At 39.0% G+C, this 40,419-nt stretch carries 35 protein-coding genes; 30 read left to right on the forward strand and 5 right to left on the reverse strand.

Annotated elements, in window-relative coordinates; genetic code table 11:
• Positions 1-374: 374 nt before the first annotated feature.
• From BWI44_RS14735 to proS, 22 genes are all read left to right on the forward strand, one after another.
• Positions 375-908 (forward strand): UpxY family transcription antiterminator, encoded by a 534-nt coding sequence (locus tag BWI44_RS14735; RefSeq protein ID WP_007662961.1) that lies wholly within the window; start codon positions 375-377, stop codon positions 906-908.
• Positions 909-936: 28 nt separating this feature from the next.
• A complete protein-coding gene (locus tag BWI44_RS14740; RefSeq protein WP_007662960.1) occupies positions 937-1,422 on the forward strand; it encodes a UpxZ family transcription anti-terminator antagonist in 486 nt (161 codons plus the stop codon).
• Between the two features lie 11 nt (positions 1,423-1,433).
• On the forward strand, positions 1,434-2,879 hold the full coding sequence (locus tag BWI44_RS14745; protein WP_007662959.1) for a lipopolysaccharide biosynthesis protein: 1,446 nt from the start codon (positions 1,434-1,436) through the stop codon (positions 2,877-2,879).
• Positions 2,880-2,908: 29 nt separating this feature from the next.
• Complete coding sequence (locus BWI44_RS14750; RefSeq protein ID WP_021967351.1) at positions 2,909-4,018, forward strand: DegT/DnrJ/EryC1/StrS family aminotransferase; 1,110 nt, start codon at positions 2,909-2,911, stop codon at positions 4,016-4,018.
• Positions 4,015-5,238, forward strand: coding sequence for an ATP-grasp domain-containing protein (locus BWI44_RS14755; protein WP_021967350.1), 1,224 nt, complete (start codon positions 4,015-4,017; stop codon positions 5,236-5,238). The genes BWI44_RS14750 and BWI44_RS14755 overlap by 4 nt, the downstream gene beginning before the upstream one ends.
• Entirely contained in the window at positions 5,235-6,308 is a 1,074-nt protein-coding gene (locus BWI44_RS14760; RefSeq protein ID WP_117691383.1) for an NAD/NADP octopine/nopaline dehydrogenase family protein, read from the forward strand. Before BWI44_RS14755 ends, BWI44_RS14760 begins: the two co-directional genes overlap by 4 nt.
• The gene (locus BWI44_RS14765; RefSeq protein ID WP_286814804.1) at positions 6,305-8,164 is read left to right on the forward strand and encodes a hypothetical protein; all 1,860 of its coding nucleotides are present in this window, start codon (positions 6,305-6,307) and stop codon (positions 8,162-8,164) included. The genes BWI44_RS14760 and BWI44_RS14765 overlap by 4 nt, the downstream gene beginning before the upstream one ends.
• Positions 8,157-9,173 (forward strand): glycosyltransferase, encoded by a 1,017-nt coding sequence (locus BWI44_RS14770; RefSeq protein WP_286814809.1) that lies wholly within the window; start codon positions 8,157-8,159, stop codon positions 9,171-9,173. Before BWI44_RS14765 ends, BWI44_RS14770 begins: the two co-directional genes overlap by 8 nt.
• A 104-nt stretch (positions 9,174-9,277) precedes the next feature.
• On the forward strand, positions 9,278-10,468 hold the full coding sequence (locus BWI44_RS14775; protein WP_232288787.1) for an O-antigen polymerase: 1,191 nt from the start codon (positions 9,278-9,280) through the stop codon (positions 10,466-10,468).
• Positions 10,469-10,471: 3 nt separating this feature from the next.
• Positions 10,472-11,389, forward strand: a complete 918-nt coding sequence (locus tag BWI44_RS14780) for a glycosyltransferase family 2 protein (RefSeq protein ID WP_286814812.1) — start codon at positions 10,472-10,474, stop codon at positions 11,387-11,389.
• Between the two features lie 97 nt (positions 11,390-11,486).
• Positions 11,487-12,434 (forward strand): acyltransferase family protein, encoded by a 948-nt coding sequence (locus BWI44_RS14785; protein WP_286814814.1) that lies wholly within the window; start codon positions 11,487-11,489, stop codon positions 12,432-12,434.
• Between the two features lie 172 nt (positions 12,435-12,606).
• Positions 12,607-13,437, forward strand: coding sequence for an alpha-1,2-fucosyltransferase (locus BWI44_RS14790; protein WP_007662951.1), 831 nt, complete (start codon positions 12,607-12,609; stop codon positions 13,435-13,437).
• A 5-nt stretch (positions 13,438-13,442) separates the two neighbouring features.
• The gene (locus BWI44_RS14795) at positions 13,443-14,294 is read left to right on the forward strand and encodes a glycosyltransferase family 2 protein (protein WP_286814822.1); all 852 of its coding nucleotides are present in this window, start codon (positions 13,443-13,445) and stop codon (positions 14,292-14,294) included.
• 5 nt (positions 14,295-14,299) lie between these two features.
• A complete protein-coding gene (locus BWI44_RS14800) occupies positions 14,300-15,436 on the forward strand; it encodes a glycosyltransferase family 4 protein (RefSeq protein WP_007662949.1) in 1,137 nt (378 codons plus the stop codon).
• A gap of 16 nt (positions 15,437-15,452) precedes the next feature.
• On the forward strand, positions 15,453-16,535 hold the full coding sequence (gene gmd / locus BWI44_RS14805) for a GDP-mannose 4,6-dehydratase (protein WP_286814825.1): 1,083 nt from the start codon (positions 15,453-15,455) through the stop codon (positions 16,533-16,535).
• 52 nt (positions 16,536-16,587) lie between these two features.
• Positions 16,588-16,812, forward strand: coding sequence for a hypothetical protein (locus BWI44_RS14810; protein ID WP_021967342.1), 225 nt, complete (start codon positions 16,588-16,590; stop codon positions 16,810-16,812).
• A 340-nt stretch (positions 16,813-17,152) separates the two neighbouring features.
• Complete coding sequence (locus BWI44_RS14815) at positions 17,153-18,133, forward strand: NAD-dependent epimerase/dehydratase family protein (RefSeq protein ID WP_285947809.1); 981 nt, start codon at positions 17,153-17,155, stop codon at positions 18,131-18,133.
• A gap of 36 nt (positions 18,134-18,169) precedes the next feature.
• Positions 18,170-19,135, forward strand: a complete 966-nt coding sequence (locus tag BWI44_RS14820) for an MraY family glycosyltransferase (RefSeq protein WP_007662943.1) — start codon at positions 18,170-18,172, stop codon at positions 19,133-19,135.
• A gap of 212 nt (positions 19,136-19,347) precedes the next feature.
• Entirely contained in the window at positions 19,348-19,653 is a 306-nt protein-coding gene (locus tag BWI44_RS14825; RefSeq protein ID WP_007662942.1) for a hypothetical protein, read from the forward strand.
• Between the two features lie 275 nt (positions 19,654-19,928).
• Positions 19,929-20,177 carry a type II toxin-antitoxin system VapB15 family antitoxin gene (gene vap15 / locus BWI44_RS14830; RefSeq protein WP_044155203.1) on the forward strand — a complete coding sequence of 83 codons (249 nt, stop codon included), beginning with the start codon at positions 19,929-19,931 and terminating at the stop codon, positions 20,175-20,177.
• The gene (locus tag BWI44_RS14835) at positions 20,161-20,628 is read left to right on the forward strand and encodes a putative toxin-antitoxin system toxin component, PIN family (protein ID WP_007662925.1); all 468 of its coding nucleotides are present in this window, start codon (positions 20,161-20,163) and stop codon (positions 20,626-20,628) included. Before vap15 ends, BWI44_RS14835 begins: the two co-directional genes overlap by 17 nt.
• 168 nt (positions 20,629-20,796) lie before the next feature.
• Entirely contained in the window at positions 20,797-22,290 is a 1,494-nt protein-coding gene (proS, locus tag BWI44_RS14840; protein WP_007662924.1) for a proline--tRNA ligase, read from the forward strand.
• Between the two features lie 66 nt (positions 22,291-22,356).
• Here proS and BWI44_RS14845 read toward each other — a convergent pair whose 3' ends face one another.
• Both BWI44_RS14845 and BWI44_RS14850 read right to left on the reverse strand, forming a co-directional pair.
• Positions 22,357-23,127 (reverse strand): hypothetical protein, encoded by a 771-nt coding sequence (locus tag BWI44_RS14845; protein ID WP_007662923.1) that lies wholly within the window; start codon positions 23,125-23,127, stop codon positions 22,357-22,359.
• Positions 23,102-23,908 (reverse strand): metallophosphoesterase family protein, encoded by an 807-nt coding sequence (locus tag BWI44_RS14850; RefSeq protein ID WP_007662922.1) that lies wholly within the window; start codon positions 23,906-23,908, stop codon positions 23,102-23,104. Before BWI44_RS14850 ends, BWI44_RS14845 begins: the two co-directional genes overlap by 26 nt.
• Positions 23,909-24,241: 333 nt before the next feature.
• On the opposite strand from BWI44_RS14850, the gene BWI44_RS14855 reads away from it, so the two are divergent.
• From BWI44_RS14855 to BWI44_RS14870, 4 genes are read left to right on the forward strand one after another with little or no spacing between them, the layout of a single operon-like run.
• Positions 24,242-24,925 (forward strand): ABC transporter ATP-binding protein, encoded by a 684-nt coding sequence (locus BWI44_RS14855; protein ID WP_007662920.1) that lies wholly within the window; start codon positions 24,242-24,244, stop codon positions 24,923-24,925.
• Positions 24,926-24,950: 25 nt separating this feature from the next.
• Complete coding sequence (locus BWI44_RS14860) at positions 24,951-27,260, forward strand: ABC transporter permease (protein ID WP_286814846.1); 2,310 nt, start codon at positions 24,951-24,953, stop codon at positions 27,258-27,260.
• Between the two features lie 4 nt (positions 27,261-27,264).
• Complete coding sequence (locus BWI44_RS14865) at positions 27,265-29,589, forward strand: FtsX-like permease family protein (protein WP_117707429.1); 2,325 nt, start codon at positions 27,265-27,267, stop codon at positions 29,587-29,589.
• 28 nt (positions 29,590-29,617) lie between these two features.
• On the forward strand, positions 29,618-31,918 hold the full coding sequence (locus BWI44_RS14870) for an ABC transporter permease (RefSeq protein WP_286814851.1): 2,301 nt from the start codon (positions 29,618-29,620) through the stop codon (positions 31,916-31,918).
• Here BWI44_RS14870 and BWI44_RS14875 read toward each other — a convergent pair.
• Positions 31,905-33,266, reverse strand: a complete 1,362-nt coding sequence (locus BWI44_RS14875; RefSeq protein ID WP_286814970.1) for an MATE family efflux transporter — start codon at positions 33,264-33,266, stop codon at positions 31,905-31,907. The two genes, BWI44_RS14870 and BWI44_RS14875, sit on opposite strands and share 14 nt — an antisense overlap.
• 174 nt (positions 33,267-33,440) lie before the next feature.
• Between BWI44_RS14875 and BWI44_RS14880 the strand changes: the two genes are divergently transcribed.
• The 3 genes from BWI44_RS14880 to BWI44_RS14890 all read left to right on the forward strand — a co-directional run bounded on the left by BWI44_RS14880 (position 33,441) and on the right by BWI44_RS14890 (position 36,064).
• Complete coding sequence (locus tag BWI44_RS14880; protein ID WP_044533719.1) at positions 33,441-34,088, forward strand: HAD family hydrolase; 648 nt, start codon at positions 33,441-33,443, stop codon at positions 34,086-34,088.
• Positions 34,089-34,218: 130 nt separating this feature from the next.
• A complete protein-coding gene (gene panB / locus BWI44_RS14885; protein WP_117707425.1) occupies positions 34,219-35,040 on the forward strand; it encodes a 3-methyl-2-oxobutanoate hydroxymethyltransferase in 822 nt (273 codons plus the stop codon).
• Positions 35,021-36,064: an MFS transporter gene (locus BWI44_RS14890; RefSeq protein WP_195208984.1), complete on the forward strand. Its 1,044-nt coding sequence runs from the start codon at positions 35,021-35,023 to the stop codon at positions 36,062-36,064. Before panB ends, BWI44_RS14890 begins: the two co-directional genes overlap by 20 nt.
• 7 nt (positions 36,065-36,071) lie before the next feature.
• Here BWI44_RS14890 and BWI44_RS14895 read toward each other — a convergent pair whose 3' ends face one another.
• Together BWI44_RS14895 and BWI44_RS14900 are read right to left on the reverse strand one after the other, a co-directional pair.
• A complete protein-coding gene (locus BWI44_RS14895) occupies positions 36,072-36,431 on the reverse strand; it encodes a diacylglycerol kinase family protein (RefSeq protein WP_022391566.1) in 360 nt (119 codons plus the stop codon).
• A gap of 91 nt (positions 36,432-36,522) precedes the next feature.
• A complete protein-coding gene (locus BWI44_RS14900; RefSeq protein WP_118307883.1) occupies positions 36,523-38,745 on the reverse strand; it encodes a RelA/SpoT family protein in 2,223 nt (740 codons plus the stop codon).
• Positions 38,746-38,849: 104 nt separating this feature from the next.
• On the opposite strand from BWI44_RS14900, the gene BWI44_RS14905 reads away from it, so the two are divergent.
• Positions 38,850-40,367: a DUF4301 family protein gene (locus BWI44_RS14905; RefSeq protein ID WP_195208985.1), complete on the forward strand. Its 1,518-nt coding sequence runs from the start codon at positions 38,850-38,852 to the stop codon at positions 40,365-40,367.
• The last annotated feature ends 52 nt before the right edge of the window (positions 40,368-40,419 follow it).

The raw sequence follows: 40,419 nt of genomic DNA on the forward strand, positions 1-40,419 counted from the left end.
TTTTAATCGTTCGTTTAAAAGATGGCATTTTAACCTGTATCTTCCCTAAGATTCTTTCGATAAAAAAACAAGTTTAAAATCACAATTTTATTTCAGGGATAACTCACTATGGATTAGTAACATATGACATTTATTAAAGAGAAAATCGATTTTATCTATCAGAATATTTTGTTGTTTCATTTCAAGGCATTATCTTTGCGCATATTAAACGAACGATTAAAAGACGTTTTTCTTTATTAATCCATTCGTCTTCAATATATTAAAAGTAGATAACGACTTGATTTATCTATTTCGGCTTGAAAGAGGAAATGTCTTGCTCAAGCCGCGAAGCGTATCCATACCTAAAGTAATATCCTCGATTTTATTTATTGCAAGTGGTTGAAACTCAGAAATATTGGTTTGCAGCTCGTACACGTGATAAGCAAGAATTTGCAATTGGCAAGTTTCTTGAGAAGCTGAAATCAAACGAAAATTTGGATATTGACTATTATCTGCCGACTAAAATTGTAATATCTCAGTTGAAACACCGTCGGAAGCGTAGTGTAGTCCCTGTTATCCGCAATTTAATTTTCGTTTGTGCCACCAAGCAAACAGCCTGTGACATTTCTAATGTTTATGGTGTACAGCTTTTCTATATGAAGGATCTTTTCACTCACTCCATGCTTGTCGTTCCCGACAAACAGATGAAGGATTTCATGTTTGTCATGGATTTGAATCCGGACGGTGTCAGCTTTGACAATGAACCTCTCACAATAGGGAATAAAGTCAAGGTCGTTAAAGGCGATTTTCGTGGTATTGAAGGAGAAATTGCTACAGAAGCCAATAAGACATACGTCGTTATTCGTATTAATGGTATTTTGACAGCCAGTGTAAAAGTACCAAAATCCTATCTGAAGATAATAAAATAATATTTAATCATATCATACTCATATTTCAATGAATGATCTGCTTTCTTGTGCTCGTGAGCTTCAGCATTTGGCTCATAAGCTTATGTATCTTGGCATGGATGGTGAACCCATCTATTCAGATGATTTTACTCGACTGAACAAGGAGGTTCTTGTAGAATCGGATTCTCTTTTTGCCGCAAAAAGTTCCGGTATCGAAGAAGAAGCCAACCTTTGTTTAGCTCTTCTGATGGGCTATAATGCCACCATCTACGACAATGGAGATAAAAGAGAAAAGAAACAAGCTGTTTTAGACCGCATCTGCAATATTTTGAAACAGCTTCCCCCTTCTTTGCTAAAAGTCCGTTTGCTGGCTTTTTGTTATGGGGAGATTTATGAAGAATCCTTGCTTCAAGAGGCCTATGGCATTATTGATGGTTGGGACAAGGCAACTTTGAATTCTGAACAAACAGAAATCATAGAAGAGTTGAAAAATATTGCGGATAATCCTTATCCGTTTGAGGAGATAGAAGAGTAAGATTAGAAGATTTGTCTGATACGTTAAGACATAAAACTGTCCGTGGTGTTGGATGGAGCTTTATTGATAACATAGCCAGTTCCGGTATCGCCTTTTTGGTGGGATTAGTGCTTGCTCGTTTATTGACTCCTGCGGAATATGGCGTAATGGCAATGATAGCTATATTTATAGCTGTTTCCACTTCCATTATTGACAGTGGTTTTTCCAATGCACTTATCCGGAAAGTACACGTAAAACGAGTTGATTATAATACTGTTTTCTATTTTAATCTGACTGTCAGTATTCTTGTTTATGTGCTTTTGTATTTTGCTTCTCCGGCCATTAGTGTATTTTTCAAAGAACCCATCCTGGTAGAAGTTACAAGAGTTATAGGGTGGGTGTTGATTATCAATGCACTTGCCATCATCCCTCGCACCCAATTTGTGAGGGAGGTAGATTTCAAGACACAAACAAAAGTCTCTCTGATTTCCTCTATCAGTAGTGGAGTTATTGGAATAGGAATGGCATTAGGAGGTATGGGGGTGTGGAGTTTGGTTGGTCAGCAACTTTCCCGTCAATTTCTGAATACACTATTTTTATGGATATATAGCAAATGGCATCCGGTATGGGAATTCTCTACGAAGAGTTTTAAAGAACTCTTTGGTTTTGGATCCAAACTATTACTCTCGGGCTTGTTGGACACTATTTATAAAAATATCTATTATATCATCATCGGGCGTTTCTATACTTCTGCGCAATTGGGCCAATATACCCGTGCCGAGCAATTCAATACGATATTTTCCAGTAATTTGACCACCGTTGTCCAACGTGTCAGTTATCCGGTTTTAAGTTCTATTCAGGAGGAGCCGGAACGCTTGCGTGAAGCTTATCGGAAGGTGATAAAGATTACCATGCTGATAACCTTTGCCTGCATGTTGGGATTGGCTGCTGTAGCGAAACCTTTGATTATTATCTTGATAGGCGAAAAGTGGTTGCCTGCCGTTTACTTTTTGCAAATCATCTGTTTTAGCGGCATGCTTTATCCTCTTCATGCCATAAATCTGAATATTCTTCAGGTGAAAGGACGTTCGGACCTATTCTTGAAGTTAGAAATTATAAAGAAAATAATAGCTGTTGGTCCCATTGTTATTGGTATCTTTTGCGGTATTGAATATATGCTTTGGGGAAGTGTGATAACTTCGTTTATAGCTTATTTTCTGAATAGCTATTATTCGGCAAGCTTAATAGATTATCCGACAGGAAAACAGATAAAAGACATACTTCCCACTTTTGTAGTTTCTTTAGTGGTAGCATTTGTCATGTGGGGACTTTCTCATTGGAATATTCCTGTTTATGCATTATTGTTCATTCAGATTTCGGTAGGAGTATTCTTAGCTTTAATTATTTATGAGAAACTGCATCTTGACGAATATCTTGAGATCAAGCAGTTGGTGCTTTCTGCGCTCAGACGTAAGTAGAAAATCAAAAACAAATTAATTGTAGTAAGATGGAAAATAAAGTAATTACGGTTACTTCTCCATTACTTCCTTCACTGGACGATTTCATTCCTTATCTGCAAGACATCTGGAATCGCAAGTGGCTGACCAATAATGGTCATTATCATCAGGAATTAGAGAAGGCGTTGTGTGAATATTTAAAAGTACCTTATATCAGTCTTTTTACTAACGGTACGTTACCTTTGATGTGTGCACTCCAGGCGTTACGTATAACGGGAGAAGTAATCACGACTCCTTATAGTTTTGTAGCTACTACCCATTCTTTGTGGTGGAATGGCATAAAACCTGTGTTTGTTGACATTGACCCCGAAACTTGCAATATTGATCCCGATAAGATAGAAGCAGCAATTACCCCAAAGACTACAGCTATTATGCCTGTACATGTTTATGGAAAACCTTGTGATACGGAACGCATTCAGGAGATAGCCGATAAATATGGACTGAAGGTGATTTATGATGCTGCCCATGCCTTTGGGGTGGAGGTAAATGGAAAGTCAATCCTAAACGCAGGAGATATGTCAACATTGAGCTTTCATGCTACGAAAGTTTATAATACTATAGAGGGAGGTGCGCTAATCTGTCATGATGAAAAGACAAAAAAGCGTATTGATTATTTGAAGAATTTCGGTTTTGCGGGAGAGACAGAAATAGTTGCTCCTGGTATTAATGGGAAAATGGACGAGGTTCGTTCTGCTTATGGCTTGCTTAATTTAAAGCAAGTGGATGCGGCTATTGAATCCAGGCGTCAGGTTGCTGTCAAGTATCGGGAAGCATTGAAAGATGTTGAGGGTATCAGTTTTATGGAAGATATGCCGGGTGTACGTCACAACTATTCTTATTTCCCGATTTTCGTGGATGCTGAAAAGTATGGCATGACCCGTGACGAACTTTATTTTAAGATGAAAGAGCAGAATGTGCTAGGCAGGCGATATTTCTATCCGTTGATAAGTGAGTTTTCTACTTATAGAGGACTGGAGTCTGCAAGAGCTGATAATTTGCCGATAGCGCATAAGATAGCAAATAGCGTGATATGTTTGCCGATGTACTTTGGCTTGGTAGAGGAGAATTTGGAATGTATAATTGAAATTATTGCAGAATGAATATTTTGGTTTTAGCTGGGGGAGCAGATCAAATTGCTCTTATACAGGAATTAAGGAGTAGGAATGTACAAAATATAGTACTTATTGATTATTATGAAAATCCTCCAGCTAAAAAATATGCGGATAAACATGTTGTGGCAAGTACACTTGATGTGGAAGCTGTAAAAAGAATAGCATTGATGGAAAAGGCTGATTTAGTTTGTACGGCATGTACTGATCAGGCATTATTGACAGTTGCACAAGTTTCAGAGGAACTTTTATTGCCGTGTTATATTTCTTATCAGACAGCATTGAATGTTACGAATAAATCTTATATGAAAAAAGTTCTGAAAGAATTTAATATTCCGACATCTCAATATGCAATTTTAGATTCTTTTGATAATACTGCTTTAAATAATTTTCATTATCCTTTAGTTGTAAAACCTGTTGATTGCAATTCTTCAAAGGGAGTTAAGAAAGTATTCACAGAAATGGAATTGCATGTGGCTTTGGAATCGGCAATATTATATAGTCGTACAAATACAGCAATTGTAGAAGAGTTTAAAGAAGGTGAAGAAATATCTGCTGATTTCTATGTTGAGAAGGGAATTGCCAAATTTCTATGTGCGACGAATTCTGCTAAAATGAGGAATACACATTCGTTTACTATTCTGCAGAGTCGCTATCCTGCTATTGGAGATGAACAGAAAGGGGAATTATTAAGAATAGCTCAGCAGATAGTAGATGCTTTTCATTTGGAAAATACACCGCTATTGGTGCAGTTAATACTGAAAGATAATCATTTTGACGTATTGGAATTCAGCACACGAATGGGAGGTGGCTCCAAATATAAATTAATAGAAGTTTTGTCAGGTGTTAACATTATGTCAAGTTATGTAGATTTGATTTTAGGGGAATCTCCTCGTATGGCACCTTGGGAGAAAGTAAAATATGCAGTAATGAATTATATTTACTGCTATCCTGGAATCATTAATAGTTTTGAGGGATTCAAAAACTTGTTGGACAATTCTTTTATAGAGGAGTATTTTTTGTATAAAACGGAAGGAATGGAGATAACAAAAGCTGAAACGAGTGGTGACAGGGCGGCAGGTTATTTAGTAGTGGCATCAACCGAACAGGAACTGCAAGAAAAAGTTAGTTATATTGATTCACAACTTGCAATTCTTAATAATAATGGTGTTGATATAATGTGTCATGGTTTATCTGATTTAGTTTTATGAACCCACCCAAAATTACTATAATTGGTGCTGGTAACGGAGGGCAGGCGATGGCCGGTCACTGTGCAGCTTTAGGAGTTCATGTTTGTTTATATAATCGTGATATGGAACATATCTTTTCTATAGCCCAGAGTCATTTGATTAGATTGGAAGGGGTTTTAGAAGAAGAAGGTTATATTGATTTAATTACTGATGATATAAAAGAGGCCGTTGAGTTTTCCAATATAATTTTGATTGTGACTACAGCCACTGCACATCGTAATATAGCTGAGCAAATACTTCCCTATTTAAAAGATGGACAGATTATCATTTTGAATCCGGGAAGGACATGCGGAGTTTTAGAAATTGCTAATATTTTGGCGAAGAGACCTAATTTGAATATACATATAGCAGAAGCTCAAACATTGGTTTATGCTTGTAGAATACTGTCTCCCGGAGTAGTCAATATTATTGGGGTTAAAGATAGAGTAATGTTGTCCGGACGCAATATGGATGAAACGGAACTTATACTAAATCAAATTCGCTCTATTTTTCCTTGCTTTATACCAGCAAAGAATTTGATTCATACGAGTTTGGAAAATATCGGTGCTATATTTCATCCTGCTGTTGTTCTGTTCAATGCGGCCACCATAGAGCGAAATAATCCATTTTATTTTTATCGTGATATAACCCCTAATGTAGCATCTTTTATTCAAAAACTTGATGAAGAACGTTTGAATATAGGCAAAGCGTACGGGGTAAATTTGATGGCTGTTTATGATTGGATGACTTATGCATACCCAGGAACGTGGGGGAATGGATTATGCGAACGTATGCGTAATAATCCTGCATATCATGATATATTGGGACCCGGCTCTATCTTTACCCGACAATTAACGGAAGATATACCTACTGGATTAATTCCAATGAGTGAATTGGGAAAAAAAGTGGGTATTTCAACCCCTTTAATGGATTCAATAATTATATTGTCTTCGGCATTGTTGGGGATTGATTTTAAATGGCAAGGGCGTACTTTGGAAAACCTGGGACTTTCTCATCTGGAAAAGGATGATATACTAAATTTATTATCATGACGCGTTTACAAGAAAATGAAATTTTTGGATTAGTAAAGACGGATATTGACGTACATACTTTGGGAATAACCACAATAGCGCATTTGTTAAGAGACTGTGGTTATGAGTGCTATATTTCTCCCAATGAGATATCTGTTGCAGTAGAGAGTATATATAAGTTGAATAATTTTTCATTGCTTCAAAAATGGATTTCTGACCATAATATAACTCGTATCGGTTTTAGTTATCGATTAGATCCTAGTGAAGCAAAAGACTACTTTTGCCATCTTTTCTATGAAATGAAGAATCATAATCTTTTCGTTGAAAATGGAGGATGTTTGCGAGGGGTATTTTTTGCAGGTTTACCTGATGCTTGTTTACTGGTAAAAAGAGAATTGGGTGAGCAGGTACTAGTTTTTCCGGGCGATGAAACTCCAATAGAATCACTTCAAAAATTAGGTGTTCCGGAGTCTAAATTTCCAAAAGATTTGAAACTGAATTCAGAGTATGACAATATGCGCTGGGCTTTTGCTAAAGATTTAATTGAGTCTGAGACTTATAAATGTATAACTCCGCAGGATCATTTGGGATATATTGAGGCTGGGAAAGATAGTGATTCTTTCATTAAAAGAGTAAACTATTGCAAGGAACGTCATACCCTTCCTTTAATTCGTGCTCATGTTGGTCCTTATAATCCCAATCGTTTAGAAGCTATAAAAGAATTTTTTTCATGGGAAAAGGATTTAGCCAAGGCGCATCTTTTAGATATCCTTTCTATAGGTTCTTCTCAGTTAACCCAATCAAAGTTTGGGGAGGATTGGAATGGATTGCCTAATGGTGGAGGTATACCTGTTAATTCAGAACAAGAGTATCAGATGATAAAGGAAGCAGCTTCTCCTATGCTTGTAAGAACGTATGCTGGCACAAAGAATGTTCCGGATATGGCTAAGATGCACGAACGCTGTTTAAATATATCTTGGCATGCTTTGTCTTTTTGGTGGTTCTGTGAGATAGATGGGCGTGGTTCTAATTCTGTATTAGAAAACTTGAAAGAACATCTTGAGACAATAAAATATATTGCAAGTACTGGCAAACCGCTTGAGCCTAATGTTCCTCATCATTTTGCATTTAGAGGTACAGATGATATATCATATATTATATCAGGATATCTAGCAGCAAAAAGTGCGAAGAAATTAGGTATAAGAAATCTGATTTTGCAGAATATGCTGAATACTCCCAAATATACTATTGGTTTGCAGGATTTAGCTAAAGGCAGAACGATGCTACAATTGGTTAGAGAATTGGAAGATGATAACTTTACCGTTCATTTGCAGTCTAGAGCTGGGTTGGATTACTTTTCACCGGATTTGGATAAAGCTAAAATACAATTGGCGGCAGTCACGGCTTTAATGGATGACATTGAGCCAAATGATAGAGATAGTCCTGAAATAATTCATGTTGTAAGTTATTGTGAAGCCGTGCGTTTAGCTACTCCTCCCGTCATTAATGAAAGCATTCAAATAACTTTGGCGGCATTAAACAAATACAGAAAATTAAGGGCTATTGGTCAAATTGAAAACATGGCTTATAATCAAGAATTGAATGAGCGTACAGAAGATATGTATCAAGAGGCCAAAGAGGCAATACGTATTTTAGAAAGATATATACCCAATTTATATACTGCAGAAGGACTGTATCGCGTATTTAAGGAAGGTTTTTTGCCAGTTCCTTATATGATAGATTCTAATAACAAATATAATGAAGCTACCATGTGGAATACAGCGATTAAAAATGGTGGCATTAGGGTTATTGATGAAAAAGGAAAAGTAATTAGAACATCTGTTCGTTATGATAAAATAATCTCATGTCATGGATGAATTTGAGAAGGCATTGCAAGAACGCTTCTTGTTGCAGGAAGAATATTTAGGAGATAATAAACCTGTTAATGAGAGTTTCCCTTTAGTTTCTGTTACAGTAACCACTTATCAGCATGTTAATTATATAAGGGACTGTCTAAATGGAATATTAATGCAGAAAACAGATTTCCCTTATGAAATAATTTTAGGAGAGGATGGGTCGTCTGATGGTACTCAAGAAATATGTAAGGAGTATGCGGTAAGATATCCTGATAAAATTCGATTATTTATTCGTGATAGAAGAATTTCGCAATTTGTAAGAAAAGATGGGACTGTTTCTCGTTTTAATGGCATTTGGAATAGAATGTCTGCAAGAGGTAAATATATAGCATGGTGTGAAGGTGATGATTATTGGACTGATCCTCTAAAATTGCAGAAGCAGGTGAATATACTTGAGTCAGACAAAAATATAGGCTTTGTTTATTCAAAATTCCAATTAGTCAATTTAGACAATATGCTTATTGAAAACTCTTCAACTGTGTCAAATCAATTATCCCACTCCAAAACAGGATATTTATTACCCTCTTTACTGCGCAATAATTTTCCACAAACTCTCACTGTTATGTTTAAGAAAGAACTGTTGGCTAATTTCGACAAATATTATAGTTATGGCTATGATTGGCCTCTCTTCATTCACATATGTGGAAAGTGCAAATCGGTCTTCTTAAAAGATGTAACCGGATGTTATCGGATAAATCCTAATGGAATGATGGCTTCCGGTACATTGAAAGATGTGGATAATGGTGGTTTTACCACTTTAAATGGAGCTTTTAGAGCGTATTTGTGCGGGGAATATAAAGCTGCTTCTATTTTGGATAAACTGAAAATTAATGTGTATATGTATTATCGCCTTTCTAAAGGTGATATCAAAGACTCTGTAGAGTTGGAGAACTGTGTCAAAAGTCGTTTGCTGTATCAACTAATGCGAAGGATGACATTTGTTTGGGCTTTTTTTCTAAAAAAGAAATGATGAGCGTTTTTGTTGTAATGCCATTAAATTTTTTGCTGTATTTTGGTACCTTCATTTTTTCTTATAGAAAATCTGGGTTCACTATATATTCCTTTGTATGGTTGATGTATTCTATATTTGCGGCTTTCAGTGTTTATCTCTGTTTGTCCGGATTATATTGGAGTGTTATGTATACATCATCTTATGAATACGAACCACTTTCTCCAATACCATTTTTTATCAATTATTTTTGTGTTTATTTGATATTAATGCCTCTGAATAAAATCAAGGTTGAGAAAATGAATTTCTCAACCTTACTCTATTCCCGGAGAAATTGGAATATAGTTTATGTCTTATTTGCTATTGATATTATATATGCATTGATTAAACTAACACAGCTGAAAACAGCCATTTCTTTCGGTTTTGGGAATATACATAGCATGGGAGGAGATAATATTTCAGATTTGTATTATAGTGGGAATCCATTAGCTAGACTTTTTAATTCTATAGGACGTTTTTCACATGTGATGATTGTTCCTTTTGTTTTATTATATATTTTCAGGGGTTATAAATGTGCTGAATGCTCTAAAAAGTTCTTAGTGTCTTATTTGATAGTATTTTTATTTAATGCTCTATCAATAGGTTTGACTACAGGGTCAAGAGCAAATTTGTTTTTTGGCATACTAAATCTATCTTTTTTCTTCATTCTTTTCTGGAATACTATGTCTTACAGATTCAGAAGAAAAGTTTTGTGGGTGGCAGTTGCTGTTGTCGCAATACTGTTTGTTGTCGTTGCTCAAATTACCGAAGAACGTTTTGGGGAGAATGTAAAGAGGACAGCAGTGGATTCAATCTATGAATATCTTGGAGAAACATTTCCTGTTCTAGGTTATGAATATTGGGACAAAGTGAATTTTACTGGAGGAAAAAGATTGTTTTCTGAGTTTTTTAGCTTATTTGATAGTAGTTTTAAAGCTGGAGATAAAAGTGATTGGTATCATTATACAGGGGTAAGAGTGGATTGGTTCAAAACGGTGTATGGTGATTTATATATAGAGTTTGGTCCCGTATTGCCAGTAATAATTCTATTTATTATAGCTTTTTCCTTTACTATATACTTACGAAAGGGGAGTGGAGTATCCTGCTATAGGATAAGTGTTATTTATAAATATTATTCTTTTTCTGTAGGAGGAATATTTGGCTTCCTTAATATGTGTTCTATTTTTGATATAGTGGTAATCTTTTTGACTTTCTTGATGCCTTATTTTTTGCAAAAACAATTCTGCTCCAAATCAATCGTTAACACGTTAGACTGAAAAATGACTAAAAAAAGATATGCTGTAATATTGTTGAATTACAATACAGTTGAAGATGCAGTAATTGCAGCATCAAGTATTGTAGAGAACGCTATATCTGATGATTATGTGATATGCTTCGTAGATGGCTGTTCAACTAAAAATAATCAGGTCGAAATATTTATTTCTGCCAACATTCACAATACTTGTGTTTTAAAATTAGATGAGAATGTCGGATATGCAAGAGGAAATAATGCCGGGGTTCGATATCTGTTAGAGAAGTATGAGATTGACTATTTGGTAATAATGAATCCGGATGTTGAAATTAGGACAAAGGGGTTAGTTGACAATCTTATTGATACCTTGTCTGAATTAGGTGAGCATTATTGTGGAATTCAGCCGTTAGTATGGACGCCTCACATTAGTAATGAAGCAAACAGACAAATTTGTATTAGAAAGGTTTATAGCTATTTTGATTGCATAATGGATAGCTTTTATCCTATTCGTAAACTATTTACCAGAAAATACCAAGAAATGGTATACTATAAAGAACGTCCATATGAGAGATTAATCGATTTTGAAGTTCCATCTGGATGCTTTTTCATAATAAAAACAGATGCATTCATGAAGGTTGGCATGTTTGATGAGAGAACGTTCTTGTATGCAGAAGAAATAATTCTAGGTTATAAATTAAAGAAAGAGCATTATAAGTTTATTCTGGATCCATCTTGGTTAGTGATACATGAAGGTGGAAAATCTACAGGATCTCATCATGGTACAGTTTCTAGTAGCTTTGTTGCTAAAGAAGAAATTAGATCTTTAGAAATATATATGAAATATTGTTTAAATTGTGGAAAGATAAAAATTCTTTTGGTGAAACTCCTTTTTATGTTCAATTATTATGTAAAGAAGGCATGTACTCTTGGATACTATAAACAATGAATATGGACAACGAGGAACGTAACAAAATATAAATATACGCAAAGTAACTCAAGGCACGGGAGCTTTCTTCTGAAAGCTTGGGCAGATTATATATTTTATGAGACGCAAAGATATTGATGGAATTTCAGGACTGATGATTGTTTATATGATATTTGTTCATATAGTAAACTTTACTCATACAGGGAATTTCTTTGTGGTTCTAATGCGACCACTTTTCTTTTTCATGCCGTGGTTCTTTTTTAAAAGCGGAATGTTCTTTTTCCATAAAAGTAATAATCAGATGTTTTTAGAGGGTAAAAAACTATTGTATCCCTATGTTAAATACTCGCTTTATGGCATAATAGTTTGGTCGGTAATTTTGTTTTTTTATGGAGAAACTTCTTGGGTAAAATATATATTGTCTCCGTTTTATCAGATATTGAAAGAAGGGGCTGTTATGGGTAATTTACCTCTTTGGTTTCTCGCTTCATTATTTGTTGCTAAATTAATGTACAATACAATATGCAGTCAAAAATATTATTTGACACTTCTGTTTTTATGTATTATAGCTGCATATATACTTGATGTTACAAATTGTAATTATATTGTTTGGTTTGGCAATATTTTGTCTGGACTATTCTTCTTGGGAATGGGACATTTATTAAAAGATGTCCAGTATAAAAAAATAGTGTTTATCATATCTATGCTATTTTATGTGGCATACTTATCAATACCTTCGCTATTCTCTAATGTAGATATGAGAGCTAATCATTGTAATCATGGTTACTATTTACTATATGTATTAGGTTCTTTGAGTGGAATAATTATGATAAATAATATATTTTATTATTTGCCTCAAAATACATCCATATTGCATGCTATTGGTAGTAAATCGATGAATTATTATGTCATCCACTATTTGCTACTAGAGGTTGTTATATTGTTTTCTAATAAAATTTTTCATGTTGATATTGATTCACTATTGATGGTCTTTATTCTATCTCTGAACAGTTTCATTGTGTTACCAATAATTGCTAAATATGTAAATACTTCTAGGTTTATATAATGTTTGAGGTATATCTATTTCTGTGTAATATTGAGTATTTATTTTCTAGTGCGAATCAGTGGGTGAGGTTATAATTGAAGATACTCAGTAAATCATCATTATTGAAATCTGCTTCATCATGAGTTTAACTTAATCCCTGATTCATATTTCTAATTAGTTTAATGATAATTTTATGATTATAGTACGATTATGGGGAGGTTTAGGTAATCAACTTTTTCAGTATTCATTTGGACAATATCTTGAAATTGAAACTGATAAAAAAGTATTCTATGATGTTGCTTCGTTTGGAACATCAGATCAACTGAGAAAGTTGGAATTGTGTTCTTTTATACCTGACATACCGCTTTATAATGCATACTTTACTCGATATACAGGTGTCAAGAATCGTTTGTTTAAAGCTCTATTCCAATGGTCGAATACCTATTTATCAGAAAGCATGTTTGATATTTGTTTGTTAGAAAAAGCAAGAGGAAAAATCTTTCTACAAGGCTATTGGCAAGAGGAAAAATATGCGACATATTTTCCAATGCAAAAAGTACTTAGTGAGTGGAAAAATCCTAATGTTTTATCTGAAATAGAAGAAAACATCCGTTCTGCTAAAATCTCAGTTTCTTTGCATGTACGAAGAGGAGATTATTTTTCACCTAAGAACATTAATGTTTATGGGGTTTGTACAGAGAAATACTATGAGCAGGCTATAGATCGAGCTAATTCCGAAATTGAAGAGGATAAACAGTTCTTTGTTTTTTCAGATGATATATTGTGGGTGAAAAATCATGTATCCTTGCCAGAATCTACAGTTTTTGTTCCTAATCATGAAATATCACAATTTGCATATATCTATTTGATGTCTTTGTGTAAAGTAAATATCATTTCCAATAGTACATTCTCTTGGTGGGGAGCCTATCTTAATCAGCATAAGAATCAACTTGTTATTGCTCCTTCGCGCTGGACTTTTACTTCCAATAAAACTCTTGCTTTGGATAGCTGGACTAAAATTTGATAAGTATGAATCTTGTATACGTAGGTATTCCCTTCTATAATGCCGAAAAATATTTGGATTATGCCATACGATCTGTACTAAATCAGACTTATACCAACTGGAAAATGACTTTGATAGATGATGGAAGTACAGATTCATCATTGGCATTGGCTCGTAAATATACAAGTGATACACGAGTCAAAGTTGTTTCAGATGGGCGGAATAAAGGACTCGTTTATCGTCTGAACGAACTCGTTAAACTAAGTGATTGTAAATATTTTGTTCGTATGGATGCCGATGATATTATGCACCCGCAAAGACTGGAAAAACAACTTAGATATTTGGAAGAGCATCCACAGGCAGATGTTGTTGGTAGCTGGGCATATTCGATTGATACTGGAAATCGAGTTGTTGGCATTTTGAAAAACAAGGTAAATCCGTCTGTAATAGGGGATGTATTTGCTCATGCATGCTTCATACATCCATCAGTAATGGGGAAAAGAGACTGGTTTAGTAATAATCCGTATGACTCAAGATATATTAGAGTTGAAGATATGGAACTTTGGTGTCGCACTATAGAGAAATCTAACTTTTATAATTTGTCTGAACCACTATTATTTTATCGTGAGATAGGTGTTCCGTATTTGTATAAATATCTTTTGTCAATGAAGGGGGTTAGGACTTTAATTATAAAGTATTATAGCGCTAATCTCTTAAAAAGATATGGAATGCTTATTATTAACTATGTAAAATGCTTATTATATGCCTTGTTTACTGTTTTTGGACTACAAAATATCTTGATAAAAAGACGCTCAAATAGTATATCATTTAAGTTGAAAACGGAGGCTTCAAGCAAATTGATGGCTGTTATAAAATAATTATTATGAATATTCTTCATGTTGTGAATATCTCTTTTGTAATTCCCTATTTTTTGGGTAATCAACTTTCATATTTTAATAAAAAAGGCTATAAAGAGTATATTGTATGCAGTAGTTCGCCTGAATTGGAATCTTTTTCCAGAATATATGGTTTTGAATATAAAGAGGTTGAAATCCTGAGAAAAATTTCTGTTATGAAAGATTTTGTGGCAATCTCTAAAACCATGCAATATATTAAATCTAAGCAAATAGATATTGTTGTTGGGCATACTCCTAAAGGGGCGTTAATTGCTATGATTGCAGCTTTCATTTTACGCGTTCCAGTTAGAATCTATTTTAGGCATGGTCTGGTCTATGAGACTTCGATGGGATTCAAAAGGAAGTTGTTAATATCAATAGATAAACTTGTCGCAGCTTTAGCAACTAAAATAGTGTGTGTAAGCCCTTCTCTATATAAGAAAAGTATTGATGATAAATTGAACTTAGTATCGAAACAAGTACTACTGTCTAAAGGTACTTGCAATGGCATTGATGTCGGTCGCTTCAATAAGGAGAACTTAGATTTAAAACGCTTAAAAGATTTGAAGGATAGTTTAGGAATAGCTGATTCTAGTTTTGTAGTGGGTTATACAGGTCGTTTAGTTCGTGATAAAGGTATTGTAGAATTGGTTAAGGCTTTTCAGATTCTTACCCAAAGGCATGATAATATGGTTCTGTTATTGGTTGGGATGATGGAAGAAAGAGATTCTTTACCTATAGAAATTAAACGATTTATACAAGATACTTCTAGCATAATAAATACAGGATATGTTTTAAATTCAATTATAGAATATTATTATGCCCTAATGAATGTTTTTGTTTTTCCTTCATATAGAGAAGGCTTTGGAATGTCAACATTAGAAGCTTCTTCAATGGAATTACCTATAATAACAGCTCGTGTAACAGGGTGTGTTGATTCAATAATTGAAGAACAGACAGGAGTGTTTGTAGAGCATACCCCTGAATGCATAATAAACGCTATTGAAAGGTTTTATTCTAATGAAAAACTTCGACTGAATTTTGGAAAGAATGGACGGAATTTTGTTGTTGATAATTTTGAACAGCATGTAATTTGGACAGAAATAGAGAAATTGTATCAATAATAAATTTAGATTCATAATGAAAAAAATAGCATTGCTTACAGGTATTACTGGACAAGATGGTTCATTTCTTGCCGAATTTTTAATAGAAAAAGGTTATGAAGTTCATGGTATCCTCCGTCGTTCTTCTTCATTTAATACAGGACGTATAGAGCATCTATATCTGGATGAATGGGTACGTGACATGAGGCAACAGCGACTAGTTAATCTTCATTATGGTGACATGACGGATAGTAGTTCATTGATTCGTATTATTCAGCAGGTACAACCTGATGAAATCTACAATCTTGCGGCACAAAGTCACGTAAAAGTGTCTTTTGATGTTCCGGAATATACGGCTGAAGCTGATGCTGTAGGAACGCTTCGCATGCTTGAAGCTGTCCGCATTTTGGGTTTAGAGAAAAAGACGAAGATTTATCAGGCTTCCACTTCGGAACTTTATGGTAAGGTACAGGAAATTCCCCAGAAAGAAACAACACCTTTCTATCCTCGTAGTCCATACGGTGTAGCAAAACAGTATGGTTTCTGGATTACGAAGAATTATCGTGAGAGTTATGGCATGTTTTCTGTAAATGGTATTCTGTTCAATCATGAAAGTGAGCGTCGGGGAGAGACTTTTGTAACCCGTAAGATAACTCTTGCCGTTGCTCGTATTGCACAAGGTTTTCAGGATAAGTTATATCTGGGTAATCTGGATGCCCGTCGTGACTGGGGGTATGCGAAGGATTATGTGGAGTGTATGTGGTTGATGCTGCAACATGATACGCCGGAAGATTTTGTGATAGCTACCGGTGAGATGCATACAGTTCGCGAATTTGCTACTTTAGCTTTTCGTGAGGTTGGCATTGAACTGTACTGGGAAGGTGAGGGTGTTGATGAAAAAGGAATTGATGTGAATACAGGCAAAGTGCTTGTTGAAGTTGACTCGAAATATTTCCGTCCTTGCGAGGTTGAACAATTATTAGGTGATCCTACCAAAGCCAAAACAGTACTTGGTTGGAATCCTACGAAAACTAGTTTTCCTGAGCTTGTGAGGATAATGGTGGCACATGATATGAAGTTTGTGAAGAAATTATATCTTAAGTCGCAAGTTATGGAATAGTAATTAGGATATTCCGATATTGCAAATCACCTTTGTAGAAAATGTTGAGATAATGAGTAAGTCTAAGGCATATAAAAAGCAGGAACTAATAGAGCAGACCGTCAATGAGCCTGTAATGGAATACCGTTCACCTTCTACGATAGGAGAAATAGAATTATTGTCGGACGAAATTATTATTGGGGCAGTAAAATATGCTCAAATAGCTCGTGAAAAAGGCCGGATGATACCTAATAGTGAGGTATATGGATTGTTAGCTGATAGATTGGGATGGAAGTAGTCTGGTCTGATTTGGCTATAGAGTCTCTTTATGATATACTATCATACATACAGGGTTGCTTTGGGAAAAAACGGCAAATAATATTGCTGTTAAAATTATATCTTTTATAGAGTCATTGGGAAGTTCTCCTTACGTAGGTAAGCGACTGTTGCATTTGTCTCAATATGGAGAAATTAGATGCATTTTTTATAAACAAGACCATATTTATTATCAGATTTATGAGGATAGAATTGAAGTGATAATTATATGGGATGGACGACAAGATCCTTGTTGACTACAAAATCTTCTTATTGATTTTCTTACTAAACAGTAAGTATTCGTTTTTTATTTCTGCGATTTTATGAATATTCTTATTACCGGAGTTCACGGTTTCGTGGGTTCCAATTTTGTTATGGCTTTAAAGGAATATCATACTCTTTATGGCTTAGATATTGTTGCACCTGAAAAAGAGGGAGTAGTGAAAACTTTTGCTTGGGAAGATATTGAAACGATCTCTTTCCCTATGCAGAATTTACCCCAGTTTGATGCTATCATTCATCTTGCAGGCAAGGCACATGATACAAAGAATCAGTCTGCTGCACAGACATATTTTGATATCAATACAGGACTGACACAAAAAATCTTTGATTTCTTTCTGGAATCTACAGCAAAGAGGTTCATATTCTTCAGTTCTGTGAAGGCTGCTGCTGATAGTGTAGTGGGGGATATGTTGAGGGAGGATGTGATACCTGCACCAGTGGGACCTTATGGAGAGAGTAAGATAGCAGCCGAGAATTATATTCTTAGTAAGTTGAGAGTTGAGAATGGAGATTTGAGAGTTGCTATGCAGCGTAATAAACTGGTGTATATTCTTCGACCCTGTATGATTCATGGCCCGGGTAACAAGGGGAACTTGAATCTACTTTATAATGTGGTAAAGAAGGGTATTCCTTGGCCTTTGGGAGATTTTGAAAATAAGCGTTCGTTCACTTCTATAGATAACCTTTGCTATGTGGTGGAAGGTTTGCTGACAAAGAATGTAACGAGTGGTATTTATCACATGGGGGATGATGAAGCTCTGTCTACCAATGAATTGATTGCTCTCATGTGTGAAGCTATGGGCAAGGAACCTCACATCTGGAAGATGAACAAGAAAATGATGGAAAGTTGTGCTGGTTTGGGAACATTGCTTCATTTGCCGTTGAATACTGAACGTCTTCGGAAGTTGACAGAGAATTACGTGGTGAGTAATGAGAAGATTAAAGCAGCACTTGGCATTGAACGAATGCCTGTTCGTGCTGCTGATGGGATTATGAAAACGATCTTATCGTTTTCAAATTAATAATAAACAATTCAAATTAAAGGGGCAAGTACGGTTATGTATTACCTGATTATACTAGTTCTGCTATTTCTGGCAGAACTTTTTTATTTTAGAATAGCTGATAAGTGCAATATCATCGATAAGCCGAATGAGAGAAGTTCCCATACCCGGATTACTTTGCGTGGTGGCGGAATCATCTTCTATTTTGGAGCTTTGGGCTATTTCCTGAGTAATGACTGGGGATATCTTTGGTTTATATTGGCATTGACTCTAATCACATTTATTAGTTTTGTGGATGATATCCGTTCCATTTCCCAAGGTTTGCGATTGGTGTTTCACTTCACTGCTATGGCTTTGATGTTTTACCAATGGGGCTTGTTTTCTCTTTCGTGGTGGTGGATTATTATAGCTTTGATTGTTTGTACAGGCATCATCAATGCCTATAATTTTATGGATGGTATCAATGGGATAACGGGTGGTTATTCGTTGGTTATCCTTGGTGCATTGGCTTATATCAATGCTGAAGTAACTCAGTTTGTAGAGCCTGCTCTAATCTATACCGTTTTCTGCTCCGTCCTGGTCTTCTGCTTCTTTAACTTCCGTAAGAAAGCGAGGTGTTTTGCCGGTGATGTCGGTTCTGTGAGTATTGCTTTTATTCTTCTTTTTCTGATAGGAAAACTTATAATTAAGACTGAAGATTTCAGTTGGATTATCTTATTGTCTGTCTATGGTGTCGACAGTGTTCTGACTATCATTCATCGCCTGATGCTTCATGAGAATATCGGTTTGCCCCATCGTAAACATATGTATCAATTGATGGCGAATGAATTGAAGATGCCTCATGTAGTGGTATCGCTGATTTATATGGCTATGCAGGTAATTGTAATAATAGGATATATATATTTCTTGGACCATGGCTATTTATATTTATCGTGTACTATTTTATTGCTTAGTATTATTTATATTGGATTTATGAAGAATTTCTTCTGTTTACATAGTCCTAATGGTAGGAGTGAAAAATAGAAAGGTGATAGTTTATAAAGTGTATATTACTGTGGACGGATATCCACATAGTTGTAGAAAAAATACTCAAATTAGGAAAATGTCTTTTATATGGTTTTGACTTAAGTGGTTGATATATAGTGTGATACTTGTTTGGAAATAGTTTTGGCATGCGTCTTGTACTATATTATGTGAGAGCTAACAAGAAATGTTTAACTTAAACAATTAGAATTATGAAAAAGTTATTTTTAGCAGTAGCATTGGTAATGGGATTGGGTACTTCAGTAGCATTTGCTAACAACATGGTATCGGATGTTGAAATCGTAACGATGATCAACGAGTTTAAACCGATTGATGTAAAAGAACTCCCGCAGGCAGTTCAGGATGCCATCAAGGAAAACTACTCGGAAGCAACCATCAAAGAGGCAGCCGTTGAAGTTGCTGAAGATGGAACTAAGACTTACAAGGTAACATTGGTGGATGCAGCCGGTACCGAGAATCCGGTTCTTTTCAATGAAAAAGGGGAAGTTCAGAAATAAGTTATACACACAATTAAAAAGGTACTCTATCACAGGGTACCTTTTTTATAGAAACTAATGTAATCGCATTAAAACTTAATATCCAAGACAAGTGACGAGTACCTACTGGCACTCGCCTGAAAGGTGTATACCATGTTTTGGACGCTTACGGCTGATAGGCTGGGTATAGATAAATAAGAGAGGATGTCAATCTTTAGAAAAATAATCATTTCTTTGTTTGATTGTTGCCCAAATAGTTGTACTTTTGTTTATGGGTAATATCAATGTATAATCGTATGGCAACAGTATCATTGAAAATACGTCTGAATTATAATCAGATATTAGAGTTAACTCAACAACTTTCTGATGATGATAAGTTGGAATTGAGCCGTGCACTTGCTGCTGAAACGAGAGGCATTAAGTTGAGACGATTATTAGAAACTTTTAAGACAGATGAAATTTCCCAAAAGGAGATAGATGCAGAAGTGGAAGCTGTTAGGCAAGAGGCGTATGAAAAGCGATTGCGAAATGAGAATAATTATTGATACAAATCTTTGGATTAGCTTTCTTATAGGCAAGAAGCTGTCTTGCTTGTTGGAACTCATATCTAATGGAAATGTAGAACTTGTAGTTTCTAAAGAACTTTTAGATGAGATTGAAAGCGTTGCTTCACGTCCTAAATTTGTAAAATATTTCTCCAAAGAGCATTTAGATATGCTATGGGATTTTTGGGCTCAAGAGACATTGTACTACGAAATAGGTAATATTTCTTCCCGTTGTCGGGATCCTAAGGATGATTATTTATTAGAACTTGCATTAGTGTCAAGAGCTGATTATCTGATAACTGGGGATAGAGATTTATTGATTGTGAAAGAAGTCGGTTCTTGCCAGATAATTACTGTCATGGAGTTTGACGCATTAACTTCTTCATTAGGGTGTTCTGCTCTCCTTCATGAAGATCTAGAAGATTATTACGCTATTGTTATTGGAGAATAGAGTAAATGTATAGTAACAACATAAAATGAAAGCCGCTATCCCTAAATCATCCGGATAGCGGCTTTTTTAAAATAGTGTGTTTATCAAACGCACTATTCACGCAATTTTTTGTATTTTTGCCGACTGTTTAATAGACACATCCGAAAAAACTTTAAAAAACGAAATAAAATGGCAGTAGAATTAAAAGACCTGACCAAACGCAGCGAGAATTATTCGCAGTGGTATAATGAGTTGGTGGTGAAGGCCGATCTGGCGGAACAATCGGCTGTGCGTGGCTGTATGGTGATCAAACCTTACGGATACGCTATCTGGGAGAAAATGCAGCGTCAGCTGGACGATATGTTTAAGGAAACAGGACACGTGAATGCCTATTTCCCTTTGCTGATTCCGAAGTCTTTCCTCAGCCGTGAAGCGGAACATGTGGAAGGTTTTGCAAAGGAGTGTGCAGTAGTAACACACCATCGTCTGAAAAATGCTCCTGACGGTAGCGGAGTAATTGTAGACCCGGAAGCTAAACTGGAAGAAGAACTGATTATCCGTCCTACTTCTGAAACCATCATCTGGAATACTTATAAGAACTGGATTAATTCTTATCGCGATCTGCCTATTTTGTGTAATCAATGGGCGAACGTGATGCGTTGGGAAATGCGTACCCGCCTCTTCCTGCGTACTGCAGAATTCCTGTGGCAGGAGGGACATACAGCACACGCTACTCGTGAAGAAGCTGAAGAAGAAGCAGTACGTATGCTGAACGTATATGCCGAATTTGCCGAAAAATATATGGCTGTTCCTGTAGTGAAAGGTGTGAAATCTGCCAATGAACGTTTTGCCGGTGCACTGGATACTTACACTATCGAAGCCATGATGCAGGACGGAAAAGCTCTGCAAAGTGGTACGTCTCACTTCCTTGGACAGAATTTTGCCAAGGCATTTGATGTGCAGTTCGTGAACAAGGAAAATAAAATGGAATATGTTTGGGCTACTTCATGGGGGGTATCTACCCGCTTGATGGGAGCACTGATCATGACTCACTCTGATGATAACGGACTTGTACTGCCTCCTCATTTGGCTCCGATACAGGTGGTTATCGTGCCTATCTATAAGAATGCAGAGATGCTGCAGAAGATTGATGAGAAGGTAGCCGGTATCGTTGCTAAACTGAAATCTATGGGTGTTTCGGTGAAATATGATAATGCCGATAACAAACGTCCGGGCTTCAAGTTTGCAGACTATGAATTGAAAGGTGTACCTGTACGTCTTGTGATGGGTGGTCGTGATCTGGAAAACAATACAATGGAAGTAATGCGCCGCGATACGCTGGAAAAAGAAACCCGTTCTTGCGATGGTATCGAGGAATACGTAAAAGATCTGTTGGAAGAAATTCAAGCAAATATTTACCAGAAGGCTCTCAACTATCGTAACTCTCACATCACGAAAGTGGATAGTTACGACGAATTCAAGGAAAAGATTGAAGAAGGTGGCTTTATCCTTGCCCACTGGGATGGTACTACCGAAACTGAGGAGAAGATCAAGGAAGATACAAAGGCTACTATCCGTTGTATTCCTTTTGAAACTTTCTTGGATGATGATAAAGAACCGGGTATCTGTATGGTGACCGGTAAACCGTCGGCTTGCCGAGCTTTGTTTGCTCGTTCTTATTAATAGGATCTCAGTAAGATTATAGGAGAGGGCTGCACTTCCGTATAGGAGGATGCAGCCCTTTTAGGTTTAGAACAACTGTGTTTTTAGGCCGAATGATAAACTGAGGTAATCTTTAGGTTTCAGGTATTTGTTAAGGAATGCACTTACTATATACAAGTCGCATGTACTTATTTCGTAGTAGAAAGTAATGGCTCTTGCTCCCAAGCGCCAGCGTGGAGGTATGTTGTAAGTTAACCGTTGACCCAGGAAAGCGTGTATGCGTACTTTGGACGAAAAGCCATAGTAACCTTTCGGATAACGGTCTGGTTCATGTGTCCAGAATTCGCCTCCAAACACCGTATTAAAATACATGCCACAGGCAAGAGGTTCAACCGCAAAATCTTTTCCCAGTGAGATGCTCCAAGGCATATAGTTCTGCTTTAGGGTCATGGTGATTTTGGTGCGTTTGGAATCATATTTAGGCAGAATACCAAAGAGAATATCCGTTTCCCACTGGTTTCGTTTGCCATAATCCCATCCGGTACCAAGTGACAGCAATCCCATATTACCGGCAAATTGCAGTTTGGTATGAGTCGGTATCAGACTTTCCCAATGTTTCCGGTAACGATGGACACGCTTGTCATAACGACTGGAACGCTTTTTGCTAATATCGGCACTATCTATCTGTGTCGTTTCTTTTTCTATCCATATCGTATCATGTTTCACAATAATAATAGTATCCCTGAACACTTGGGCCGGCTCTGTATTTATTGTTTTCACTTCCTGTGCATAGCCGGTTGACGAATAGACAAGAAGGAAGCATGTCAATGCTTTAATAATAGACCACTTCGCGCTCATATCTGTCAGGAGTTACAGTGAATATATAGTAGCAACGGTTTTTCATGCAATCACTCATGTAGTACATCACGCCGTCATCAAAAAGATCCTCTTCGAATACATGATGTTCGTGAGCTGCCGTACAGAATAATAAATCGGGAAACCTCTTAATGCTATATTGGAAAACCTGAGCTACATTATTATTGAACTCGAAGCAGAATGGACGTATATGCATGGAGAAGATGGTACGGTCGTACTCCTCGCGGCGATCTTCCAACTGAGCATTGATGAAGTCAAAGTCAGGAATAGGACGGGAGTAATCGAACTCGAGAGCATTGGTATTCAGACAAACGAATTTGATGCGGCCGGCAATAAATGAGAAATTGGGATCACCGAAAATGGCGCGATAAGTTTCTTCACCTGTGCCGAGACAGTCATGATTACCAATGAGACCAACATAAGGAACTTTCAGCTTATTCATGATATCACGTTGCCACAGGAACTCGTCTGTGACACCAAAATCACTGAAATCTCCGCCATGGATGACGAAATCAATGTCATCTCGTTTATTGAGGTGATTGACAAAATCCTGGGTTTCATCATACCAACGTTGTGAATCACCCATGGTAACAAAACGGATTGTCGTCTTGTCTTTACAATTGGCTTCTATTTTTGCTATATTGCGGTTGTTGATATCCGTCGGACCACTGATACGCACATCATAAGGATGGTAGTCTATCATGTCGCAACCGCCCATAAACAGACCTATGAGCGGGATGAATAAGAGTTTAGATAGTTTCATGTGAATGATATTAATAGTATATATAATCTCTATATTGAAAACTGGATGCAAAGATAGAGTTTTCTTTTTGATTAATGATTGTCTTATATTCCTTTTTTCTGTCCTTTCATGCTATACCGATTATCCGGTGGTTGTCTATTTTTTAGACGGAGTTGTCTAATTATTAGACACTTGATGGCTGGGCTTGGAAAGCTAATTCCTTGATAATAAACGGATTTTAAGTTTTGGCACGCTTTCTGCATTTATATAGTTAAAGTATTGCGTGTATTAATCTTAATATGCTAAAGAGTAGATTAAGAGAAATAACTAATAACTCATAATTTAAAGAACATCATGATTGAAATTAATGACATCAGCAAAGTATTCCGTACATCGGAAGTGGAAACAGTAGCATTGAACCACGTGAACCTTGAAGTGAAAGAGGGGGAGTTTGCAGCTATTATGGGACCGTCAGGTTGCGGAAAATCAACCCTGTTGAATATTCTGGGATTACTGGATAATCCGACGGAAGGTTCATATAAACTTCTGGGACAGGAAGTAGGGAATCTGAAAGAAAAAGAGCGTACACGCGTTCGTAAAGGTAAACTGGGTTTTGTATTCCAAAGCTTCAATCTGATAGACGAACTGAATGTGTATGAAAATGTGGAATTGCCTTTGACTTACCTGGGCATCAGAGCTTCCGAACGTCGCCGGATGGTGGAAGATATACTGAAACGAATGAATATCAGTCATCGTGCCAAACACTTCCCGCAACAACTTTCCGGTGGTCAGCAGCAACGTGTAGCCATTGCTCGTGCTGTGGTTACTAATCCTAAGTTGATACTTGCCGATGAGCCGACCGGTAATCTGGATTCTAAGAATGGTACAGAAGTGATGAATCTGCTGACAGAGTTGAACCGGGAAGGAACTACTATTATCATGGTGACACACTCTCAGCACGATGCTTCTTTCGCCCATCGTACGATTCATTTGTTCGATGGCAGTATAGTGGCAAGTGTTGCAGCACAGGAAATGTAAGTTACGATTATTACAATAGTAAAGTATGAAACAAATCTATTATGTCATAAGGACTTTATTACGTGGACGCGGTTCGAATATTATCAAAGTCATTTCCCTTGGATTGGGATTGACGATGAGTATTTTGCTGTTTTCTCGTGTGGCTTTTGAACAAAGTTACGACACCTTCTACAAAGACTATGACAATTTATATCAGATATACTCTATTTTTTCAGCTGATGGTGAACAGTTTGAGCCTCAAAAGCAAAACTGTGGCCCCGTGGCAGGTGCCATATTGGAAAACTTCCCGAAAGAAGTGGAAGCAGCCACCAGTATCGCCTATTTTCTCGGTGGTCCGTTGTATAATGGCAGTGTTCGTTTCGATGACGAGATACTGTTGGCAGACTCACTTTTTTTCCGAACTATGGGTATTGAGGTACTGAGCGGAAATCCGGAGGATGAACTGGTACAACCGGATGTTATTTTTCTGAGCGACCGCTTGGCACAGAAAATCTTCGGCGGCGAAAATCCTATTGGAAAAGTGCTGAGCTACAATAAAGAAATAGCATTTACAGTGAAGGGGACTTATGCCACTTTACCGGAAAACACTACGATGCGTCCCGAGGGAGTTGTATCTATGCCCACAGCCTGGAGTCGCAGTTGGGGTAACTATTCCTGGCGTGGGGGAGACAGTTACTACGAATATATCCGTTTCCGTCCGGGAGCTGACAAAGAGATTATCAATGCCCGACTGGATGACATGATACAGAAATATCGACCGGAAGAGGATAAGAAAGCTTATGGCTATACAGCTTTTGTGAAACCTATCCGTGATGTATATCGAAACGAAGACCAAGTGAAACGGATGGATAGCATTATGAGTATCCTAGCTCTTGCAATTCTTTTTGTTGCAGCACTAAACTATGTATTGATATCCATCTCCTCGCTTACTTACCGCGCGAAAGCGGTGGGAGTACATAAGTGTAGTGGTGCAAGTGGAGGTACTGTATTCTCAATGTTTCTTCTGGAGACAGGTATTATCATTGTACTGGCTCTGGTGTTAATGGGACTGATATTGCTTAACTTTCAGGAGTTTATAGAAGATACTACCGCAGCCAAGCTGAGTGTACTTTTTGCACCCGATCGTATTTGGGTACCGCTTGCTGTAGTGTTGGTTCTTTTTGTTGTGGGGGGAGTATTGCCAGGTAGATTATTTGCGCGGATACCGGTGTCGCAGGTTTTTCGTCGCTATACGGAAGGTAAGAAAGGGTGGAAACGTCCATTACTTTTTATCCAGTTCGCAGGTGTGGCCTTTATCTGTGGACTGATGTATGTAGTGATGGCGCAGTACAATTATGTGAAAGATAAAGATATGGGATATAATCCGCAGCGTGTAGCGGTGGGGAATGCTTATTTGGGTAGTGAGGAGGAGAGTGGACCGGCATTGCAGTTTTTCCGTGGTCTGCCTTATGTCGAAGAAGTTTCTTCTGCGGTCAGTACCCCTATCTGGAGCTATAGTGGCTCAATGATTGAAGGCGAAAGTGGACAGTCCCTCTTCTCAACACGCTACAGTTTTGCTCTTGAAGATTACTTTAAAATGATGGGTATGACAATGAAGGAAGGTCGTGCTCCGCGTGCAGCAGATGAAATAGTAGTGAATGAGGCTTTTGCGGAGAGGATGCGTTGGGGAGACAAGGCTTTGAACTACCCGTTACGTACAGAAGGCAAGAATTTTAAAGTCGTAGGTATATTGAAAAATTTTCATATAGGTTCCTATTACCAGCCACAGGATGTCATAATGTTCGGATATACCCGTACTTTCGGTAATACTGTCCATGTGCGTCTCAAAGAACCTTTTGCTGAGAATTTGCGGCGTCTGAACAAAGACGTAAGCGAAGCTTATCCGGACAAAACGATTGATTTTGCCGGATTGGAACAACGAATATTGGAACGGTATAATCCGGTTCGTGTCTTTAGCAATGCTACCATATTGGCGGCGGTAACCATGTTCTTTGTCATGCTGATGGGCCTGATAGGTTATACTACAGATGAAGTGCGTCGTCGTTCCAAAGAAATTGCCATTCGTAAAGTGAATGGGGCGGAATCTTCGGGGATATTGGAGTTACTTTCAAAGGATGTCCTTTATGTAGCGGGACCGGCTGTCATTATCGGTATTATTGCCTCGGCGTACGTCAATGAGATGTGGATGGATCAGTTTGCTGCACAGGTGCCGCTTTCGTGGCTGGTATATGTGCTGATAGCATTGGTTATCCTGTTACTTATTGTTGCTTGCGTCATCTGGAAGTCATGGCGGATAGCGAATGAAAATCCGGTGAATAGTATTAAAAGCGAATAAACGTATGAAGCAGATATACTATGTAATTCAAACACTGCTCCGTGGGCGCGGCAGCAATATCATCAAAGTTCTCTCTCTGGGCTTGGCACTGACGATGAGCATTCTGCTTTTTGTTCGTGTTGTTTTCGAGCAAAGTTATGATACTTGCTACCGTGATCCGGACCGCATCTATCAGCTCTTCTCTATCTTCACTATCAACGGTGAACAGGGGGAACCGGGTGAATTGAACCTGCCTCCTGTGGCAGGTGCCGTCTTGGAGAACTTTCCCCAAGAAGTGGAAGCGGCTGTCAGTGTTTGCAAATACATGGCTTTTGGACCGCTTTATAATGGTAGTGTACGTTTTAAGGATTACGCTGTAATGGCAGACTCACTCTTTTTCCAGACATTGGGCATCGAAGTCCTTAGAGGTGATCCGTTGCATGAACTTCAACAGAAGGATGTGGTCTTTCTGAGTGATCGTCTGGCACAGAAAATGTTTGGTGATGAAGACCCCGTGGGTAAAGTGATAAACTATGATAAACAACTGCAGCTCACTGTAAAGGGTATTTATGCTGCTTTGCCAGAGAACTCCACCATGAACCCTGAAGCTGTCATTTCTATTGTCAGTGCATGGAGTCGTGACTGGGCGGAATATTCATGGGAAGGAGGTGATTCTTTCTTTCAATATATCCGCTTTCGTCCGGGTGTGAAGGTAGATGTTGAGAAGTTCAATGCACGCTTGGAGACTGTGATTCATAATTATCTTCCTCAGGATGGGAAAGATAATTCGAGTTATACCTCTATTGTGAAGCCTTTGCGTGATGTATATCGCAGTGGTGACATGGTAAAGCGTATGAATGCCATTACACTTATCCTCGGTCTGGCCATCCTCTTCATTGCAGCAATGAATTATGTACTTATTTCTATTTCTTCACTCTCGTATCGTGCTAAGGCGGTGGGAGTACATAAGTGTAATGGTGCATCAGGCGGTACCGTATTTTCAATGTTCCTGCTGGAGACAGGTATTGTTATCTTATTGTCATTGATACTGATGGTATTGCTGTTGCTGAATTTCCGTGAGATGATAGAGGAGACGATGGAAGTTCGGTTGACATCCCTGTTTGTGTTTGGACGTATCTGGGTACCATTGGTGGTAGTGCTAGGTTTGTTTATTGTGGGCGGTGTGCTACCGGGACGAATGTTTTCGCGAATACCGGTGTCACAGGTTTTTCGTCACTACACGGAAGGGAAGAAAGGGTGGAAGCGTCCGTTGCTTTTTATTCAGTTTTTGGGTGTGGCTTTTATCTGTGGACTGATGTGTGTCATCATGGCCCAGTATCACTATGTGTTGAATAAAAACACTGGATATGATGCCCGGAGTATAGCTACGTCCGATATCTATTTTGATAGTGACTCCGAACGCGATGCTGCCCGTCAGTTCTTTTGCGGACTCCCTTATGTGGAGGATGTGGAATCTGCCAGTTATCCACCCTGTATCGGCATGAGTGGTATGAGGATAATGGATGAAAGCGGGCAGTCACTTTTCTCATCACGCTACTGTGTAGAGACAGAAAACTACCCTAAAATGATGGGTATGGTGATAAAGGAAGGTCGTATGGCACGGGAACGCAATGAGGCTGTGGTGAATGAAACATTTGCCAAGACTATGCGCTGGGGAGATGATATCGTGGGACGTATAGTGCATCAAGGAAATACAAGTCTGGGAGATCTGCGTGTTGTGGGAGTGCTCAAAGATTTTCATACAGCATCATTTTATGTGCCGCAGCAGCCACTTATTGTACGATGCGGACGGTTTGGTGCTTGTATCCATGTACGCCTGAAAGAGCCTTTTGCGGAGAACCTGAGGCGGCTGAATAGTGAGGCATCCGCTGCTTTCCCTACGAAAACAGTAGATTTCTGCTCTCTGGAACAGGATATGGCGGAGAATTATAATATCGTCCGTGTCTTTCGTAATGCTACTGTACTGGCAGCGGTAGTCATGTTTTTTGTCATGCTGATGGGCTTGATCGGTTATACTACCGACGAGGTACGCCGTCGTTCCAAAGAAATTGCTATCCGCAAGGTGAACGGTGCAGAGTCGTCTACCATCTTAGAAATGTTGTCGCGTGATGTACTTTGGGTAGCGGTGCCGGCAGTCATCATGGGTACTGTGGGGGCGTGGTATGTAAATGGAATATGGATGGATCTCTTTGCAATACAAGTACCGCTGGGAGGATCAGTGTATGTATTGGTAGCTATTGCTAATTTAATGATCATTACGGCATGTGTTGTATGGAAAGCATGGAGCATTGCAAATGAAAATCCGGTGAAGAGTATTAAGAGCGAATAAATTATTATAATAGATAAAAGTTATCATTATGAGACACCTTTATTATACCCTGCAAACTTTGCTTCGCGGACGCGGATCAAATATCATTAAAGTTATTTCTTTGTCATTAGGGCTACTGATGTCTGTTTTCCTTTTTGCACGTATTGTTTTCGAGTTGAGTTTTGATAATTTCTATCATGAACCGGAGAATCTTTACATTGTCAAGACCGGTTGGATGAATAAGGGAGTGTTGAGTGGTGGAGAGGGGTATAATACCATCCAAACCATTCCTGCTGCCATTGCAGAGGAGTTTCCTGATGAGGTACAGAGTGCTACTACCAGCTGTTCTCTTTTTGGTAAGGAGTATCGCTTGGGAGAACATAAGTTCATGTTACCTACAGTGATGGCAGATACTCTTTACTTTGCCACCCTCGGTATCGAAGTATTGGAGGGAAATCCACAGGAATTGGCAAATCCGGATGCAATATTCTTGTCCCATACATCGGCACGCACTATTTTCGGCAGTGAGTCACCATTAGGGAAGACATTGAATTACTCAATTGGTGGTACTACGGTACCTATGCTCGTAAAAGGTGTCTATGCTGATGTGCCACTGAATACAGAATTATATACCCGTCCTGAAGCTATTGTCTCTTTTCCCAGCATCGAACGACATACCCGTTGGTCTTTAGGCTGGAACAGTGGTGGTAATTACGACGGATACGTACGTTTACGAAATCCTGCTGATGCTAATAAATTGAATAAGCATCTCTCAGTTGCTATTGCCCGTCATATTCCGGAAGAGAGCGGGTTGGAACTGAAAGTTACTGTGGATCCTATGCGTAGTCTGCACCTTGCCAAGCCGACGGTACGGAAAATGATCTGGATCATGGCATTGCTCGGCGTAGTGTTACTTTTCACAACAACACTAAATTATGTGTTGATATCAATAGCTTCACTGACGCAACGTGCAAAATCCATTGGTGTACACAAGTGCAGTGGAGCATCCGAACGTAGCATTTTCTCCATGTTTCTGATGGAGACAGCGGTAGTGATTCTACTGGCACTATTATTGATAGGAGTGTTGGTGTATGTTTTCCATGAAAAAATGGAAGAACTGGCATCTATTCCGTTGAGTGTTCTCTTTGCCTGGCAGAACTTGTGGGCACCTTTGTCTGTAGTTGCTCTCTTATTTCTGTTGGGAGGATGTTTGCCTGGTATTTTGTTTTCGCGTATACCGGTGACGCAAGTGTTCCATCGCTATACTTCCGGACGTCGTGGTTGGAAGCGGGTACTATTATTCATACAGTTTGGAGGTGCGGCATTCATACTGGGCATGATGCTGGTGGTATTTATACAATATAATTATGCAACCGGACGTGATCGTGGTTTCCGTCCTGAACGCGTTGCATACGTTTACCACCGATTAGAAAATCCGGATAACTTGCGTAGTGTTCTTTTAGGATTACCCTATGTAGAGTCTGTGGCTTCTGCCAGTGCATCGCTACTGGGATTTTATGCTCCTCACATGGTGACTGATAATCAAGGAAACCGGCTTTTTTCTCCTCGCTTTTCTATATTCGATACGGATTATCTGGACTTTATCGGCTTACGACTTAAAGCAGGTAAAAACTTATCGGGTAGTGGACAATTACTTGTAAACCGCACTTTTGTAGAAAAGATGAAATGGGAGGGTACCGGTATAGGTGAACACGTAAATGATCTGGGTACAGTAGTAGGTATTTTGGATTCGTTCAGTTTTCCTCTTGCACCGGATGATAGCGATCCGGTTATGATAGCTTGGACGGAAGGCATAGAAAGCACTCTACATGTGCGCCTGAAGAAGCCTTTTGACGATAATCTTATCCGGCTGAATGAAGAGATGCAGCATGTGTATCCGCAGAATGAGTTACTGTTTCGTTCAATGGAAAAAGAGATGCGAAGTTATTCGGAATCCGTTCGCATATTCCGTGATGTCACTTTATTGGCATCTGTTACAATCTTGTTTATCATTCTTATGGGGCTCATTGGCTATGTAAATGATGAAATTCGTTTGCGCTCCAAGGAAATAGCTATTCGTAAGGTGAATGGGGCAGAAGTGAGCGGTGTGCTGCGCCTACTGACGCGTGATGTCTTGTGGTTGGTAATTCCGGCTGTAACGATTGGTACAATCGGAGCATTCAAAGCCGGTGAAGTTTGGATCAGTCAGTTTAGAGATGCAATTTCCTTGCCTGTAATGGGGTATATGGGTGTTGCTGTGACTCTGCTTATGTTTATTATCATGTGTGTCATAATTAAGGCATGGCACATTGCTAATGAGAATCCGGTGAAGAGTATTAAGAGTGAGTAACTGTTTCCTGTGTTCGGGTAACCTTTCGTATATACATACACAGTACTGTGAGTGCTGTTAGGAAAGCAAAGAAATCGGCAACGGGCATACTGGTCCAAATTCCATCCAGTCCCATGAAACGGGGAAAGAAGATCAGACCGGGAAGCAGATATAAAAGTTGCCGGGTGAGTGAAAGGAATATACTGATTTTAGCTTTTCCGATACTCTGGAAAAAGTTACCGATCACAATCTGTGCACCCACCAATGGGAACATCAGCACACAAATGCGGACACCGCGGGAAGCAATATCAATCAGTTCCTGATCATTTGTGAAGATAGCGGATACTGCATGTGGGAAAAGTTCGCAAATAAGGAAACCGCTGCTTGTGATACACACACCGGTCAGAATGCTCAGTTTCAGTGTTTGTTTCACACGGTCGTGCTTTTGTGCACCGAAGTTATATCCTACGATGGGCTGCATACCCATAGTCAATCCTAATACAATCATTATATAGAGAGTGAGCAGGCGATTGATGATACCATAAGCTCCGATAGCCATATCCCCCCCGTGACGTTGCAACGAGTTATTAATGATAATCACAATGGCACAGGCACATACATTCATCAGGAAAGGAGACATACCGATTGAAAAGATGCTACTGATGATGCGCTTTTTCAGTTTCCAAAAGTCCGGGCGGAAACGAACGAAACTGTCCTTATTAAGAAAATGCTTCACCACCCATACCATACCGATGAACTGTGAAATAACGGTTGCCGTAGCTGCTCCGCGAATTCCCCAGTCAAAATGGAAAATGAAGACAGGAGCAAGGATGATGTTACAGACCACTGTTACCATGGAAGTCAACATCGCCTTTTTAGGATATCCTGTGGCACGCATAATATTGTTTAGCCCGATCATTGTATAAGTAATTGGGGTTCCTGCCAGGATAATTTGCATGAAATCACGTGCATAAGGTAATGTTTCGGAACTGGCACCGAAGAATCTCAATATATCATCCAGAAACAGAAAAGCAAGTCCGCCGAATACTACTGCATTAATCAGACAAAACATCAGCGTATTTCCCAGTACTTCAGTTGCTCCGTCTAAATCTTTTTGTCCCAGACGGATGGATGAAATGGTAGAACCGCCTGCCGATACCAGCGTACAGAATGCTACCACAAGGTTCATCAAAGGAAATGTAATAGCTAATCCGGCAATACCCATTGCACCTACACCATGACCAATGAAGATACTGTCGATAATGTTGTATAGGGAAGTTATTGTCATGCCGATAATAGCGGGTATGGAATACTGCAACAGCAGTTTTCCGATGCTCTCGGTACCTAATATGTGAGGGTTATTATCCATAACTATTTGTCTAAAGAAAGTGATGAGTCCGCGTTCGTCCGCTCCGGTCCATGTCGTCCGCGTATCTGGTATTCGCAGCAAAGTTACTCATTTATTTGCTCGGTTCAAGGATTATTCTGACCTTTGTATCGTAATAGATAAGGTATTAACATTATAAGGTAAAAGAAAGTTTATATGGCTGAAACTAAAAACATCGCTGTTCTCTTCGATTTCGACGGTGTCGTTGTCGACACAGAGACGCAGTACAGCGTTTTTTGGCATAAAATGGGAGTAGATTACTTAGGTATGGAAGATCTGGAAAGTCGTGTTAAGGGACAGACCCTGATGTATATCTACGATACCTTCTTTCCCGGTATGACAAAAGAGAGAGAGGAAATCACTGTAGGTCTCGACCGCTTCGAACAGGATATGTCATACGATTTTGTTCCCGGGGTGGAGGAATTTATTGCCGATCTTCACCGTAATGGTGTGAAAATGGCTGTAGTTACCAGCTCCAATGATAAGAAAATGGAAGCTGTATACCGTGCTAAACCTGAAATTAAAAGTATGTTCGACCGTATTCTCACAGCAGAAATGTTCACTGCCTCTAAACCTGCACCTGATTGTTTTCTGCTTGGTATGGAAGTATTTGGTACTACTCCGGAAACAACTTATGTTTTCGAGGATTCCTTTAATGGTCTGAAAGCCGGAATGGCTTCCGGTGCTACAGTTATTGCTCTGGCTACCACTAATTCACGAGAAGAAATTACCCCGTTGTGCCACTATGTTCTGGATGATTTCCAGGGATTTACTTACGATAAATTAACAGAATTGCATAAGTAAAGGGAAAAAGGATTACCTTTGCAGCGATAAATAAAAGTATGAACTACAATTTACGATATATGATTTGCAACGTGTATCCTGTACACAGTCAAAATTATACATTGTAAATAATTAAATTGTAAATGAAACTATGGCTGGATATATTTCAGATGACACTCGTAAAGTGACCACTCATCGCCTTGTTGAAATGAAGCAAAGAGGCGAAAAAATTTCTATGTTGACATCCTATGATTACACTATGGCACAGATTGTGGATGGTGCAGGTATGGATGTAATTCTTGTGGGTGATTCTGCCAGTAATGTAATGGCTGGTAATGTGACGACACTTCCGATCACCCTTGATCAGATGATCTATCATGCTAAGTCCGTAGTTCGTGGAGTAAAACGTGCTATGGTTGTAGTGGATATGCCTTTCGGCTCTTATCAGGGCAATGAGATGGAAGGGCTTGCTTCTGCCATCCGCATTATGAAAGAGAGTCATGCAGATGCTTTGAAACTGGAAGGTGGCGAAGAAATAATAGGTACTGTAAAGCGTATTTTGAGCGCAGGTATTCCTATTATGGGGCATCTGGGACTGATGCCGCAATCTATCAATAAGTATGGTACTTACACTGTTCGTGCTAAGGATGATGCCGAAGCTGAGAAACTGGTACGTGATGCCCATCTGCTGGAAGAGGCAGGATGCTTTGCCATTGTGTTAGAGAAAATTCCGGCGGAATTGGCAGAACGTGTAGCAAGTGAACTTACTATTCCTATTATCGGTATTGGTGCCGGTAGTGGAGTAGACGGACAGGTGCTGGTAATTCAGGATATGCTGGGTATGAATAATGGTTTCCGTCCTCGTTTTTTACGTCGTTATGCCGATTTGCATACGATAATGACTGATGCTATAAGCCGTTATATATCTGATGTGAAGAACTTAGATTTCCCGAATGAGAAAGAGCAATATTGATAATCTTTGGTCGCTGGGATTTATGCGAATATGCATGGCTAATTTCCTGTTGTTTGCATCCCTATATATGCTATTTCCGGTACTACCTGCGGTGATGGTGTCACGCTTAGGCATTTCTACTGCACAGATGGGTAGTATGTTTTTGGTGTTTGCGGTGGGTATGTTCCTTGTAGGGCCATTTCACGCATATCTGGGAGATGCATATAAGCGGAAGCACGTGCTTGTCTACTCTACATTTATAATGTTGGCAGCGACGGTGGGTTATCTATTTGCTGATACTTTTACGAAATTGCTGTTACTTGCCGTTGTGCAGGGAGGAACTTTCGGATTAGCAGCCACAGCGGGAATTACAGTTGCTATTGATATTACAAATTCTCCGCGCCGTAGCGCAGGGAATATGACGTATGCTTTGGCGGCTCGTCTGGGTATGCTGGTGGGAGTGGGAGTAGGAGTATGGATGTTCCAGCTCAAAGGCTTCAGTATGGTAGTGTATCTTTCCGCATTGTGCGGTATATTTAGTATACTGTTTGCATTGCGGGTGTATGTTGCTTTCCGTGCCCCTATAGGTATAGGACGTTGTAATATCGACCGTTTTTTACTGTCACGGGCTTGGCTGCCTGCCCTCAATGTAGTGCTGATAGCTTTTGTGTCGGGGATAGTAATACCTATAATAAAGGATGGGGATTACAGTGCGACTTTCTTCCTGCTTGTTTTGGTGATACTTACAATACCTCTTACGAAGATATTCGTCAAGCTTTCGCAGCATTGCCAGCGTGGAACAGCCAATACAACTTGCCATTTGGCTATGGAAACGGGGATTTTAATAGGTATTGCAGTATGTTGCTTCCTGTCAAACAACATAGAACTGTATTCTATGTATGAAGACGGTTCCTGTGTTGGGCAGCCACACTTTTATGCAGATTTTCAATTGATCTATAAAATCATAGGTGTGGGAATCATTGTAGCACTACTGTTTTATTTTCTACTGACACGTCCCTATTATAAGAGAAGACGAGTGAGATAAACCCGTGTCAAAACAAATATGGGATAAAAATAATCCCTCCAATGATTGCCGCCGCAACAGCGCATACCAGCACTGCACCGGCGGCAATATCTTTTACTTGTCCTGCAATGGGATGACGCTCCGGTGATACCAGATCCACCAATCTTTCAATTGCTGTATTGAAAAGTTCCGCAGCTACGACCACACCAATACAAAGGATAATGATCATCCATTCCGTACGTGTAATGTCAAAAAGAAACCCTGCACCTATCACGATTATTGTAGTAATCAGATGGAAACTAAGGTTCTGTTCTTTCCCAATACATTGTCGGATGCCTTTCCAAGCGTATCCAAAGCTTCGGATTTGTTTCTTAAAATCGTATTTCATATTCAATAGTTACATGTTACAAGCTACAAGTTACAAGTAGATTTGTGAAGGCATACTGAAAAGTACTAGTCACTTGTAGCTCGTAGCTTACTCAGTTTCTTGAAACTTGTTTCACTCCTTTTACTGTTCTCAACTTTTTTATAAGTGTTTCCAAACGTCCCGTATCGCCTACCATAATTGTCATAGTGCCGGAGAATAGTCCGTCATGAGAGTCTATACCGATGGAGCGTAGAGAAATATCATTTTCTTTAGATATGATCGAGGTGATGTTAGTTACAATACCAATATCATCATGGCCTACCACACGAAGCGTTATAGGATATTGTGTACCTTGCGATTTACCTGCCCAACGTGCTTTTACAATCCGGTATCCGAATCGTTCGCGTAGTTGAGTGGCATTGGGACAATCGCTACGATGTATCTTAATACCACCGGTCACACTCACAAAGCCAAATACATCATCTCCATAAATCGGGTTACAGCAACGTGCTAACTTGAAGTCCAACCCTTTCAGATTCTGATCGATTACCAGTACATCTTCTTTTGAACGAGTGATTTCATCATTCTGCGTTTGTTGTAGGTTATATCCTTCAGCACTACGGTATATAATGTCGTCATGCGTATCATTTTCCCGTCTCTGTTGTTCCAGATATTTGTCGATAATTTCGTTTACATCCAATGTTTCATCGGCAATGTTTTGATAGAAGTCAGTCACAGTCTTGAAACCGAGGCGTTTAATGAGGCGCATCATGACAGCTTCATCATATTCTATTTTCCGGTTTTTGAATTTCCTTTCAATAGTTTCTTTGGCAAAGGCATGCTGGCGGGCAACCATCTCTTTCAAAGCTTGGCGTATCTTGGTACGTGCTTTGGAGGTAGTCACGATGTTCAGCCAGTCCTGCTTCGGTGTCTGGGTATTCGAGGTCATGATTTCTACCTGATCACCACTGTTCAGTACCTGACGAAGTTGCGCATTCTTGCCATTAACTTTTGCACCGATACACTTGCATCCCAATTTACTATGGATATGAAAAGCAAAATCCAGCACTGTGGCACCTTTACCTAACTTAAACAGATCACCTTTCGGGGTGAACACGAAGACTTCATCCTCATACAAATCCAGTTTGAACTGGTCCATAGCTTCCAATCCATTGCTATCTGAATTTTCCAAAGCCTCACGTACCGTAGTCAGCCATTCATCCAATCCTGTTTCACCTTTCACACCTTTATAACGCCAGTGGGCGGCCAAGCCTCGTTCAGCAATATCATCCATGCGTTCAGTACGTATCTGTACTTCTACCCATTTGCCTTCAGGACCCATCACGGTGATGTGCAATGATTCGTAGCCATTACTTTTGGGTACGGATAACCAGTCGCGCAGACGTTTAGGATTGGGTTGATACATATCTGTTACAATGGAATAGGCTTGCCAGCATTCCTGTTTCTCCTTCTCCACAGGTGAGTCCAGAATGATACGTATGGCAAAAAGGTCATACACTCCTTCGAAAGGGCATTTCTGCTTCTTCATTTTTTGATAGATGGAGTGGATGGACTTTGTACGTCCTTTGATGTGGAAATGTAGTCCGGCCTCTTCCAGCTTTTTCTGCATCGGGGTGATAAAAGCTGCAATATACTTATCGCGGGATGCTTTTGTTTCGTTCAGTTTATCTTTAATATGGTAATAGACCTCTTTTTCCGTATATTTCAGGGAGAGGTCTTCCAGTTCCGATTTCAACTTATACAACCCTAATTTATGAGCGAGGGGAGCATAGAGATATGCAGCCTCATTGGCTACTTGGCGGCGGGCTTCGTCGTTCTTGCTATCTTTAATCTGCCGCATGATATTCACGCGGTCAGCAATCATTATCAGGATTACGCGCATATCTTCCGCAAAAGAGAGTAATAGATTGCGAAAGTTTTCCGATTCGATAGTCGGGCTCTTGGAATAAAGTTCATTTACGCGTATCAGTCCACGGATAATACCGGCAACGTCTTCACCGAAAGCAGCCTGCACCTCTTCCGGAGTACAAGCTCCGTTTCTCACGCTTTCGTGCAACATAATGCCCAGAATCGACGCCCGCTTCATTCCGATTTCTTCGGCAACGATAACTGCGGTCTGCATATCCTTAACTAGTGGATTCAATCCAAAAGTGTCGCGTTGAACCCGGTTATCCTTTATAGAGTTGATAAGATGTGTTTTCAGTTTTCTGCAGTCACCCTTCTGTAATGTTTCACCGGTCAACTGTAATAATTTTCGGTAGAGAGAGAAGAGCAATTTCTTCTCTTCGGTAGTGAAAAATTCATCTCTTTCCATAATCGTCCATTTTTGTGGTGTAAAGGTAGTTTTTTTCTTCTTTTTCTTGATAGGGCTTGCAGTTTTTTTGTATTTTTGGCAATCAATTAATAAAAATAGATAATATGATAACACCGCAAGACAAAGAGTTGCTTACGCAAAAAGGTATCTCAGAAGAACAGATAGCCGAACAATTGGCTTGTTTCGAGAAAGGTTTTCCATATTTGAAGCTGGCTGCTGCCGCTTCTCTGGAAAAAGGAATTCTGGCTCCTGCAGCAGATGAGCAAAAGCTCTATCTCGATGCATGGGACGCTTATACCCGGACAGATAAGGTAGTAGTGAAGTTTGTTCCTGCATCAGGCGCAGCGAGCCGTATGTTCAAGAATTTGTTCGAATTTCTCGGAGCTGATTATGATGCTCCTGAAACTAAATTTGAAAAGACATTCTTTGAACAGATTGAAAAATTTGCTTTCTATGATGATTTGAATGCTGCCTGTGAGAAGATGTCTGGAAAAGATATTCCTGCGTTGGTGTCTGAGGGAAACTATAAAGCCGTAGTTGCTGCACTGCTTGAAGCAGCAGGATTGAATTACGGTGCATTGCCGAAAGGTCTGCTGAAATTCCACAGATATGAAGACGGTAACCGTACACCGCTGGAAGAACATCTTGTAGAGGGTGCGCTCTATGCAGCCAATAAGAATGGTAAAGTAAATGTGCATTTTACTGTTTCTCCCGAACACCGCCGTTTGTTTGAAGCATTGGTGGCAGATAAAGCGGCTGTTTATGCAAAGAAATACGGAGTAGATTATAATGTAACTTTCTCTGAGCAGAAGCCGAGTACGGATACGATTGCCGCCGATATGGATAACCAACCTTTCCGTGATAATGATAAGTTGCTGTTCCGTCCGGGTGGCCATGGTGCATTGATCGAAAATCTGAATGACCTGGATGCAGATGTGATCTTTATTAAGAACATCGATAATGTGGTACCCGATAAGCTGAAAGGTGATACTGTGCTCTACAAAAAGTTGATTGCCGGAGTATTGGTTGCTTTGCAACAAAAGGCATTTGCTTATCTGGAACTTTTGGACAGTGGCAGATATACTCACGAACAGGTGATTGAAATCCTGCAATTCCTGCAAAAGAAACTCTTCTGTAAGAACCCTGAAACCAAGAATCTGGAAGATGCCGAACTTGTACTTTATCTGAAAGAGAAGCTGAACCGTCCGATGCGTGTATGCGGTATGGTGAAGAATGTAGGCGAACCGGGTGGTGGTCCGTTCCTGGCATATAACAGTGACGGAACTATTTCTTTGCAAATTCTTGAAAGCTCCCAAATTGATATGGATGATCCGGAGAAGAAAGAAATGTTTGAGAAAGGAACGCACTTTAATCCTGTAGATCTGGTTTGTGCCGTACGTGATTATAAAGGCCATAAGTTTGACCTTGTAAACTTCGTAGATAAAGCTACCGGTTTTATTTCTTACAAATCGAAGAATGGTAAGGATCTTAAGGCACTGGAACTTCCCGGTTTATGGAACGGTGCAATGAGTGACTGGAATACGGTATTTGTAGAGGTGCCTCTAAGTACATTCAATCCGGTGAAGACGGTGAATGATTTGTTGAGAGAACAACATCAATAAATGATACTTGCGGCTGCGTAGGTCGACGCTTATAGCTGCGTTGCCCCTCACT

The organism is Bacteroides sp. Phil13, from assembly GCF_001940965.1.
Lineage (GTDB): Bacteria > Bacteroidota > Bacteroidia > Bacteroidales > Bacteroidaceae > Bacteroides > Bacteroides intestinalis.

What these genes read in the sequence shown, in the direction of transcription:
- BWI44_RS14820 (WP_007662943.1), top strand. Translation starts at nt 18,170, where the DNA reads ATGTATTACCTGATTATACTAGTTCTGCTATTTCTGGCAGAACTTTTT.
- BWI44_RS14815 (WP_285947809.1), top strand. Translation starts at nt 17,153, where the DNA reads ATGAATATTCTTATTACCGGAGTTCACGGTTTCGTGGGTTCCAATTTT.
- BWI44_RS14810 (WP_021967342.1), top strand. Translation starts at nt 16,588, where the DNA reads ATGAGTAAGTCTAAGGCATATAAAAAGCAGGAACTAATAGAGCAGACC.
- BWI44_RS14855 (WP_007662920.1), top strand. Translation starts at nt 24,242, where the DNA reads ATGATTGAAATTAATGACATCAGCAAAGTATTCCGTACATCGGAAGTG.
- BWI44_RS14875 (WP_286814970.1), bottom strand. Translation starts at nt 33,266, where the DNA reads ATGGATAATAACCCTCACATATTAGGTACCGAGAGCATCGGAAAACTG.
- BWI44_RS14900 (WP_118307883.1), bottom strand. Translation starts at nt 38,745, where the DNA reads ATGGAAAGAGATGAATTTTTCACTACCGAAGAGAAGAAATTGCTCTTC.
- BWI44_RS14770 (WP_286814809.1), top strand. Translation starts at nt 8,157, where the DNA reads ATGGATGAATTTGAGAAGGCATTGCAAGAACGCTTCTTGTTGCAGGAA.
- gmd (WP_286814825.1), top strand. Translation starts at nt 15,453, where the DNA reads ATGAAAAAAATAGCATTGCTTACAGGTATTACTGGACAAGATGGTTCA.
- BWI44_RS14870 (WP_286814851.1), top strand. Translation starts at nt 29,618, where the DNA reads ATGAGACACCTTTATTATACCCTGCAAACTTTGCTTCGCGGACGCGGA.
- BWI44_RS14760 (WP_117691383.1), top strand. Translation starts at nt 5,235, where the DNA reads ATGAACCCACCCAAAATTACTATAATTGGTGCTGGTAACGGAGGGCAG.
- BWI44_RS14790 (WP_007662951.1), top strand. Translation starts at nt 12,607, where the DNA reads ATGATTATAGTACGATTATGGGGAGGTTTAGGTAATCAACTTTTTCAG.
- BWI44_RS14785 (WP_286814814.1), top strand. Translation starts at nt 11,487, where the DNA reads ATGAGACGCAAAGATATTGATGGAATTTCAGGACTGATGATTGTTTAT.
- BWI44_RS14850 (WP_007662922.1), bottom strand. Translation starts at nt 23,908, where the DNA reads ATGAAACTATCTAAACTCTTATTCATCCCGCTCATAGGTCTGTTTATG.
- BWI44_RS14865 (WP_117707429.1), top strand. Translation starts at nt 27,265, where the DNA reads ATGAAGCAGATATACTATGTAATTCAAACACTGCTCCGTGGGCGCGGC.
- BWI44_RS14780 (WP_286814812.1), top strand. Translation starts at nt 10,472, where the DNA reads ATGACTAAAAAAAGATATGCTGTAATATTGTTGAATTACAATACAGTT.
- BWI44_RS14860 (WP_286814846.1), top strand. Translation starts at nt 24,951, where the DNA reads ATGAAACAAATCTATTATGTCATAAGGACTTTATTACGTGGACGCGGT.
- proS (WP_007662924.1), top strand. Translation starts at nt 20,797, where the DNA reads ATGGCAGTAGAATTAAAAGACCTGACCAAACGCAGCGAGAATTATTCG.
- BWI44_RS14755 (WP_021967350.1), top strand. Translation starts at nt 4,015, where the DNA reads ATGAATATTTTGGTTTTAGCTGGGGGAGCAGATCAAATTGCTCTTATA.
- BWI44_RS14740 (WP_007662960.1), top strand. Translation starts at nt 937, where the DNA reads ATGAATGATCTGCTTTCTTGTGCTCGTGAGCTTCAGCATTTGGCTCAT.
- BWI44_RS14890 (WP_195208984.1), top strand. Translation starts at nt 35,021, where the DNA reads ATGAGAAAGAGCAATATTGATAATCTTTGGTCGCTGGGATTTATGCGA.
- panB (WP_117707425.1), top strand. Translation starts at nt 34,219, where the DNA reads ATGGCTGGATATATTTCAGATGACACTCGTAAAGTGACCACTCATCGC.
- vap15 (WP_044155203.1), top strand. Translation starts at nt 19,929, where the DNA reads ATGGCAACAGTATCATTGAAAATACGTCTGAATTATAATCAGATATTA.
- BWI44_RS14905 (WP_195208985.1), top strand. Translation starts at nt 38,850, where the DNA reads ATGATAACACCGCAAGACAAAGAGTTGCTTACGCAAAAAGGTATCTCA.
- BWI44_RS14895 (WP_022391566.1), bottom strand. Translation starts at nt 36,431, where the DNA reads ATGAAATACGATTTTAAGAAACAAATCCGAAGCTTTGGATACGCTTGG.
- BWI44_RS14795 (WP_286814822.1), top strand. Translation starts at nt 13,443, where the DNA reads ATGAATCTTGTATACGTAGGTATTCCCTTCTATAATGCCGAAAAATAT.
- BWI44_RS14765 (WP_286814804.1), top strand. Translation starts at nt 6,305, where the DNA reads ATGACGCGTTTACAAGAAAATGAAATTTTTGGATTAGTAAAGACGGAT.
- BWI44_RS14800 (WP_007662949.1), top strand. Translation starts at nt 14,300, where the DNA reads ATGAATATTCTTCATGTTGTGAATATCTCTTTTGTAATTCCCTATTTT.
- BWI44_RS14825 (WP_007662942.1), top strand. Translation starts at nt 19,348, where the DNA reads ATGAAAAAGTTATTTTTAGCAGTAGCATTGGTAATGGGATTGGGTACT.
- BWI44_RS14845 (WP_007662923.1), bottom strand. Translation starts at nt 23,127, where the DNA reads ATGAGCGCGAAGTGGTCTATTATTAAAGCATTGACATGCTTCCTTCTT.
- BWI44_RS14835 (WP_007662925.1), top strand. Translation starts at nt 20,161, where the DNA reads ATGAGAATAATTATTGATACAAATCTTTGGATTAGCTTTCTTATAGGC.
- BWI44_RS14775 (WP_232288787.1), top strand. Translation starts at nt 9,278, where the DNA reads ATGTATTCTATATTTGCGGCTTTCAGTGTTTATCTCTGTTTGTCCGGA.
- BWI44_RS14880 (WP_044533719.1), top strand. Translation starts at nt 33,441, where the DNA reads ATGGCTGAAACTAAAAACATCGCTGTTCTCTTCGATTTCGACGGTGTC.
- BWI44_RS14750 (WP_021967351.1), top strand. Translation starts at nt 2,909, where the DNA reads ATGGAAAATAAAGTAATTACGGTTACTTCTCCATTACTTCCTTCACTG.